Consider the following 56,722-nt stretch of genomic DNA (forward strand, 5'->3'; position numbering starts at 1 on the left):
TCGGCGCAGGATGTGTTGGAAAAAATATTGGGTATCGAATTGCAAATGGGCCGTAAGCGGGAGGTTAAATGGGGGTCGCGCATTATTGATATTGATATTTTGTTTTATGGCGATGAAGTGATCCATGATTTTAACCTGGTAGTGCCCCATCCCGAATTATATAAACGCAGTTTTACGCTGATCCCCCTGGTCGAGATAGCGCCTGACCTTATTCATCCTGTGTTCAAAAAAAATATTTTGCAGCTAAAGGATGAACTAAAGGATAACTTAATCGTAAAAAAGCATATTTTTGAATAAACACAAAGCTTTTATAATGGCAGATATTTCACCAGAACAAGATCTTGATCTTTCTTTTTTATACGAGATTGCCGACGGTAGCGACGATTTTATTGTTGACTCGATAGGTATGTTCCTTGAGCAATCGCCCGATTTACTTAACACGATTGGCAACGCGTTAAATAACCAGGATTGGGCGTTAGCAGCCCAGGCAGCTCATAAATTAAAGCCTAACCTTGGTTTTTTTGGTATGCCCATAAGCCAGGCTACCATACAGGAAGTTGAGCTGGCCTGTAAAGCCGGAGGTCAAAACCCAGCCGAAATATTTGAAAAGTTTAACCAGGTAAACAGCATGGTATCAGCAAACCTGATCACTTTAAAGCAAATTAAGGCGGAGAAGGAAGCTAATTTGTAAGCTAAAAGCCTAAGGCTGGAAGCAGAAAGCTTTTTTACAAGTTAGATATAAACAAGAAAGGCAACCCAAAAAGTTGCCTTCTTTTTATTTTAAGTTTTTTGATTTATAAGCTTTTGGCTTTAAGCCTTGAGCTTTCAGCTCTAAGCTACTTCTGATACTTTAAAGGTATAGCTTTCCATAATCAGGTTGGCCAGTAGGTTTTTGCAGGCCTGGTCAACTTTGGCGCTGGCAGCTTCGGCATTTTCAGCTTCTACTTCAAGCGTAATGTGTTTGCCAATGCGCACGTTATGAATTTCGGCTAAGCCAAGGTTTTTCATGCTACCGGTTACTGCTTTTCCTTGTGGGTCAAGTATTTCTTTTTTGGGCATTACGTCGATTTCAGCCTGGAACTTTGTCATTTGTGAGTTTTGTTTGAATTAGAGATAAGGTGATATAAATAAATATAACCACCGGAACGGCCACAAATTTAAAAAATAGTATGAGTATTGCCGAAAACAAGAGCAGTAAATAACGGAAAATGTTTTTGTTAAAGTCGCGGTTCTTGAATTTAAGCGACATGAGCGGTATTTCGGATACCAGTAGCGTACACATTATTAAAACAAGAACTGTTAGAAAGTAAGGATTTAAAATGTAATGCGCCAAAGCATCGTACTGTTGTACTATTAAAGGCAGCGATGCTATAAGGATGGCGTTTGCTGGTGTTGGTAACCCGATAAAGCTATCTGATTGCCGCGTGTCGTTATTGAATTTTGCAAGCCTCAATGCCGAAAATACCGGTAAAAGGAATGCAACGAAGTTTAACAGGTGACTTATGCCGTCTAATTGCGGAGCCTGTAAAAATAGTTCGTACATGATCACTGACGGCAATACGCCAAAGCTTACCATATCGGCCAGCGAATCGAGGTCTTTGCCTATAAATGAATAAGAGTTTAAAACCCTTGATGCAAGGCCATCAAAAAAATCAAATATTGAGGAAAGAAAAATGGCATAAGCAGCCACTATAAGGTTGCCCTGGAAAGCGAAAACTATACCTATACAACCGCTAAAAAGGTTGGCGCAGGTAATAGCATTTGGAAGGTGTTTTTTGACGCGTCTCTTCATTTCGCCATCGAAGTTATCAGGAATTTATTAAGTAATAATGAAGTTACAAATAATATTCTACTTACTTATAACTTCATTATCGCTAAAATATTACGAATTCATCGAAATCAGAAATTCTTCGTTAGTTTTTGTGCCCCTAATTTGAGCTTGTAAAAACTCCATTGATTCCTGCGAATTCATATCAGCAAGGTGGTTGCGGAGAATCCAAATGCGCTGAAGCGTGTCACGGTCAAGCAGTAAGTCGTCGCGGCGGGTACTTGAAGCAGTAATGTCGATAGCCGGGAAAATACGTTTATTCGATAATTTACGATCCAGTTGTAACTCCATGTTACCGGTACCTTTAAATTCTTCAAAAATAACCTCGTCCATTTTTGAGCCGGTTTCGGTAAGCGCTGTAGCGATGATAGTTAATGAACCGCCATCCTCAATGTTGCGGGCGGCACCAAAAAATCGTTTAGGTTTGTGCAAAGCGTTAGCATCAACACCGCCTGATAATATCTTACCTGATGCGGGGGCAACAGTATTATAAGCGCGTGCCAAACGGGTGATAGAGTCAAGAAGGATCACTACATCATGACCACACTCTACCATACGTTTTGATTTTTCAAGCACAATGTTAGCAATTTTTACGTGGCGCTCAGCAGGCTCATCAAAAGTGGATGAAACAACTTCGGCGCGTACGCTGCGGGCCATGTCGGTAACCTCTTCCGGGCGTTCGTCTATCAGCAATATAATAAGGTATACTTCGGGATGGTTTTTGGCAATAGCATTGGCCACATCCTTTAATAACATGGTTTTACCTGTTTTTGGCTGTGCCACGATTAAACCACGCTGACCTTTACCAATAGGCGAAAACAGGTCCATGATGCGGGTTGAATAGTTGTTCGGATCGGTGAAGAGGCTCAGTTTTTCGGAAGGGAACAAAGGTGTTAAGTGATCAAAAGGAACACGGTCACGTACCTCGGCAGGGATGCGGCCGTTGATGGCCTCAACACGTACCAGCGGGAAGTATTTTTCACCTTCTTTCGGCGGGCGGATGCTGCCCCTAACCGTGTCACCTGTTTTAAGGCCGAATAGTTTTATCTGTGATTGTGATACGTAAATATCATCGGGAGAAGTAAGGTAGTTGTAATCAGATGAACGAAGGAAGCCATAACCATCAGGCATAATTTCCAAAACACCTTCATTTACAATTACATTATCAAAGTCGAGATTGATTGGCGGTTCTTGTGCTTTTTGCTGATTTTGGTTGTTGCTGTTAACCCTGCGCTCAAACTTTTGCGGGCGGGCTTCCGGAACAACTTCTTCCGTACGGGCAACTGTTTCACCGGCTTGCGGCGCTTCTGTTTCTGCAGTTACAGCAGGAATTTCCGTTTCCGGATCATCTTGTGATGGCTCATCATCCTGCGCATCAAAAAGATTGGTATCATCTAAAGGAACCTCTATACGTGGTTTTGATGAATCTTTGGTTTTTATAACACGGGTCCTTTTTCGGGGCTTTTCAGTTATTTCAGCAGGCGCTTCGCCTGGCGCGGGTGTAGGGGTATAATTTGATTCAATCAGATTTTGTTGAGCCCTGGCGGCTTCAATAAGCTGTTGTTGTTCAATAATACGGGCAACAAGCTGAGCTTTACGCAGTTCGTCGGCCTCAGCAATACCTAAATTTCTGGCAATTTCGCGCAACTCAGAAACGAGTTTGTCGTTCAATTCAATTTTATCAGACATGATATGAATTATAGTTCAATGGGATTTTTTAATTGTAATTTGTTTTCAAACGGCAAAAATTTCTATGCAAGTGTTAAAGCTTGACCATATGTGTAAAAACATATGAGGCTATAATTGAAAGAAATTGATCTTGAAACCTTGTTTTTAGTAAACATCCAAACCCATGCAAGTATTATATAAAGTGATAATAAAAAGCGTGGTGATTTAAATTGTTTCTTTAGTGCAAGAAAAATTCAATGGAAAACGATGCAAGTGTAAACAATTATTCTTTAATTTCAAATTAATTAAATAAATATCACTTATATCAGAACACATAAGCCAAATTTTTAGTTTTTTTGACAATTAAAATATTATTAAGCCGCTGATGATGTCCCGCCAGGAGTTAATTGAACAGATCAAAAAAAAGAAATCGTTTTTATGTGTTGGGCTTGATCCCGATATCAATAAGATCCCCGAATTTTTAAGATCACATCCCGATCCTATACTTGAATTTAACAAACGCATCATCGATGCTACACAAGATCTCTGCATAGCTTATAAACCCAATGCCGCTTTTTATGAGGCTTATGGCATAAAGGGATTGCAAAGCTTAATTGATACTTATAAATACCTGCCCAAAGATTGTTTAAGTATCATTGACGCTAAACGAGGCGATATCGGCAATACGTCTGACAAATATGCCAAAGCATTTTTTGACGGGCAATCGGGCGGGATGAGCTTTGATGCTATTACTATTACGCCTTATATGGGTAATGACAGTGTTACGCCATATCTCGCTTATGACGGTAAATGGGTTATTATTTTAGCTCTAACATCATCTGTTGGCAGTAAAGATTTTCAATACCTGCAAACGGGAGATGGCTATTTATATGAAAATGTGATAAAAAAGGCCAACACCTGGGCCGGCGCCGATAGGATCATGTATGTAGTAGGCGCAACCAAAAGCACCGAGTTTACTAACATCCGCGCATATGCGCCCGATAATTTTTTATTAGTACCCGGAGTAGGGGCACAGGGCGGAAGCCTGGAAGAAGTTTGCAAATATGGTATCACTAAAGATTGTGGACTTATCGTAAACTCGTCGCGTTCTATATTATATGCAAGCAATGGCGAAGATTTTGCCGATGCCGCCCGTGCGGAAGCGTTGAGTTTACAACAGCAGATGCAGGTGGAGCTGGAGAAGGCAGGAGTGATATAAAACAAGTTCAAGCGTGAACTTCTGCGATTGAAATAGCATTTAATAAAAAGGTATTTATGTATCTTTAGATGATGAACCTGAAGCTCGAAATAGAATTTAGTAAAGCCCCCATACTGCTGGAAATAGACAGCCTGAAAAAGCAAATAGACGACATGCGCCCTCTGCCGCCTGATGTTGAAGGGCGGGTGATGCAGAAACTACGATTGGATTGGAATTATAACTCCAATGCTATTGAGGGGAATAAACTAAGCTATGGCGAAACTACGGCTTTGTTGATGCATGGTATTACCGCTAAAGGTAAACCGTTAAAAGACCATTTGGATATTCAGGGGCATAATCAAGCAGTTGAATATCTTGAAAGATTGGTAAAAGATGGAAGGGATTTTACTGAAAGTGATATTCGTGCACTTCACGAGGTGTTATTAGTGAAGCCGGATTTTACCGATGCACAAACCGCTGAAGGATTACCGACTCGTAAAAGAATAGAAATAGGAAAATATAAATCGTTACCTAATCATGTTAAAACGAGGACTGGCGAAATTCATTATTATGCGACGCCGGAAGAGACACCAGCCTTAATGAATGATTTGATGGCCTGGTATGTAGCGGTGAGTGAAAACACTGAAATACACCCGGTAATTATTGCTGCTCTTTTTCATCATACATTTGTTGCTATTCACCCTTTCGATGATGGAAATGGTCGAATGGCTCGAATTTTAATGAATCTAATCTTGATGAAAAGCGGATATCCCGTTGTTGTAATTAAAGATGATACAAAAGATAATTATTATTCATTATTAAGCCAGGCAGATGTAGGCGATAGTTGGCCATTCGTTGAATTTGCGATTGAACGATTGCAAAATTCTATGCAATTATATTTAAAGGCTATTAAGGGAGGTGACATTGACGAAGACGAAGATATAGATAAAGAAATTGCGCTTTTAAAATTGCAATTGAATGGAAGAGTTGTTGCTAAGGAAAAAAAATCAACAGCTGCTATAGAAAGGGTATTTAATGAATGCATTTATCCTTTGGCGAGAAAAATATCAGATAAGTTTAATGCGTTTAATGAATATTTTTTTTCGCATGGCGGTTGGTTTACATTTGAATATATTGAAAATAATAGACGTACAAAATATGATCATTCTATTTACGCTAAGATCGAAACTTTAAGTCCCTTTTTTCTAAAGAAAGACATGTTTATTAAGATAAACGTAGTTTTTCAGGAATATAGAGATCCTGATAATACTTTTAACATGCATGTTATTCTCAATGTGCTGTTTGAAGAGTTTTATTACAAAATAAGTGTAGCGCAGAATGAACTGGTGTCTAAACTTTACCATGAGAAAATCATCGTAGGTGAAGAATCCAAGATAATTAGAATGTTAATAGATGAATTTAAAAAAGAATTGCAAGAGAAATTAAAAAGCCCGAAGTCATAACAACTCCGGGCTTTGCATATACCTTTTAGCTTTCGCCTTTATCCTTTCACCTCAAAAAGACTATTCAAAATATTCCTTCATCCGTTCAAAGAAACTTTTTTCGTTTTTGCCCGGATTGGGTTTAAAGTTAGGAGAGCCCTGCAGTTTTTCCAGGATCTCACGTTCCTCGCGGCTTAACGCTTTTGGTGTCCAAATGTTGATATGCACCAGTTGATCGCCACGGTGATATGAATTTACTTCCGGTAAACCCTTACCTTTCAGGCGTAGTATTTTGCCCCCTTGTGTTCCGGGATCAATTTTTATTTTAGCTTTACCGTCAATGGTTGGCACTTCAATAGAGGTGCCTAAAGTTGCATCAACAAAATTTACATGCAGATCATAAATCACGTTATTGCCATCACGTTTTAATGTTTCGTGAGGTACCTCTTCAATCAGGATGATCAGGTCGCCGGGAACACCGCCGCGTGGGGCTGCATTACCTTTACCGCTCATGCTCAACTGCATGCCTTCGCTAACGCCTGCAGGCACCTGGATGGTGATCAGTTCTTCACCGCGAACCACGCCGTCACCATGACAAACATTACATTTTGATAGTATGGTTGACCCTTCACCGTTACAGGTAGGGCAGGTGCTGGTAGTTTGCATCTGGCCCAAAATAGTATTGGTTACCCTGCGCACAGCACCAGAGCCACCGCAGGTTTTACAGGTTTGGAACGATGATTTATCTTTAGCGCCACTGCCATCGCAGGTTTTACAGATGATCTGTTTATTTACTTTGATCTTCTTTTCGGCGCCGTTGGCAATCTCTTCGAGGGTTAAACGTACTTTGATGCGCAGGTTGCTGCCGCGGGCTACGCGCCTTCCACCGCCGCCACTTTGACGGCCGCCGCCAAAGAAGCCCTCAAACGGACTGCCTCCGCCAAAAATATCACCAAACTGGCTAAATATGTCGTCCATATTCATGCCGCCACCATAACCACCGCCATTTGGCGATGAAGCGTTAGCTGCGTGACCAAACTGATCGTAACGCTGACGTTTTTCGGGAGTGCTTAATACTTCGTAAGCTTCTGCAGCTTCCTTAAACTTTTCTTCCGCTTCCTTATCGCCCTGATTTTTATCAGGGTGATATTTAATAGCCATTTTACGATATGCTTTTTTTATGTCATCAGCACTTGCGCCTTTCGCAATCCCGAGCACATCGTAATAATCTCTTTTAGCCATAATTTTAAAAATTTCGGATTCCGAAATTTAGATTTCGGATTTATTATTATTTAATATTGTGTAAGATCAGGATAGACTATCACATCCGGATAAATCCGAAATTGAAAGTCTCAAATCCGAAATCAGTTACGCTCCTACAACCACTTTAGCAAAGCGGATCACTTTGTCGTTCAGGGTATAGCCTTTTTCCATTTCGTCCATTACCTTGCCTTTAAGGTCATCAGCAGGTGCCGGAATATTGGTGATAGCTTCATGCAGGTCGGCATCAAAGGCATTGCCTATTGATGTCATTTCTTTCAGGCCTTTTTGGCCAAGTATATTTTTCAGCTTGTTTTGGATCAAAGTAACGCCCTCTTTAACCGGGGCAACTTCGGTAGCCTTATCCATGGCACGCTGCGCGCGTTCAAAGTCGTCAAGTACAGGTAGTAAAGCCACAATAACATCTTTACCTTCAGTTTTGCGGGCTTCCTCGCGTTCTTTAATGGTACGCCTTCTAAAGTTATCAAATTCGGCATATAAACGCAAGTACTTGTCATTGGCCTGTGCCAGCTCATCTTTCAGCTTTTCTTCGGCAGTTGGGGCAGCAGTTTCCTGTTGGGTTTCCGGGGCCGTAGCTTCCGCTACCGGGGCTTGTTCCTGCCCTTCATCATGTAATTGCTCGTTATTCACTTCGTTTATATTTTCTGTATTATCCGTATTTTCTTTCTTCTTTTTCTTCAACATATCGTTAAATTTCATAGCGAGTAGTGCCAATCAAGTATCTTGCCACAACTCTAAAGCGGTCAAGCTGTCAGTGGCACGAAGTAATTTTAAGAAAGGGTGACAGGGGAAGCGCCAAATGGGCAAACCAGAACCATGATTCGCCTGATTTAAGGATGCCTTGAGTTTTATACATCGGGAACATCCTTAAATCCTAAAAATCATGGTTTAGTTTATATCTCCACATCTTCCAAAACCTTGCCGTTCTCGCATTTGATAATACGCGACGGAAAAGCGCGAATAATGTGATAATCGTGAGTGGCTACCAGTACAGCAGTACCCGATTGACTGATCTGTTTGAGCAGGAGTACAATTTCTTCAGATGTTTCAGGGTCGAGGTTGCCTGTAGGTTCATCGGCCAGGATTATTTCCGGATCATTAAGTAAGGCGCGTGCTATAACCACACGTTGCTGCTCACCGCCTGAAAGTTCGTGAGGCATTTTCTTTAATTTTGACCGCAGGCCAACTTTTTCAAGTACATCAAGAGCTTTATCTGCAATCAGCTTTTTATCGTTCCAACCGGTGGCACGCATTACAAAGTTGAGATTTTGCTCGATGGTACGATCGGTTAATAACTGGAAATCCTGGAAAACTATACCCAGTTTACGGCGCAGATAGGGAATGTCGCGGCTGGGCAGCTTGCTTAATTCATAGCCACAGGCATGACCAGTACCGGCTTTAATCCCCAAATCGCCGTAAATTACTTTCAGCAGGCTGCTTTTCCCTGATCCTGTCTGACCTATCAGCCACACAAAATCACCTTTATCAACATGTAAATTTACGTTTGAAAGTACCAGGTGCGCCTGTTGAAAAATATCAACGTTGTTTAGTTTTATTATAGAATTTCCAATCATCGTTTTTATAACTCTAATTTTAAGATCTGCCCAAACGGCAGGTCTTTGATAATATTCATGATCTCGTCGGCTTTATCGCCCAATCCAACTTTATCAAGCGATTTATCCGGCCTGTCAACCCTGAAATAAGCCAGCAGCGTAAACTTATCATCGCGCAGCTGTACATAATCGGGTATTTTAGCAACACCTTTAACTTTTATGATATACATTTTTTGAGCTTAAAGCTTAAGGCAAAAAGCCCAAAGCTGTATCTGTTTCACTGTTAAATTAAAAACAGTTGCAAAATGTTTGCTTTTAGCTTTCAGCCTTCGGCTTTCAGCTTATCCCCAAAGGTATTTATTTTATTTAAAGACTTGACAAAAATTCCATCGTATCCACGCCATCGGCATAATCCCATAGCTTGGGTTGCTGGCTCTGGCCAAAACCTACTACCTGGTTACTTACCTGTAAGGGTAGGGTACTTACAATGCATTGAATGTTTTGGGCGTTTTCGTTTATGATATTTTCAGCTTCTGTTATGTCGTTGTAATAGTTAAAAAATAATACTGACAGCGGCGATGTCAGCCTGTCATCTTCTTTAACCATTAAAAACCCATTGTCAAAATGTTTATCACCGTTAACAAGATAGATTGATTTATTATAATCGTAATTGTTGTTGTATTTATGGTGATTAATAATGGCCTTATGATCTTCTATCGATTCAAAAAAGAAGGTAAAGTCATACCCTTCCGGTACCAGGATTTTGGATACGTTACGACAGCCAAGTCCGTAATAATCTAAAATGTCATGGCCGAGATTGAAAAGTTCGGGGGCGGTTTCCTCACCGCTCAATACAGCGATGCTATTGCGGTTTTTGCGGATGATGTTAGGAACTTTACCAAAATAATAATCAAAATAGCGCGAGCTGTTGTTGCTGCCGGTGGCTATAATGGCGTCAAAACCTTCCAGCTTGTCAACAAAGCTAAAACTGCCGGCAAAATCAGCGTCAATAGCTACGAGTTTTTCCAGTACTGCTTTGATAAGGCGGGCATCCTGCGATGATGCTTTTATAAGCGCCTTGGTACCGGAAGCAATAACGCAAAGTACGTCATGAAAACCTACCAGCGGGATGTTGCCGGCCAGGATCAGTCCAATACTTTTTACAGGTTTGCGCGTTTCGCGGTCGTATTTTGAAAGCCAGGCGATTAGGTCGGCCTCGTTAAGCATGTTGCCGATGGCGGCTACTGCTTCTGAAACGCTTGCCGGTGTAAACCATGCATTATGATATTGTTCATTTTCAATAAGGGTGCTTAATGCTACATCGGGCGATAGAAGTTGCCTGCCCAGTTCCGAAAATGAGTTTATTGAGTTTTTTGGATTAATTTTTGACATATATATGTTAGGGGATTAAACCCTTAAAGCCTTTTTTTGTTATATTTGTGCGCTTGCAATTTGCAGGCAAAGTTAATTGAGATTATTAGATATTTAGAAATATGGCGATTAAAATCACCGACGAATGCATAAACTGCGGGGCCTGCGAACCGGAATGCCCTAATAATGCTATTTATGATGCAGGAGCGGCCTGGCGTTTCAGCGATGGGACTGGCCTTAGAGGGATAATTGATTTTGGCGATGGTAATACCCTGAATGCCGAAGAAACACAGGCTGCATTATCTGACGATATTTATTATATAGTACCCGATAAGTGTACCGAATGTGTAGGTTTTCATGACGAGCCTCAATGTGCTGCCGTTTGCCCGGTTGATTGCTGCGTTGACGACGAGGATATCCGCGAAAGCGAAGAAGAGCTGCTTGCCAAAAAGGACTGGCTGCACATGAACGAATAAATATACTTTTAAATGATATTGAAAAGGGATATGCAATGCATGTCCCTTTTTGTTTGGCAATAAATTAAATTTCAGGAATTTTGTTAAGGCATTCTTGTTTTGATTAAAAAAGTATAAAAATATTTGTATTATCGTATAGCTTTATCCCAAAAATTACAGATACCAATTATATAAATAATATCATATTAAGATGTAACCGCGTATTAGTTTTAAATACGCGTGAGATTTTTGTTTATTTGATATTTACAGAAACTATGGAATACGGGATATGTAACCTGGCCGTAATCCCGCTTAGGGCCGAGCCTAACGAGCGGAGCGAGCAGGTATCGCAATTATTATTTGGCGAAGCGTTTGAAATTACCGAGTGGCAAAATAACTGGGTTAAGATCATTGCCGAGACCGATGGATATGTAGGGTGGATAGGTCGCCTGCAATTTGTTATGCTGGGTCATATAGCGTATAAAAATGTTAAGAACCATCCTCCAAAGCTTACTTATCATGCCGTTACACAAGCCTGGAAAATAAGCGATAACAGCGTTGTTTATTTACCGGCAGGCAGCTCACTTGCTTTTTTGGAGGGAACCTCATGCCGCGTTGGCAATGAGCGCTTTGAAATAATTGGTAAAGTTGGCGAGCCTGAAGATATTGCAACTACTGCTAAATCATTCCTTAATTCGCCATATTTATGGGGCGGAAGAACACATTTTGGTATTGATTGCTCTGGCTTTACCCAGGTAGTTTATAAACTAAAAGGCCTCAGGATTAAACGTGATGCCAGCATGCAGGCAAAACAAGGCAGTAAAATTGATTCAATAAAGGATGCAAGGCTGGGTGACCTGGCTTTTTTTGATAATGCCGAAGGTCGGGTAACGCATGTGGGTATCATGCTTAATAATGAACAGATTATCCATGCATCGGGCAAGGTTAAAATTGATACCATTAATGAGGATGGAATATACTCGCTCGAACAAAAAAAGCATACACATAACCTATGCGCTATCAGGCGTTTTTTTAATTAGGCCCTGCGCTTATTTATCTAAAAATGGTAAAGGGTATATTGAAGAGAAAGTAGTTTATATATAGGCTAAAAGCAGAATGCGCAAAGCCTAAAGCTTAACTTTTGATTATTATTACTTAATTCCTTTATGTGAAATTAATTATTGGATTCTATATAACTTAGAACGATAAGTTTCTGAAGAAGGTTATCAGCCAAATTTAATCTCCCATGAAATGATCTTTTTATCATCACTTACCGAAAGGAGCTGGTCGGACGTTCCCCAGGCTAATTTGTTGATAGATAGCACATGGCCTGGATAGCCTTTTTCCCTGCTGATATTTTTGTAGAGTTTAAAATCGTCCGATCCCCAAATCTTGATACTTTTATCCATACTGGCGGTAGCAAAATAGGGTAGGGTGGGATGGAATGCGATATGGTTCACCGCAAATAAATGGGCAGGAACATTTTTTATTTCATGATAACTGCTGCTATCCCAAATCTTTACCTGGGCATCTCTTGAGCCGGAAGCGATGTAACTTCCGTCGGGACTGTAGGCAAGCGCAAAAACAGCCATAGTATGGCCATGAAGCGCTTTAATAATAGTATAATCTTCCAGATCGTAAATGGCGATGTGATTATCCCGGCAACCGAATGCCACCTGTTTTTGATCCGGCGAAACGGCAATACAACGAACGGTGTCCTTCGATATTGTTATGCTGTGCACCATTTCAAGCGTTTTAAGGCTCCATACAGACACGGTGCCATCTTCCGATGCTATTAATAACTCATCTTTTTTAACTGATGATTTGATATCAAAGATAGCCTTGCGGTGATGTCTTAAAGGTTTGAGCAATTTTTGCTGAATAAAATCAAACACCAGAACTTCGCCGCTGCGTAAACCCGCAAACATCAGGGGATAACCTGATGGGCAGTGGATGGCATAAATAGATGCGTTTACAGGGAACATCACCTTAATGAACGAGAAATCTTTCAGGTTCCATTCAACCAATCCCTTATCATTTCCGCCCGTAAACAATATCCCCGGCTTTTGCGACAACTCAAGCGTGAATATCGGGTTGGCATGGCCTGTGAGTTCGGCTGTTTTTTGGATGGTGATCATTCTTAGTTCATAGTTAATGGTTCATAGATCATAGCAAAATTAACAGGTTAAAGGCAAATTAGCCATGAACCATGATCTATGAACCATGAACAAATATTACTTATGCCTTGATTCTAAATTTTTAGCAATAGTTTCCAGTGTTAAACCCTTTTCGCGAAGCAGTACCAACAAGTGAAAAACAAGATCTGATGACTCATTGATCAGGTCGGTTTCTGTTTCGGCAAGGGCGGCTATAACGGTTTCAACACCTTCTTCTCCAACTTTCTGGGCTATTTTGTTAAGGCCTTTGTTGCGAAGCTTATTTACATATGATCCTTCAACCGGGTTAGTATACCTGTCGGCAATGATATTTTCCAGCTCCAGGATAAAATTTTGATTAAATTCGGTATTGAAGCAACTGCGTGAGCCTGTATGACAGGTAGGGCCGTCGGCTTTCACTTTGATCAGCAATGTATCATTATCGCAATCAATGCTGATGCTTTTTACATGCAGGAAGTTGCTGCTGGTCTCACCCTTAGTCCATAAACGGTTTTTTGTACGAGAATAAAAAGTAACGATATTTTCCTGAACGGTTTTATCATAAGCTTCCTGGTTCATGTAACCCAGCATTAGTACCTCTAAAGTTTGCTCGTCCTGTATGATTACGGGGACAAGTCCGCCGGTTTTTTCAAAATCTATGTTCATAATAACTGCTTTTAAATTCCCCTCTTGAGAGGGGAGCGTAGCTGTGTGAGCTGGCAGGGGTGTGTTCTAAGCTTGATGAGAAACACACCCCCACACCCCTCTCAAGTGGGGAATCGCGCAGAGCCGCCGCTTTTTATGGGATCATCAAATCCTAACTTCTATTTTATTACCCTGTAATGTCCGCTTTAAATCGGGTATCAATATCTCACCATAATGAAACACTGAAGCCGCCAATGCTGCATCTACATTGGTTTTTTTAAATACATCAACAAAGTGTTCCACCTTGCCGGCACCGCCTGAAGCAATTACCGGAATGTGCACGGCATCATTAACAGTTTTCAGTAAACCATTATCAAAGCCACCTTTGGTGCCGTCATGATCCATAGAAGTGAGCAGGATTTCGCCTGCACCACGGCTTTCAGCCTCCAGGATCCACTCCAGTGTTTGGCGTTCTGTCGGTAGTCTTCCGCCATTTAAGTGCACAATATTTTTATCATCTATTCTGCGGGTATCAACAGCTATTACTACAAACTGAACACCAAAAGTGGCGGCCAGTTCATCTATCAGCTTAGGGTTACGTACCGCGGCCGAATTGATGGAGATTTTATCTGCTCCGGCATTGAGTAGTGCATCAGCATCGGCAATTTCATTAATGCCGCCGCCAATGGTGAATGGGATATTGATCTGCCTGGCAACAGCTTTTACCAGCTCCACCATAGTTTTACGGCGTTCAACGGTTGCTGTAATATCCAGAAACACCAACTCGTCGGCCCCCTGGTTGGAGTAATTCCAGGCCAGTTCAACGGGATCGCCGGCATCGCGGAGGTCAACAAAGTTTACGCCTTTGACAGTACGGCCGTCTTTAACATCGAGGCAGGGGATGATTCGCTTGGCTAACCCCCCCCGCCCCCTAAAGGGGGTGCCTTTGATTTGCATATTTATTTGCTCCAAAACCTTATTTAAGTTATTGAAAACTTCATTGTTCGAAAATCTTAATACCCTCAAACCTTGACCTTCAAGAAAAGTCTGCTTGTCGATATCGTTTTTAATTACGTCAGGAAGGCTATGAATCCTTCCGTCTAATTCAATCACAAGTTTATGTTTGTGACAATAAAAATCAGCAACGTAACTCCCCAGCGGATGTTGTTTCCTGAATTTTATATCTGAAAAGGTAACATTCAACTGACTCCATAAAAATGTTTCGGCCGGTGTCATGTTATACCTGAGTGCCTTGGCGTTAGCAAATATTTCGGGGTTAGCGCCCAGAAATAATTTCTTTTTCATACCCGGCTTTTCAAAAACATTTAAATTATACTTGATAAATAATCCACCTGCTAAGCAGCACCCCCTTCAGGGGGCGGGGGGGGTTATATCGATATCAGCGCGTCCAAATTCCAGTGTTTCACGTTTTCAATGGTGATATGGCCCTCATATATGGCTTTGCCAACTACTACCGACTCAACTTTTAAGCGGTTAAGTTTTTCGATATCGCTCATGGAGCTAACGCCACCTGAGGCGATCAGCTTAATGAACGGAGAATGGTCAAGCAGTTTTTCGTACAGTTCAATGCCGGCACCGCCCAATTTACCGTCTTTATTAATGTCAGTACAAAGGAAACGAAAGAAACCTAAAGCCAGGCATTTATCAACGTAATCCATCAGTTTGATGGGGGAGCTTTCCATCCAGCCCGAGTATTTGATTACCTCGTCAAGTACGTCGATGGCTACTACCACCTGGTCGGAGCACTTATCTTTGCCGCAGATCTCTTTGCTCAGATCTGGTAAAAAATCAGGGTTGGTAAGTGCCTGCGTACCAACAATAACGCGGTGAACGCCTGCATCTATCAGCTCTTTTACTTTTTCGATGCTACGGATGCCACCGCCATACTGTACCTTCATATCAGTTTTACGGATCACGTCAAACAGGTACTGCTGATTGCTGAAATCATTTTTTGCGCCGTTAAGGTCGATAATGTGGATGAAGTTGGTGCCGTTGCTCTGGTAGCGTTCAATCATTTCTTCAAGGGTAACATCGTATTCGGTTACCTGTTTGTAGTCGCCTTCACGAAGACGAACAACCTTCTTGTTCAAAATGTCAATGGCAGGAATAATGTACATATCCTTTATATTTTTGAGAAATTAGTTAACAATGTTTCGCCAAACACGCCCGACTTTTCGGGGTGAAATTGTACGCCGTAAAAATTATCAAGCCAAATTGATGCCGAAAATTGATTTCCGTAATCGGAGGCTAATAAAGTGTATGCTTTATCATACTCAATAAAGTATGAATGTACAAAGTAAAAATGTGAACCTGACGGTATATTTTCAAATAGCGGGTTGTCCTTTTCAGGGTAAACCCTGTTCCAGCCCGTGTGCGGCACTTTATGATCGGCGCTATCTTTAAACCTTAAAGTTTTAACCGGGATGATATCCAACAGGTTAGAATCACCTTCTTCCGAGTAAGAGGTAAGTAATTGCATACCTACACAGATACCCAGCGTAGGTTTTTTTAACGCCTTAATGGAAGGTACAAGCCCGGTAGCTTTCAGCTTACTCATGGCAGCACCCGCATGCCCGACGCCAGGGATGATATAACGGTCGTACTTATCAAAATCCTCTTCGTTGTTTATAAAGCCATAAGGGATACCTAAGCGCTCTAAAGCGGCAGTAAGGGAAAATATGTTTCCGGCTCCGTATAGGATGATGCCGATACCCCCCCCGCCCCCTGAAGGGGGTGCCTCTGCGAGGCTTTCTTTGTCTACTTTTTGTATATCTTGATCTGGTGTATCCATTTTGTGCTTTTTACTCCCCCTTTAGGGGGCCGGGGGGCGTTTACAAAAGCCCTTTAGTGCTTGGTAAAACCATCTTATCTACATCACGTTTTACGGCCACTTTTATTGCTTTGGCAAAGGCTTTAAATATAGCTTCAATTTTGTGATGTTCGTTCTGGCCTTCGGCTTTTATGTTCAGATTGCTTTTTGAGGCGTCACTGAACGATTTGAAAAAGTGGTAGAACATTTCTGTTGGTACATCGCCTACTTTTTCGCGTTTAAAATCGGCATCCCAAACTATCCAGTTACGACCTCCGAAATCGATAGCAGCCTGGGCCAGGCAATCGTCCATCGGCAGGCAAAAGCCATAACGCTCAATGCCCATTTTGTTGCCTAATGCAGCTGCAAATACTTCGCCTAAGGCAATACCGGTATCTTCAATGGTGTGATGCTCATCAATATGCAAATCGCCTTTAGCTGTAATTTCCAGGTCAATACTACCATGACGGGCAATCTGATCCAGCATGTGGTCAAAAAAATGCAACCCGGTTGATACTTTGGCGTCGCCCTTACCATCAAGGTTTATTTTGATATAGATATCAGTTTCCTTAGTGGCGCGGCGGTGTTCAAATACCCGCTGACCAAGTTTCAGAAACTCATAAATCTTTTGCCAGTCGGTAGTTTCAAGGGCGATAACGTCATCAATATGATCTGCTTCGCTAAATTCGCTTCCACCCAGGTTGCTGTTGTTGTTAAGCCAGATAGCTTTTGCACCCAGGTTTTTTGCCAATAATACATCGTTTTTACGATCTCCGATGGTAAACGAATTTTTCAGGTCGTATTTATCCGCATCTAAGTATTGCGTTAACAGTGCAGTGCCCGGCTTACGGGTGGGAGCATTGTCGCGGGCGAAAGTGCGGTCGATGATCTGATTGGCAAATTTTACGCCTTCGCCTTCAAATGTTTGCAGGATGAAATTGTGGACAGGCCAAAATGTATCTTCAGGGTAAACAGAAGTTCCTAAACCGTCCTGGTTGGTAACCATTACCAGTTCAAAATCAAGCTCTTTGGCTATTTTGGGCAGATAGGTTAACGCGCCGGGATAAAACTCCAACTTGGCAAATGAATCAATTTGCTCATCAGCAGGCTCCTTGATCAGGGTACCATCGCGGTCGACAAATAATATTTTCTGTAAACTCATTCTTTATAATTAGTGAATTAGCGAATTATTGAGTTAGTGATTTTTTTATTTAAAGTTTTGAAGCGCTTCGAGTAAAATAGTGTTCTCATCTGGTGTGCCTACAGTGATGCGCAGACAGCCCTCGCAAAGCTCAACTTTTGAACGGTTGCGCACTATAATGCCCTGTTTTACCAGGTAATCGTAAATGCCGTTAGCATTAGTGGTTTTTACAAGGATGAAGTTGGCATCTGAAGGATAAATATCTACGACAAAATCAAAGTCTTTCAGCTTTAACACCAGCCTGTCGCGTTGGGCAAGTATTTCTTTAATCCATTCATTAACCTGACCAACATTGGCTAAAGCGGCTAATGCCAATTGCTGTGAGGACTCGTTAACATTATAAGGCGGTTTTACCTTGTTCATCACCTCAATGATCTCCTCGCTGGCAAAAGCCATACCTACACGTAAGCCAGCTAAGCCCCATGCTTTAGACAGTGTTTGCATTACTACAAGGTTAGCGCACTCGGTCAATTCCTGTATAAAAGATTTTTGCCTGCTGAAGTTAATATAGGCCTCATCAACCACTACAATGCCTTTAAAGTTGGCCAGCAAGGTTTGAATATCATCCCGGTTGATGGAATTACCGGTAGGGTTGTTTGGCGAGCAGATAAAGATCAATTTGGTGTTTTTATCGATAGCTTCGGCAATGCCTTCTAAATTAAGCTGGTAATCTTCGGTGAGGTTTACTTTACGGGCTTCGATATCGTTGATGTTCGCTGATACCTCGTACATGCCATAAGTAGGCGGCACCAGGATCACATTGTCAATCCCGGGGTTACAAAAACTACGAAAAAGGATATCGATAGCTTCATCACTGCCGTTGCCTACAAAAATATTGCGCGGCGGTACACCTTTAATTTCGGTGATGCGTTTTTTAAGATCGTATTGTAAAGGATCAGGGTAGCGGTTAAACTGCTGATCTAAAGGAGAGCCAAAGGCGTTTTCATTGGCATCAAGGAAAACGCTTGCCTCGCCCTGGTATTCGTCACGTGCCGATGAATAGGGTACAAGACGTTTAATATTTTCTCTGAGGAGCCCCCCTAACCCCCTAAAGGGGGAGTTACCGTCGGGGCCGCTATAATATTGTTGTTTTATTTCTTCACTCATTGTTATAATCTTTAAAATATGAACTATTCATCCCCCTTAAGCAAAATTTAGAGATGGTTACCTCACAATGCCTACCCGATCGGCTTGTTATCATTCTTTACAGTCGGACGTAACTCCCCTTTAAGGTTTGGGGGATCCTCACACTCACCGCATTCCTGTGTGCATGCAAACCTTCCAGCTCAGCCAAAACTTCAACTGTTGGGCCGATGTTTTGGATGCCTTCGCGGGTGATATGCTGAAACGTGATCTTTTTCACAAAAGAATCAACTGATACACCCGAATAAGCTCTCGCATAACTGCTGGTTGGCAGGGTGTGGTTGGTGCCCGATGCGTAATCACCTGCGCTTTCGGGCGTCAGGTTTCCTAAAAATACCGAACCCGCGTTGATGATACTGCCGGTGATTTGTTCCCAGCTGTTGGTAGCAAGTATAAGGTGTTCGGGCGCATACTGGTTGCTGAAGCCCATGGCTTCGCTCAGGCTGCCGGCGATTACCACGTATGAGTTATCGATAGCCAGTTTGGCTATCTCGGCACGCGGCAAAACGGGTAGTTGCTTTTCAACTTCGGCAATGGCTTTTTGAGCAATATCGGCAGAGGTACAAACCAATACCGCCTGGCTATCGATACCATGCTCGGCCTGGGCCAGCAGATCGGCTGCAATGTAAGCCGGAACGGCGGTTTCATCAGCAATAACCAATACTTCTGATGGCCCTGCAGGCATATCAATTGCCGTTGTGGTGGTTGACTGGATAATGGTTTTAGCCTTGGTTACAAACTGGTTACCCGGCCCAAAGATCTTATCAACTTTTGCAACGGTTTTTGTTCCATATGCCATGGCCGCCACGGCCTGCGAACCGCCTGCAAGATAGATCTTATCAATCCCCAGCATCAGCGCCACATAAGCTATAAAGGCATTCACCTTACCGTTTTTTTGCGGGGGCGAACAAACCACAATTTCATGGCAACCTGCAATACGCGCCGGAATCCCCAACATCAAAAACGTACTTGGCAATACAGCAGAGCCACCGGGGATATACAAACCAACTTTTTCAATAGGCCGTAATTCGCGCCAGCAAGTTACGCCGGGCATGGTTTCAACCTTGTCCTCGGTCTTTAGCTGCGTTTGGTGAAATTTATAGATATTACTGTAAGCCGTTTCCAATGCCGCCTTTTGGTCGGCAGATATTGCTTTGGCAATTTCTTCCAGTTCGCCTTTATCAAGATAAAGTTTGTTCAGTTCTACCTTGTCGAACTTCAATGCATAATCAAGCAGGGCGCTGTCACCATGCTGTTGCACGTTGGCAATCACATCTTCAACAATAGTCCTGATCTCGTTGGCCGGGTCAACATTACGCTGAACCAGCTTCTGGATATCGTTGGATGAAAGTTCTGAATAATTGTATGTCTTCATACCCCCAAACCCCCTAAAGGGGCGTTATGTCCTAAAGTAAACTATTCAATTTATTATATAACCACACTCGCTCCCCCTTCAGGGGGCCGGGGGGCTTACAAAATGATCTTCTCAATAGGCATTACCACAATGCCTTGTGCACCGGCTTGTTTAAGCTGGCTTATGCGGTCCCAAAAATCTCGCTCGGGGATCACGGTGTGTACTGCCACCCAGCCTTCTTCGGCCAATGGTACTACTGATGGACTTTTTACGCCCGGCAGTAAAGCAATAACAGCATCAAGATTCTGTTTTTCAACGTTAAGTACCACGTATTTAGTCTCTTTAGCGCGTAAAACAGATTGAACGCGTTGTATCAGTTCCTGTACCAGGTCGCTTTCGGCAATATCTTTGCTACCTATCAGTACCGCTTCTGACGACATTACATCGGCAAATGGTTTTAGTCCGTTGCTTTTTAGTGTGCCGCCGGTTGATACCAAATCGCAAATGGCATCGCTAAGGCCTAAGCCCGGTGAAATTTCAACCGAACCCGAAATGGTGCGGATGTCCGAAGTAATGTTTTGGCTTTTTAAAAATTTGCCTAAAATGGCAGGGTAGGTGGTAGCAATGGCCTTTCCGTGTAAGTCGGCCAGCGAATTGATATCGCTGTTGTTTGGTACTGCTATTTTGAGCGAGCATTTACCAAAGCCAAGGCGCTGCAGGTAGCTTACTTCAACTTCGGTTTCCTGGATCACGTTTTCACCAACGATACCTAAATCGGCAATGCCATCCTGAACATATTCAGGAATATCGTCATCGCGAAGGAAAAGGATTTCTAAAGGGAAATTGGATACCGGAGAGATAAGCGAACTTTTGTAATTCTCAAAGTTTAAGCCGCAATTTTTTAGTAATTCAACAGATTTTTCGTTGAGTCTACCCGATTTTTGGATAGCTATTTTAAGTGTTTTCAAAAGATTGAATTTAAGAGACTATGATAAAAAAGAATATAAACGGAGGTTGTTATTTCGCGTAGAAACATACATATTAGCTGATCACCACATGGTGGTGATGCAGATGAAGATGATGTAGTGCGATACCGTTCATTTTTTATATAGTAAAACTATAGATTAGCGGTGCAAATATAGACAGATGTTTTTTAAATCAAAATTTAATGTGAAATTGTCTGAATCAGAATTTGCAGAATTTTAGAATTTACAGAATGGATGGCTTGAGAACTTTGACTACTGTTATTCTATTCATTTTAAATTTCTATAAATTTTGATTCAGACCTTCCGTTGTAAGCGACAACACCGACCGCAGACTGCGATGACAGGGGGTTAACAGGGTTAACAGAAATTTAGATATTTTAATATATATAATTGATATTCAGTGTGTTGATTTGTGGTAGGGGTTACACACTCTCCCTCAAATATTTCCTGCCGTTGGCGACAAAATCAACAATGGCGAGGGAAGTTGTCTGAATCAGAATTTACAGGATTTTAGAATTTACAGAATTTGGATTTGAATAGTGTTTGAAATTATGGAATTGGAATATGGCTTATTTTTGCTCATTCTCTAATTCTGAAAATTCTGATTCTGACTATTCTTCATACTCATAAATCGCCCCTTCTTCGCCAAAATCCTTGATCTTTTTGAGGTCCTTAACCTTTTGGATATCCTTTAGATTGATTAATTCCGGGTTCTCCAATACATTAAACCAGATAAGATAATAATGTTTCACCTTATAAAACTTATCGATATCCTTAGTGAAGAAACGGTGCGGTACCAGGTATGATGACATGCCCGAGAAAAAGTAAACGGCTTCATGCGCGTCGGTATAGATTTTGACGCCGGGTTTAAACAAACTGTGGTCTGTACCCCTTAAGTAGGCTGCAAATTCCGAATCTATCCAGCTTTCGTCGGTATAGCCTGGGTTACCGTATTCGTCGGCTACCTGGTCGTTGTAACGGGCTTTATCTATCAAAAATTCGCTGGTTATGAAACCCAGCATCAGCACCAACGTTACTGTGCCGACAATGCGCCGGGTTGTAGTATTGTTTAATTTTTTAAGCAGCAGCAGGGCCCAACTGGTATATCCCCATAAAGCTGAAATGTACAATGGCGATAACAGGCGGTGATTGATCCGTTCATACCTTGAAAAAGTAGATGAAAGCACAATAAATGCCCCGTAAACCAATGCGAAAGTAATGGCCAGGTTTTCAAAGCTATCCAGCTTGCGGCGATAATAGTTGAATGCCAGGGCAGCAATAAAGCCCAGGAAAATGATGATGGCTAAAGGTGTGGCAGCCCAGTATTGATTTGGTGTAAGGCCCATCCAGTCGCACATTACGGTGCCGAAGTAATACAGGTTTTTGCTAAACGGAGTGATAGATGGCTCCCGCGGACCGGTTGTTGTACCTGTCACAAATGCATTGAACACGAGGTTGCTTACCAGTAGCGAGATGCAGATCAACCCGTAAACAATGATATGAACTACCTTCTTTTTAAGCGGCAACACCCTGTCCAATAATAAAAGTAAGCCGCCTGTACCCACAATGGTAACAGCCGCGTAGCGTGTAATACAGCTTATGGCAGCAATAACGGCTGCTACTATAAGCGCTTTAAGGGTATGTTTTAGGAGGTATTCGCGGAAAGCAATCAAAAAAAACAGGATCTCAAGAATAAACAAGGTTTCAGACCATAAATAGGAGTACACCTGGAGTAATGGCGGGCTCAGGATAATAGCCGCCAGCATAAGCCATTTATAAATCTTTGATGGCGGTACAAAATGCTCCATGATCCAGCCACTGGTAAAGATGAGGGTAGCGAACATGATCCCGTTCATTACCGCGCCAAACTTAACCGGATCTACCTGGGTGATAACTGAAATTATACCAAGATAGATGGGGTAAAAAACCGGAAAATCAACAATAGGTACATGGTTGAATGTTAGCAGGGTGCCGTGATCTTTAAAGCTCCTGGCCGCGCTGGTATACATGATACTATCCGGCGAAACTCCTACACCGCTATACCTGAAAAACAAGCTTAATATAAACCAGCCGATAAGGGCGGCTATTACAGCATCAAGATTTTTTAAGTAGCGGCTTTTTTGCATGGAATAATATGAATATTGGTAAAAAGCAGTAAAGAAGAAAATGTTTTAGGGAAAGTAAAATAGCCCCACCCAAACCCTCCCCGGAAGGGAGGGCTTAAAACTCAAGTCTCCCCTTCCGGGGGAGATTATTCGCAATTAATTTGTTTTTAGTGCTCATGAGGGCTACGCTGTTTAGGGGGGCTTTTTAAGCTATCAGATCCAGTACCGTACTGATCGGCTGGTCGCTGTCTATCAAAATACCTTTTACACCTGCCGCAGTTCCTGCTTCAACGTCGCGTTCACGATCGCCGATGAAATATGATTTGGATGGGTCGATATTGTATTTGGCTATGCCCTGAAGCAACAAACCCGGTTTTGGCTTGCGGCAATCACAGTCGCCGGTAAAGTTGGGGTGATGTGGGCAGTAAAAAAAGTCGGTAAGTTCAACGCCGTGTTCGTGATAAACCTGTTTCAGGTGATTGTGCATTTTTGCCAGTTCCTCTTCGGTGTACCAGCCTTTGGCCAGGCCGCCCTGGTTCGTAGCGATCAACAGCATATAGCCACGGTCTTGCAGAGTTTTAAGGGCATCGAAGTTATCGAGTACATGGAAGTCCTCAAAACGGCGAACGTAATCGCCCATTTCCTGGTTTAACACACCATCACGATCTAAAAAAACAGCTTTAACTTTATCAGACATCGATTTTAAATTTTCGGCAAAGGTACGTTTTTTTAGTTCATGGTTGATGGTTTATAGATCATGGTTGGTAGCGCGATAATCCTTGAAAGAATTGGGGTGATAAGGAAAGAAATCCGGGTAATCCATTAATCTGATAAATCCTGGTTCAGAAAAAGCGTTAGGGATAGTAGCGGATACCGGCCCAGAGCGTAATGCCTGCAGGCGTATGAGCGAATAGCCCGGCCGCAGGCAACGCCCATTATAGAGATTAGTGGTTGGAGATAAGAGGTTGGTTGTTTTTAAATTTAACAATAGTATTAAAGGTTATGCTGTTAAATGCTATAAAGAATTATGGCATTGCCTTCGGCCCGGGCTCTACGCTCATACTGCACCGGCCTTAGCCACATAGCCGGTATCCGCTGCGATCCCTAATGCAAAATACAGGTTAACCATGAACCAGACACGGCTATCGACTAATCTCAAAAAATAAAAACACTCAATTACGTAATATCGTTAAGTATACTGCATCTAAATAAAAACATGGCCGGTTAAATTGCTGGCTAACAAACTTAAACTAAAAATGGATACATCACTTATTACTACCAGCACAGCCTTAGATGGCTACAGGGTTACCAGGCATTTAGGCGTTGTACGTGGCATTACGGTGCGAAGCCGGAGCGCCTTGGGCAATATTGCCGGCGGTTTTCAATCGCTGTTTGGCGGCAGGCTTTCAATTTATGTTGAGCTGTGCGAAAACGCGCGCGAAGAGGCTTACCAGCTTTTAATTCAGCACGCGCAGGCTATTGGTGCCAATGCCATCATTAACATGCGTTATGATGCCAATGAAGTAATGCAGGGCGTTACAGAAGTGCTTGCTTACGGTACCGCTGTTGTAGTTGAAAAGGTTTAATAAAAACAGAAACCACCCTGGTATGATTTCAGGGTGGTTTCTGTTTTTATACTTAATATAAAAGCTGAAAGCAGAATGCCTAAAGCTTAAAGCTAAAAGTCTGATGATTAGTATAATTAACAGACTTTATATAAATAGGTACAGCTTTACTTTATTTAAAGTATGAAAGCGGGATGGTTTTCCACATGCCGTGGGCAAGGTGGCCTATCAACAGCTCATATATCAGGTAAACAGGCCAAAATATGTAATGGATGATAAGTAAAATAACACTGTGATTGTAATACCAGCTTATCATTAAACTATATAAACCTAAAACAAGATATAGTATACTGGTTTCGCGCTTTTCCATTTTTTGACCTTTTATTTTTAGCTAATTTATAAATTGCGTTTTAATTAACGGCAATTTTTCATGCTGTAAATTACTGTATAATCGGCTGTGCTGTTGGTTTGTTGCTTGCCGGTTTTTGCATCATACCTGTAAGGCTTTTGGGCAAGCTGATTGCCCCTTAGCTGAAATTCGACGCTCAGCGTATCCGCGCGACCTTCCTGCCCGTAAGTCCATAATGCTTTAATAACATTGCCGTTCAAATTGCCTGTCAGGCTGCCTTTGCGGGCATCTTTTTCTTTGGGCAGCCAGTCCATATCGCCCGTAACTTTATTGCCGTTAATATGCAGGTTAACTTTGGTAGTATCCTGGCTGGCGGTGCCTTCGGTAGTATAAAAGCAATACTCCATATTTACAGCCGGCGCGTCGGGTGCATTAGCCATGGCGGTGTCTTCCTTTTTAATTACCGTATCAGTATCATTTGTTGAATGATTGCCCGAGCAAGAGGCAACCGTCATTGCGATAAGGGAAACAAAGCCTAATTGAAATTTCATAACTGTGGTTGATTTTTTGTTATGACAATTAAAATAGTAAAAGGTTCAATCACTAATTGCTACAGCCACGAAATAATTACAATGTACTGATTAACGTCATTCGTACCCGGTTATACCTGTTTTTTTTCGGGCGGGGTTGATACAATTTCGCCAAATTCATTTACATAGGCCAGCATGCTTTCCAGATCGCTGCCGCCTGCGTTTTGTTTGCGTTCCTGTTTGCGTTGTTCTTTATCTTCCTTTTTTTTCTGGCGATTTTTTTTCAGTTGTTTTTTCATAAATGTTGCCTGCGATTTAGCCATAATTAAGAATCAATTAAGTTAAACAATTGCTATTCCGTGTAGCAATAAAAAGGCCGGGCCAGGTAATAATTCCCTGTTTTGGTGAGCGTAAAAATGATCTTTAAGTTAAGTCCCGGGCAGCAACGGTATCAGCGGGGAATAAAACAGATCAGCATCAAAATAGCTGGGCGCTGTGAGCTGGAATAGCTTTAATATTTTGCCGTTTATACACAAAGATAACAAAAATAGCCGAATTTTCAACCGCACTCTGCTGCCGGGCCAACGTGAATCATTAAAAAATCCCGATAAAACAGTGTTGTCCATGTTTTAAAATGGGGCGTAGGTGTTATATTTAGCCCGCAAAACCAATTACAACCTCATGAAACGCAGAAACTTTGTTCAAAGCTCAGTACTGGCCGGGGCTTCACTATTTACCACAGGTGTTTTAAAAGCGTCTACACTTACCGGCTGCGCTAAACCTGCAGGAGAAGCAGCCGCTGTGGCTGGCGATAAGCCTTTTAACCTTAACTATGGCATTCACGACGGCATGTTTAAAAACCATGCAGGGGATGATTTTATCGACCAGATAAAATTTGCTTATGATAAAGGTTTCCGTGCCATTGAAGATAACGGCATGAGCGGCCGGCCGGTTGAGCAGCAAAAAAAGATAGGTGATACGCTGGCGAAGCTGGGTATGGCGATGGGCGTTTTTGTGCAGCCCGGCTTGGGTAATGACAGCAATATGTTGGCAACCGGTAATGCCGACCAGGTTGAAAAGTTTATTGCCTCCTGTAAGGAGGCGGTTGAGGTGGCTAAACGGATTGGCAGTAAGCTGGTTACCGTAGTCCCCGGCGATTTTGCACGGAAACTCCCTATAGGTGTGCAAACAGGTAACGTTATTGATGCTATTAAAAAGGGGACTTCCATACTGGAGCCGCACGGCATTATTATGGTTTTAGAGCCGCTAAGCGATAATCCGGATCTGTTCCTGCGTACGCCCGACCAGGCGTATGCCATTTGTAAGGCTGTGGGAAGTCCCTCATGCAAGATCCTGTATGATATGTATCACGTTCAGCGCAACCAGGGCAATATTATCCCGACACTTGATTTGGTTTACGATGAAATAGGCTATTACCAGATAGGGGATAACCCCGGCCGTAAAGAACCCGGAACCGGCGAGGTTAATTATAAAAACATATTCAAACACATTTATAACAAAGGCTATAAAGGCGTAATGGGCATGGAGCATGGTACTGCCGGAACAGGAAAAGAAGGTGAGCTTGCGTTAATTAAAGCGTATCGCGAGGCGGACAGTTTTATTTAGAAAGACGCTGTTGTAGCCGGTTATCAACATTATTTATTCATGCTTAACCCTAACTTTAATCCGTTCCCTGTTTTGATAACTGAACGCCTCATATTAAGGCGTTTTACCTATAATGACGCCGCCGATTTGTTTGAAATGCGATCGAACGAAACCGTGATGCAGTACATTCACCGACCAATAAATAAAACCATTGATGACGCCGTTGCACTGATAGATGTGATAGAAGAACTGCTTGGCAAAAACGATGGGATTACCTGGTGTATCTGCCTGAAAAACAATAATAAATATATTGGGAGCATAGGTTTTTGGCGGATAGAGAAAGACAGTCACCGTGCCGAGATCGGGTATCTTTTAAACCCGGTATTTCAAGGGCGGGGACTTATGCAGGAGGCAATAACAGCCGCTATTGACTATGGTTTTAATGTGATGAAACTGCATTCTATAGGAGCTTACGTAAGTCCGGGGAATTTCGCTTCAATTAAATTATTGCTCAAAAACAATTTTGTGCAGGAGGCTTATTTTAAGGAAGATCATTTGTATAATGGTCGTTTTGAGGATACGATGGTTTATTCGTTATTAACACAAACTTAAATCTGTTAACAAATTATTTATCCCAGCTATTTTTAATTAAAAAAAAATGATGCATGTTTACGCATAGAAACCAATTATACCTGTGCTGAAAACAATTCAGTTTAAATGGGGTTAACATTAAAAAACAAAAGAAACTTATCATGGCAACAGAAAAAGGAAGTGGCATCACCGCTTATTCAGTGAAAACAAAAACTAAAAATGTACCAATGATCAATCCCGTTATCGACGTAAAATCGGGCAGATACATTGCAACAGGAACTGACAGTGAAGGTAACAAAATGGCTGCCATCATGGGCAAAGCAACTGCCGAAGAGCATATCAAGAATGGTAATGCTAAAAAAGGCTCCGGCTGGTAAATAAAACTAAACATAAAAAATGCCCTGTATTTGTTGAAAATGCAGGGCGCTTTTGTTTTTATGCTTTTGAAATTTAGCCTTAAGGAAAAATGGTTAATGGTTTGCCCAATTAACAAAATCCAATCTGTCTGTAAATTCGCGGTAAGTAATTAGTCTTAAATATCCTTCCAATTCTTCACGCGTATTTTTGATCGGTCTTATTATGGCTTCTGAGCCCGGTTTTTCAAGCGATGCTGTAATAATTATTTCCTGATTTTTAAGATGTATTCCAAAATCGACATTGCTAAACCACTTATTATTCGTCAAAGCTTTTTTATAATACATAGCGTGATGAAAAGATTTAAGTAATTGGATTGATTTCAGGAGTTCGCCCTGGGAATCGTAAAAGTTTACTGAAATCGTAGCGGAGGCACCATTTTTTTCCAGTAGTAATGAGGCTTGGTGTTTTCTATCTTTAGAAGGTTTTCTCTTGAATTCCTTTTTATAGACAAACCCGCATTCAATGACTTTGTTATAAGCGTTGTCGAAGACAGCATTATCCCATCCGTATTCTTCTGCACAGAAAATAGCTATCCTGTGTATGGTGTCCAGGATGATTTTATTCCGATTTTCGGGTGAGCTTAGCCAGTATTCCTTTTCGTTAAAAACAGTTTCAACGTTTAGTATACTTCCAAAATATCCTCTTATATAATCTTCATTTCCAATGTCAACAGAAATTCTTGTAGTGCCTGCCGGTTTGTAACCGTTAAGGAAATCAATGTATAAGTCGGAGATCAAATTGTTTCGAATAGCTAAATCTTTGTTATCACTGTTTTCAGAGTGATGGTAAAGCGTAATATCATAGAATCCGTAACCCATAATTCTCTGTACTTTTATTTATCCGAAGGATTTTTCTTTTTATTCTGCAGCATTTCCACCATTTTAGTTAAGCGGTCCCGGCGGGTTTTTTCCTGTTTGGCTGTGAGGATCCAAAGTACATACTCCTTTTTATGGCTGTAAGCCAGCGACTGGAAGTAATCAATCACACCCGGATATTGCTCCAGTGTTTCCTTTACATAATCGGGCAGGGTAATTATCCTATTATCTACATCAATATAATCGCTGTATTCATTATTTCGTACAGCCTCATTTCGTCCTTCAGAAACTTTTACAGCTTCAACCGGCCGAAAGCGTAATGCAGTCCATACCTCATTAACAGCAGCTGATGCTACCGGGCGCAGGCCATATTGGGCCGGGGCATCCCAACTGCTCATCATTTCCAGATCGGTTTGGATACCTGAACTTTTCTTAGGGTAGATGATCCAGAAAACAGTATCGGCCTTGAGGAGGGGAGTAATCACCTTAAGCTCTGATTTCAGCTCGTCGCTATTGGTTACAAATAGCTGAATGCCATTAAACTGGCCTTCGGTGCTAAAAGTAAGCATGGCATTATCCGGCAAGGGTAACAGGTTATCCTGGTAACCGGCAGGGGCATTTTGCAATAGCCAGCGTGAATTTGGTTTGATCAGCAGTTTTTTAGCAAGGGCATTCATTGTAAACAGTTTGATAATGGATAAAGCTAATGTAAGCAATAAATTAAAATTGAATGACAAGCCCAAACCCTGCTGCATGGTATTTTTAATAGCTTTGCCTTGATGGAACATGTACTTGATAACCCGGCCTGGAACGCCCTTAGCACCGGTAATAAAGCTTTTGCGGGCGGTAATGATATAGCTAAATATTTCCCGAAGGAGGTTTCGCCTTTTGTTGCTATTCCTGAAATATCTGCTGAAAATTTTAACCTGCTTTACGATATAATTCCTTTTGAGAGCCATTTTATCTTTATTGCCCCGCACGATATTGTGATCCCGGAGCAATGGAACATAGTACACTATCTGAAATGCCTGCAGATGGTTTTTGAGGGAGAGGTACCTGCTGGTTTTGCTGATGACGATCTGTCGCCGCTTGCAGAGCAACATGTACCGCAAATGCTTGAGCTTACTCAACTAACCAATCCAGGCCCTTTTATAGAGCGAACCATTGAATTTGGTCATTATCAGGGCATTTTTGATGGCGATAAACTGGTTGCTATGGCAGGCCAGCGTTTAAACCCTGCACCTTATGCAGAGATTAGCGCTGTTTGTACACACCCCGATTATTTGGGGCGTGGTTTTGCAGGAAAACTGTTATTAAATCAGGCTAAACGCATTAAAGCTGCTTCTGAAATTCCATTTCTACATGTGAAAAGTGAAAATGAAAGGGCTATCAAGGTATATGAAAAAATTGGTTTTGTAACGAGGAAGGAAATGTCGTTTTATGTGTTGAGAAAATAGTACATTAGGTCGTCATTGCTTCATGCCCACCCGTGACAAGTTAAAAACGGGTGTCATGCTGAGTATAAAAATTCGGGCCTTTGAAGGTGAAATGACGTCTCCATCATCCGTCATGCTGAACTTGTTTCAGCACCTCACTTGCTAAGTATACTTCATGCGACCTGTCCTGTGGGCTCCCGAAACAAGTTCGGGATGACACCATTTTTTAAAGTTGTCATGGGTAGGCCCTTGAAGCATGGTAGGCAAGGCATTTACGCGATACCCTTCGACAGGCTCAAAATGACAGGCCTCCGCTGATATAGAATGAATCGTTATTTTATATCGCCATCTTAGCAAAAAAATCCCAAAGCACTATCCCTGCCGATACTACGACATTGAACGAATGCTTAGTGCCAAACTGGGGGATTTCGATACAGGCATCAATAACCTGCATCACCTCATCGCTTACGCCGTTTACTTCGTTCCCGAAAATCAAGGCGTATTTGCCATCTTCGGTAGGTTTAAACTCGTGCAGCATGGTGCTGTTTTCGGCTTGCTCAATGGCTATGATCTCGTAACCATCTTTTCTCAATTGCTCAACTGCTTGTAAGGGGGTTTCGTAATAGGTCCAGTGAACAGACTGGGTTGCGCCAAGGGCAGTTTTTTCAATTTCGCGATGAGGTGGCTGGGCGGTGATGCCGCAAAGGCAGATCTGTTCAACTGCAAAACCATCGGAGGTGCGGAAAATAGAGCCGATATTGTGCATACTGCGCACGTTATCCAGCACTACAGCTACCGGTAATTTATCCTGTGCTTTAAATTCATCAACCGTAGCCCGGTTCAGCTCATCCAATTTTAATTTGCGCATACTCTTTAGTTCATGGTTCATAGACCGTAGTTCATAGCCAATATTTGTTTAATAACAGGCTATGAACCATGAACTATCAACTATGAACCAAGTGCAAAAATACAAAAAACCGGTTAGTTAGTTACTGAAGCGAGTTCGCCTACACCATCGCCAATAAGCGAGCTATAAACTGAAGGTGCATAGCCAATTTTTTGCGTGTAATATTCGGTTACTTCCTTGCTGAATTTGTCGAAAGCATCACCTTTTACCAATGCTATAGCACAACCGCCAAAACCTGCACCCGTCATACGGGCACCGGCAACATCAGGGTTGGTTTTGCTGTATTCGGCAACAGCGTCCAGTTCAACACCGCTTACTTCATATAAATCGCGCAGGGAATCATGTGAGGCGTACATCAGCCTGCCAAACTCGGTCAGGTTGTTATCTGCAAGGGCCGTTGCGGCCAGTTTTACACGGTCATTTTCTTCAATTACGTGTTTTGCGCGTTTCAGCACAATCGGATCGGTTATCAGGTGTTTGTATTGTTCAAAAGTAGTGCTATTGATCTCGCAAAGATATTTAATGTCCAGTTGCTGTTGCAAGGCCATTAGAGCTGCCTGGCACTCCTCTACGCGTTCGTTATATTTTGATTCGGCCAGTTTGCGGGGTTTATTTGTGTTGATAATGGCAAGTACATAATCGCCAAGATTGCTGTCAACCGCCTGGTAATCCAGGGTATCGCAGTTAAGCATCAGGGCTTTGTTCTTTTCGCCAAAGGCAACCGCAAACTGATCCATGATACCGCAGTTAACACCTATAAAGTTGTTTTCTACATCTTTTGACAGTTTAACCAGGTCGAGCTTGCTATAGCCGCTGTTAAACAGGTCGTTAAGTGTATAGGAGGTAACCACCTCGATAGAAGCTGATGATGACAAACCCGAGCCAATTGGGATATCGCCATAAAATAGCATATCCAGGCCTTTTAACGGGTGACCATCCTTTACAAAGCGGTCAATAACACCGATAGGAAAGTTAAACCAGTTTTCGCCGTTTTTTTCATAACTGATTTGCAGCGGGATATCTTTTTGCTCACTAAAATTTAAACTCCTGAAGCGGAAAATGCCATCCTCATTAGGGGAGGTTAGTAAATAAGTACCAAAAGTAATGGCGCATGGCATAACCAAACCACCGTTATAATCAATATGTTCGCCAATAAGGTTTACACGACCGGGCGAAAAGTACGCGTTGTCTGCTTCTTTGTTAAAGATCTTAATAAATTCCTGGTGCAAATTATTCTTCATTACTTAGGTTGGTTTTTCGGAAAACAAATATTGTAAAAATTGTCAACTTTACAGTTATAAATTTAATTTAATTTTTAATTTATTTTAATGCGATAGTTTTGCAGATATTCGAACCTGATAAAACATGCAGACGCAAAAGCTGCAGACCTGTTATTTAAATACCAATTAAAATAGATACCCATGAAACAATACCTCGTTACTGCCTATGATTATACCGATGCCGAGGCATTTGAACGTCGTTTAGGCGCCCGCCCTCACCATCTTGATGGTGCCAGGGCTTTAAAAGCCAATGGTAATTTTGTGTTAGGAGGAGCTATGCTGAACGAAGAAGGCAAGATGATTGGCTCAACCATGATAGTACAGTTTGAAACCGACGAAGAGATGGAAGCCTGGAAACAAAATGATCCGTATGTTACTCAAAAGGTATGGGAAATCGTTGATGTAAAGCCCTTTAAAGTGGCCGACGTTTAATGCGGTTTGCAGTCATTAGTGTGCAGTTTGCAGTGACAAAAAACTCCGCTGTTCGAAGCCAGGGACTTCGGACAGCGATTCACAGAATGTCAAACAGATTTTCACTGCAAACTGCTAACTCAACACTGCCCCTGCCTACTGTTCCGACCATCTGCTCATTTGCCAGTATCCCTGAGCATCTTTGGCATAAAAAGCAGTATAACCCTTGCCCTGCATCGTAAAATTAAAATCAAACTGGTTTACCGAACTGTCTTCCGGCAAAAAATTGGCGACTACATTATCAGCTACCGCGGCTATCATAGCACCGAAGTCATCCTGTGCCTGTTCTTTAGCTTGGGTACTCGCCATAAAATCATTAAAAGTTTCAAACTCGTAAGCTTTGTTACGTTGTTTCCTTGCTGCGTTAAAAGCTGCCTCGGCCCATTGTTGTTTGTAGGCTTCCATGGCGTTGAGCAGGTCTTCGGCTGATATTTCCGGCAGACCATCCTTGCCTGTAGTGTTATAGTTGTTTAGTATTTCTTCTTTACTTTTCATTTAGGAACAATGTTTCATAATAGCAGCCGGTGTTCATCCTTTTCAATTTGATTCAAAATTAAAAGGATGCCAAATTAATGACATCCTTTTAATTTTAGCTCTTCAAATGTTCTATTTATGCTTCAGACAGGCTGTTCAATACATCTATATCATCATCTGACAGCTGAATATCGGCGGTTCTCATATTTTCCTCCAAATGTTTAACACTTGATGTGCCGGGGATAAGCAGAATGTTTGGCGAATGATGCAATAACCAGCTTAACGCCACCTGGTGAATGGTAGCATCGTGTTTCGCAGCAATACGGCCCAACATGTCTTCGCCCTGTACATTACCGCCGCCAAGCGGAAACCATGGAATGAAGGCGATGTTATGATCGCGGGTGTATTCCAGTTCGGCCTCCCATTTGCGGTTGTCAACACTGTACATGTTTTGCACTGATACTACTTCAAAGTATTGCTGGGCAAGTTTGATATCCTCAACGCTCACTTCAGATAAGCCTATATGCCTGATCTTGCCCTCCTGCTGTGCTTTTTGCAAAAACTCAAATGATTTTTCGGCAGGAACTTTAGGATCGATGCGATGTAGCTGATATAGATCTATACGATCAACCTGGAGGCGTTTCAAACTGCCCTCAAGAGCCTCGTTCAAATGCTCCGGCGAGGCGTCCACAGGCCATTCGTTGGGGCCGGTACGTAACAAGCCACCTTTGGTACCGATCAGAAGGTCGGTAGGGTATGGATGCAGGGCTTTGGCAATTAATTCTTCCGATACATTTGGCCCATAACTATCAGCCGTATCAATAAAGTTAACGCCCAGCTCAACAGCGCGTTTTAATACACGGATGCTTTCTTCTTTGTCTTTTGGCGGGCCCCAGATACCGCTGCCGGTAATACGCATTGCGCCGTAACCTAAACGATTAATGGTAATGTCGCCACCTATGGTGAATGTCTTTTCAAATGAACTTGTTGTGCTTGCCATGGTAATGTATTTTGGATTGACTACTGTAAAGTGCAACTAAAAAGCACCAGTATTGTTCATGGAATATATAACACCAATGTCATTTTGAATCTACACTAATGGATGGACACGAATCACACTAATTAAAGCTCGATGGCTATTTGTGCAATTCGCATAAATTCGTTTTCTATTAATGAATAATCATCCTATCTCCAGGCACCTAATATCACGCCCATCAGGGTTAAAGATACCACGCTGTAACCCCCGTTTATGAATATCAGCCGCCAGCTTTTAAGCTCAAACAGGCTGTGGATTGCAATAGCGCAGAATGTCCAGATACCGGCAAGGAAACCTGCTGTAGCTCCCCAGGCAAGATCGGTTTTTGCATCGGCTAAAAACATAGCAAGGTTTACAGCCATAATGATAGAAAAGAACGCTGTAAAGCCGAAGGCCCTGCCTTTGTTGGAAGCCTGTAATTCGGAACTGGTTAGTTTATTATCTGCCATCCATGCATTGGCAAACAGGGCAGGAGAGTACCAGATACCGCCAACTAAAAACGCGGATAATGCTGCAACCATAACGGCCAGCCAGTTGATAAGTTGAAAATTCATGATGATAATGTTTAAATTAATTGGTTGTACTAATATAACAAACATTATATAAAGCTAAAAGCAGAATGCCTAAAGCTAAAAGCTGATAAATGATTTTTTATTGCTTATATAAAAGCTAAAAGCAGCATAGCTAAGCTAAAATTGATATGGATAGGGATAAATAAAAAGCCCTGGCTGCTTTTTGGCAACCAGGGCTTTTTTAATTCATTAGCAAAATTTGTACAAATTTTTATTTTACGTTGTAGTGGATCACACTTCGGCCTATATTACCTTCGGCGTCAATTCCCTCAATTATAGCACGGTATGAGCCGCGCTGGTCGCTGTTAAAGAAGCTGATAGTTGCAGTGCCGGTTGCTTTATCGGTAATTACGTTAGGTTTCCAGTAAATAGTATTACGTAAATCGCCGCCAAGCGTGCCTGCTTTGGTTACATCATATTTAGGCGAGTAAAACTCTTTGGCCTTGGTATAGCCCTGCACTGCAAAAGTGATCACATTTTGTTTGGGGATAAGTTCCTGCAATTGTGCAAGTGTTATCTTTTGTTTTTTAACAACCTTTTTGTTAATCACCAGTACACCCTTGGTTTGGGTATTACGGTTAATGCCGCTTACCCCATCATTTAAAAAGATCTCCACAGATTCAACCTCGCTCGATGGGATGCTCGATAAAAAGTTGGCATCAACAGGCAGGCTGCCTACATATACCTGCACCGGGGTGCGGCCACCGGCATTGTAATCGCGGGTAACGTAAAAATTGTTGTCGATATAGGTAAGGCCCATTGCCATGGTTGATAAACAGTTTAACAACAAAGGGCAGCCCTGTAATTGCTGTGCAGATACTTCATGATCGGCCTGCATAGGTAAACCTGAAAAGGTGCCGTAATCAGCATGACTGGCTTTTTTTACGATCTTGGTTGATTTTACAACAACTTCCTTTATGGTGCGTGAGCTTTGATATTGCTTATAGCTGTTTTGTAAATAAGGACGGAAAGTACTGTCAATATTCAGGATCTCATCGGGGATATTGTTGTTTTTGCTCAGTTTTTGATAAGCTTCGCCATTAACCGATATGACCATGTTGCGTCCGTTAGGATTGTTACGGGCACTCAGTGTAATTTTTGACGTATCCGGCACATTCACGTTTGAGAATTTAAAATTGCCCGACATATCGGTAATTGTTTCTGCCGAAAAGTTTTTATCAGGAATAAGCAACCTTAAACTGCCTTTGGCTACCGGGAGGCCCGCATTGGTCCTCAATGTTCCTGTTACGTCAATGCCTTGCTCCGGCATTAGGTATATAGGCGGATTTTTGTCGGCCAGTATATCCTCATAATCAAAACGACGGTAACCCTGGGTAAGCATCAAAATATCCAGGTTGGTCAGTTTTTCATCATCGGGTTTATTGAAATAATAGTTCGGTTTTTCGATGTAACCTTTCAGATCCGAGGTAAGCAGCATATTACTCAATATGGTTGATTCTGTATCTTCATTTGACGGTACTGTACCATCATCAACAACAGCTACCGAAAAGCTGCCTTCGGCCGGGGTTGTATTGTTTTTTGCCGATACAGTGATCTTAACGTTGCCCCTTGTAGTGTATGATGGTTTATCAGTTTTAAGGGCCAGGTTCATCTGGTCGTTATGCTGAATAAACACAATCCGCTCGCACAGAGCATATCCGCCAGATGAAAACAGCGTTACCTGCACAATACCTGTGGGGAATTTACTTTTAGGGATATTGGCCGAATAAACCGTGCTTTGTAGTACAGTTTGCGCCGCATAGTAAATAACACCGCCGCTTTGCGCCACCAGGTAAAAACTTTTGTTTTGTTTGCGCTGAAAAAACAAATCGTTAGCCGATATTTTTACGGTGAGGTTAGTAGGATCATTGTTGTAAACGGCAATGTTGATCCCCATAGACTGCACGCGCGGCAGGTTATAGGTAGCCTGTGATCCATCGGGGAAAGTAATGTTTGCTTTGTACGATCTTTCGATATCGGGAGTAATAGCGAAGATGCCCATCCCTAAATGGGCACTACTGATCTGGGCAACTTCGACGCCTTTATCATCAACAATAGTTCCTTTGATATCTACGCCCAGCCCGCTTGAGGCTATAGCCTTAAAAGCAACTTTTGTGCGGATTCCGTTGGTTAACTGCCCTCCTTCCGGAAAAAACTGCACATCATAGCCTTTAACGGCTGTACGCATAGAAAAGCTGCTGCTGATAGTTTTACGGTCGCCAACGTCAATGGAAGTAACCAGGATACCGCCGGTAATTACATCGGCCTGGCTTTCGGGCAGGTCAACCTGCAATACGCCTTTATCATCAGTAATACCGTGGCCTTTGCTTACAGGGTCGCCGTTTTTCATCAGCTGCCAGTTTACTTTTTTGTTGGCATACGGACTGTTATCAGGCCCTTTGTAAAGGATGGTGGCATCAACTTTAACACCTGTTCTTTTGCTTGAGCTTTTATAAGTGATGTTGGTGCGTACCTGGTTATCTATGGCATTGCCAACATTAAAAGTATGGTCATAAAAATAATCCGGGTCGAAATTACGCATCCAGTTGGTGTAGCTGCGCAGGCGGTAAGCCCCCTGTTTGTAGGTATCGCCATTAAGCACAATGTTGCCGCTTGCAAACCCGTTGGTTACTGCAATGCGCTGACTCTCAACTACGGAATCGCGGTTGTTGATCAGGTCGACATATACTATGCGGCTCAGTGCCGATGGCTGGTGCTTTTCAATGGTTACATAGGCTTTAAACCAAATGGTATCGCCAACAGCGTAATAAGGTTTATCTGTATGCAGGTAAACTTTCTCGATAGGGTAGCTGCTGTTAAACTTGCTGGTTTTTTCAATTATGGTTGTTAGGGGGATGCTATCCTGCTGGGCAAAAACAGATGCGCCAAAAGCGGTTAGCAGGCATAATAGGAGTAAAAATCGACGTATGATCATCAATATAAGTTAAAGAAGTAACAGGGGCTAATATAAACATTTAGCCGTATTGCATTTTTTGCGGCCGTTTATTTAACACTTTTTTACAAATGCTTTTTAGCCGCTTGCGAAAGTTAAACGCTAAAAGCTATACGCTTATACAAAATAGCACAATTGTTACTTGGCTGCAGTTTTGGCCTTGCCCTCAACATGCACGGAGACCATGCTTGCGTGAATGATGCCCAGGGTAGTACCAGGCTTTACATTAAGGTAAAATTTAAAGTAGCTGTCCACAACGGCTTTTGATGTATGAATATAATCGGCTTCTCTTTCCTGGTCGCCGTTAAATCCGACAAGCGGCGCACCGTAGTACAAACTGCCTTTATCATCAACATACATAGTGAAGGAAAAATAGAAATCCTTATAGGCATTTTTGATCACAATGTCGTAAGTAGGGTCGAGGTAGTCATCAGAGTTATCGAAATTATTAAGTATGTCCGGTTTGGTAGTGCGGCCAGACACGGTTACCAGCGGGCTTTTGCTGGTTATAATAGCCGGCTGTCTGGCTGCAAAAGCCTTGGTATAATCTGCAGTTGCTTTAGCGGCAAGCGAACGGATGAATACAGTATCGGCACGGCTTGGCCTTCTTAATGTAGCGGTATCGGTGTGCAAAACGTTTTTTACATAATTATCAGCAAAAAATCGCATGAACACCTTGGTGCCTTTAACATCAAGTGAATCCCCTTTCTGGATCAGGATTTCCATGGTTATGCTGTCCTTATTGATTTGCCTTATCTTTAGCCATGAACGCGCTGCATTGAAGATGGAATCATAACCCCGGGTAAGCGGGAAATTAATAAATGCATTTTTTGTTGGACTGAAAATGCTTATCGAATCGTCTGAAACAAATTTTAGCTTCCATTGCGGCTCCAGTTGATAACCGTATTCGTTAAACGAGAGGCCATTTTTTTGACGCCTGGATACTTCGGAGTAGTTGATACCATTGTAAGGTTTAAAGGAGATCAGCTCTCTTTTCTTTTTACCTGAAGGGCTGCTGCCGCAACCCGAAATAAAGGCAGATATGATGATGAGCAGCCCAAATGCTGCAGTTTTTAACGTTTTACGATTGATAAGTAGCATTGCTGCTAAAGATATAGATAATTTGATAAATGGCTAAAAAATGGACCGATATCATTATAAGCCACTTTTGCCGGTAACGTTTACCGCAATCTCGCTGGTATGTACAACGCCAAGCGTACTGCCTGGCTTTACATCAAGATAAAACCTGAGGTAAGTTTCCATTACGGCTTTTGAAAGATGGGTGTTGCTTACCCTTTGAGTTTCTTCGAAAAATACCCGCAGGGGTTTACCATAATACATCCGCCCCATGGGGTCAACAAAAATTGAAAACGAATAGTAAAAGTTTGCATAGGCTTTATCAATGGTGATGTCAAACTCGGGTCGCATATAGTCGGATGGGTTAAAATTGTTGAGCATGGTTGGCTCGGTATGGAGTTTTTTTATTTTTATCCGGTTGCTGCTGCTGCTAAGTTCAACCGGTTGGCGGGCTGCAAAGGCTTTTTTAATGTTTTTATTGGCCGCTTCGGCTAACTGCTTTATATATATCGAGTCTTTGCGGTTGGGGCTTTTACATTTGCTCAAATCGCCGTGAAGTGTGTTTTTAATATAATTATCGGCATAAAAAACCATATAAACCTTTGCGCCGCGGGTGTCAACCGAATCGCCATGGGCTTTAAGCATTTCGATGATCATGCTATCCTTAGTCATGGTTTTAACTTTTAACCAGGCGCGGGCGGTATTAAAAACAGAATCATATCCGCGGGTAAGCGGAAAATTGATGAATTGTTTTTTAGCCGGGCTGTAGATACTGGCTGAATCATCGGAAACGAATTGCATTTTCCATTGCGGTTCTAATTGATAACCGGAGTTATTAAATGACAGCCCATTATCTGATCTGCGCGCTATTTCTGTATAGCTGATACCTAATACAGTTTTAAACGAAATCAGGTCTTTTTCGCCATTGTGTTTAACAATATTACGTTGTTTGCAGCCCATGCAAAGCAAAGTCAAAACAAAGCAGGTTAATTTTGCTATAGGTTTGTTAGGTATCATATAGGTATTTGTTAAACATATGACTTATTATGAACGCTAAAATGAGGAGTTTACATACCCCCGTGACTTAAATCTACACGCCCCGGTTTCCCGTAACATGAACGGCTATCTCGCTGGTATGCACTATACCAAGTGTTTTACCGGGAATAAAGTTTAGGTAGTATTTAAGGTAACTGTTCATTACCGCTGTAGAGAGGTGAATATAATTTTCCTCGTAGCTTTTTTCCGAAAATGCCGTAAGGGGTTTTCCATAATGTATTTGCCCGGCCGGATCAATAAACATGGAGAATGAATAGTAAAAATTGCTGTAGGCTTTATCGATGGTAATATCAAACTCGGGGTTCATATAATCATAAGAAGTATCGAAGTTGTTAAGCATGGTTGGCTCTGTATGGCGTTTACTAAAAGTAACATGCGGGCTTTTGCTTTTAAGTTCGACGGGCTGCCGGGCGGCAAAGGCCTTGTTAACATTTTTGTTTGCGGCATCGGTTAACCATTGTATGTAAACAGAGTCTTTTTTGCTCGGGCTTTTGCATTTGCTTAAATCGCCGTGAAGTACATTGTTTATATACTTATCCGCATAAAAAACCATGTAAACTTTAGCGCCGCGCGTATCAACGGAATCAGCATAGGCCTTAAGCAATTCAATGATTATGCTGTCTTTTGTCATGGTTTTAACTTTGAGCCAGGTGCGGGCTGTATTAAAAATAGAGTCATAACCACGGGTAAGGGGGAAATTGATGAACTGCTTTTTGGTTGGGCTATAGATACAGGTAGAATCATTTGAAACAAATCGCATTTTCCATTCCGGTTCTAACTGGTAACCAAAATGGTTAAATGATAGCCCGTTTTCTGAACGCCGCGCAATTTCGGTATAGCTGATGCCAAAGACAGGTTTAAATGAGATCAGATCTTTTTCGCCGTCATGTTTAACAATGTTGCGGTGTTTACAACCAAGGCAAAACAAAGTCAATACAATGCAGGTTAAATTTGTAAAAGGTTTAGCAATTAGCATATAGGTTCGATATATTATAAATATATGATATTTACCAACGCCCAAATGTTAAATAATGCTAAAATTGCAAGTTGAGAATAAATCTGATGGCAATTGAAATAGAACGTAAATTTTTGGTAGATCAGGAGAAATGGCAGCTGGTAACAAAGCCTGAGGCAATGCATTTCAGGCAGGGGTATATTTTTAGTGATGAAAAGAAAACAATAAGGGTACGGGTTACTGATACAGAAGCATATATCACTATAAAAGGAAGTACAGCAGGTTTTAGCCGGAGCGAGTTTGAATACACCATTCCCGCAGCCGATGGCATTCAATTGCTTGATAACTTTGCAGTCTCTGAACTGGAAAAATACCGCTACCGCATTACTTATACCGGTAAACTTTGGGAAGTTGACGAGTTTTTAGGCGATAACCAGGGTTTACTGATGGCCGAAATTGAGCTTGGCAGCGAGGATGAAAAGTTTGAACTGCCGCCATGGGTAACAACTGAGGTAACCGGCGATGATCGGTATTATAATGCCAGATTAAGCGTTCATCCTTTTAAAAACTGGTAGCAACCTTTCAGGCACATTCCGGTAAGCCGAGCAGATAGTCGGGTTTGGATTCGTCGTAAACCGTTTTAACATACTTGTTTCCCTCGGGACAAATAGCAGGGATCAAACTGGTTTTATTGCCTTTGTCATCAATAATGTAAGCCTCACCATCCTCATGTTTTATCCAGTCATAAAGTTTCGACCTTTCGGTAAGGCCTTTTACATTGATCCGCTCGTTGATCCATTCAAGTGAGTCGATGGCCACATAAGGGTTATCGTGCGGTGTGGTGTCGGTTTTTATAGATACTATACGTACTGCCATTGTATTAAATTGCATTAAACATTCAGGTGTGATAAAAATATGGCAAAAAACAATACCCCGAAATAGGTATAATCACCCAATTTTCACTACGTAAAATTACCTATGGTATAAGTGCTGCCGCTTACTGCCTATATCCTTATTTGGCGAATAATGAAATGATTTGAGGATAGGGGTGTATTGCATATGCTTGTAAATAAGTATGTTGAAAGTAAAGTAGCACCCTGTAGGTGCGTGTTGCGTCTTTTTAAGAAAATTAAAATAGATGTTGCGTAACCAAATGGTTTCATTTATATTTGTAACCGAACGGTTTTATGTTTCCGTTCTGTTACTATGCGAAGAGATGTTTTCCAGGCCATTGCCGACCCAACCCGCCGTGAGATCATTAACCTGCTGGCCAGCCGGCAAATGAACCTTAATGCCGTGGCCGATAATTTTGATATCAGCAGGCCGGCTGTATCCAAGCACATAAAAATATTAACCGAATGCGGGTTGCTCGTTATTAAGCAACAGGGGAGGGAACGCTATTGCCATGCCGATTTGAAACAGTTAAAGCAAGTTACAGACTGGGCAGAGCAATACCGCCGGTTTTGGACGCAGAAGCTGGATGCCCTCGACGCTTTTTTAACCAACGAACAAAATACAGATAACCAAAAAAACAACAAACTATGAGCACACAACCATTTGTAATTGAACGCGTTTATTCAGCGCCCATTCAAAAGGTATGGGAAGCCATTACCGTTAAAGAAAAAATGAAAGAATGGTATTTCGACCTTGCCGAATTTAAACCCGAGGTAGGATTTGAATTTGAATTTACGGCGGGAGATAACGATAATTTTCAATACCGTCACCTGTGCCGGGTAACTAAAGTTGTTGAGGGTAAAACCATTGCTTATACCTGGCGATATGATGGCTACGAAGGCGATTCGGAAGTTACGTGGGAACTGTTCCCTGAAGGGAATGGTACCAAATTAATCCTCACCCATAGCGGTCTGGAAACTTTCCCGCCGTTGGATTCCTTCAAAAAAGAAAATTTTGTTGCCGGTTGGACACATATTACGGGTATTTCGCTTAAAGAGTACCTGGAAAAGTAAAAAACAACAAAGCCGGGCAAACGCCCGGCTTCATAATTAAAACAATATGATAAGGAGATTTCTACTTTGTGAGTTAAAAATAACTAACCTCTAATCTCAAACCTCCAATCTCTAACATTAAAACACCTGGTCGAACTGGTTAACGGCATCTTTGCTTTCCAGTAAGGAGTGTCCCATTAAAAACTCGTCAACCTTACGGGCAGCTTCACGGCCTTCTGATATAGCCCAAACCACTAATGATTGTCCGCGGCGCATATCGCCTGCTGTAAATACTTTGCTTACATTGGTACGGTAAACACCTTCTTTAGCTTTAACGTTTTTACGGTCGTCAAGTTCTACACCAAGCTGGTTGATGAAAGTATCATGTTGTGGATGTAAAAAACCCATAGCCAGGAATACTCGCTGACAAGGTATCTCACGCTCCGAACCTTCAACCACATGGAATTTTACCGGGCGACCCATAAAGTCCTGCTCCCATTCAACATCAACTACTTTTAACGCGCGAAGGTTACCTTCTTCATCACCTAAAAACTCTAAGGTGTTAACACCCCAGAAACGGTCGGCACCTTCCTCGTGTGAGCTGGTAGTTTTCAGTACCATTGGGTAAGTAGGCCATGGCATATGCTGTGTACGCTGAGCCGGCGGCTGGAACATCACCTCAAATTGTTTGATTGATGCAGCACCCTGACGGTTTGAAGTACCCACACAGTCCGACCCGGTATCACCGCCGCCAATTACCACTACGTCTTTACCGGTAGCTATAATATCTTCGGCAGTAACTTCAATATTGCTAACACGTTTGTTTTGCTGTTTCAGGAAATCCATTGCAAAATGGATGCCTTTTAACTCACGGCCCGGAATGTTAAGGTTACGCGGAATAGTTGAACCGCCTGCTAAAATCACGGCATCGTTGTTACGTACCAGTTCATCAGCAGCTACGTTTACACCAACCTCGCTGTTGTATTTAAATACAACGCCATCTTTTTCCATTACTTCAACGCGGCGCTCAACAACCCATTTTTCCAGTTTAAAATCAGGGATGCCATAGCGTAATAAACCACCTGCACGGTCATCACGTTCGTAAACGGTAACGGTGTGGCCAACTTTCACCAATTGTGCAGCAGCGGCAAGACCCGCAGGGCCCGAACCTACAACGGCTACCTTTTTGCCCGTTTTAACAAGCGGTGCAGTTGGTTTTACAAGGTTTTTCTCATAAGCGATCTCGATGATGTGGCGCTCAATTTCCTCAATAGCAACAGGCGGCTTGTTGATGCCTAACACACATGCAGATTCGCATGGGGCAGGGCAGATGCGGCCCGTAAACTCAGGGAAGTTATTAGTTGATGATAATATATGGTAAGCTTCTTCCCAGTTTTTACGATACACAGCGTCGTTAAACTCAGGAATGATATTACCAAGGGGGCATCCCGAATGGCAGAAAGGGATACCGCAATTCATACACCTGGCCGATTGCTGGTTAAGCTTCTCTTCAGTATATAAATTCACAAATTCGTTATAGTTCTTAACGCGTTCAGCAGCCGGAACTTTTGATGGAAGTTCGCGATTAAACTCCTGAAATCCTGTAGGTTTTCCCATTTCTTAGCCTATGGTTTGATATTGTAATTTCTCTAATACTTTTTTATACTCTCTCGGGAATACTTTCACAAACTGGGTTGATGCTTCATTCCAGTTGTTTAGTATCTTTTGCGCCAGCTTGCTGCCGGTTAAAGTGATGTGTTTACGCAGCAGGGTGAGGATCTGCTCTTCGTCTTGTACGCTTAGCGGGTCAAGGTCAACCATTTCGGTATTGCAGTTTTCTGCAAACGTACCTTCAGGATTGTAAACCCATGCTATACCTCCGCTCATACCGGCTGCAAAGTTGCGGCCTGTATTACCAAGAATAAGCGCACGACCACCGGTCATGTACTCGCAACCATGGTCGCCGATACCTTCAACAACAGTGGTAGCGCCAGAGTTACGTACCGCGAAACGTTCGCCGGCCATACCACCTACAAACAATTCACCTGATGTAGCGCCATAAAGGGCTACGTTACCGATGATGATGTTATCTTCAGGTACAAAGGTTGCATTGGCAGCAGGATAAACAGCTATCTGGGCACCCGAGAGACCTTTACCTACATAGTCGTTAGCTTCGCCTTCCAATTCGAAAGAAACACCTTTAGTGGTGAATGCTGCAAAGCTTTGACCGGCCGAACCTTTAAATTTGAAGTTAACAGTATTGTCAGGTAAACCAGCCGAACCATAAACTTTAGAGATCTCGTTAGATAACAAGGTACCGATGGTTCGGTCAACGTTAATCACATCAAACGAAGCAAATACCGGGGTTTTATCTTCAATAGCAGGCTTCGCAGCTTCCCATAGTTTCCAGTCAAGGATATTGGCCATGCCATGATCCTGTGATTCACTGTTGTACAGGGTCATGCCTTTGGTGTTGGTAACCGGGTGCAGGATGCCGCTAAGATCAATCTTTTTGGCTTTCCAGCTTTGCAGGTTATCTTTTACTTTCAGGAATTGTACGCGGCCAACCATTTCATGAATGGTGCGGAAACCAAGCTCGGCCATGATCTCACGTAATTCCTCAGCCATAAAGCGGAACAGGTTTACGATATGCTCAGGTTTGCCCGAGAATAATTTGCGCAATTCAGGGTCCTGGGTAGCAACACCTACAGGACAGGTATTTAAGTGGCATTTACGCATCATGATACAGCCGCCTGCAACAAGGGCAGCAGTAGCTACACCCCATTCTTCGGCACCCATCAGGGCAGCGATAGCCAAATCCCTGCCGGTTTTCAGCTGACCATCTGTTTGTAATACCACACGGCTACGCAGTTTGTTGCGTACCAGTGTTTGGTGAGCTTCGGTTAAACCAAGTTCCCATGGTAAACCGGCGTGTTTGATAGAGCTTATTGGCGATGCGCCTGTACCACCGTCATAACCGGCAATCAGGATCACATCGGCGTGAGCTTTAGCAACACCTGCTGCAATAGTACCCACACCTGCTTTTGATACCAGCTTAACGTTGATACGTGCTGCACGGTTAGCATTTTTAAGGTCGAAGATTAGTTGTGCCAAATCTTCGATAGAGTAAATATCGTGGTGCGGCGGAGGTGAGATCAAACCTACACCCGGGGTAGAATGGCGGGTTTTAGCGATCCAGTCGTCAACCTTATGGCCCGGCAGCTGACCGCCTTCACCTGGTTTTGCGCCCTGCGCCATTTTTATCTGTAACTCATCGGCATTTGTAAGGTAGTTTGAAGTTACCCCAAAACGGCCTGATGCTACCTGCTTAATTGCTGAACGTAATGAATCGCCGTTTGGCAATTTGTCGTAACGCATTTCATCCTCGCCACCTTCACCGGTATTGCTTTTGCCGCCAATGCGGTTCATGGCAATAGCCATGGTGCTGTGCGCCTCGTGCGAGATAGAGCCGAATGACATGGCACCTGTAGCAAAACGCTTCATGATGCTTTCTGCAGGTTCAACCTCATCAATGCTGATTGATTCGCGGTGGTGGGCAAAATCAAGTAAACCACGGATGGTGAAGTGCTTTTCAGTTTGCTCGTTAACTACCTTAGCGTAGTTCTTATATACCTCGTAGCTATTAGTACGTGTGGCGTGCTGTAACAGGTGAACGGTAGTAGGATTAAACAAGTGGGCTTCGCCGCGGCGTTTCCACTGGTAGATACCACCTTCAGGTAACAGGTTGTCAGCTCCTTTAGCTTCAAAGCCCATTTTGTGTTTGCAAAGGGCTTCGCGGGCAATTTCGTCAAGGCCTAAACCGCCTATACGGGTAACTGCACCGTGGAAGTATTTGTCAACAACTGACTTGTTCAAACCAAGGATCTCGAATACCTGTGCGCCATGGTATGACTGTAAGGTTGAGATCCCCATTTTCGAGAAGATCTTCAGCAAGCCATCGTTAATAGATTTAACGTAGTTGTTACGCAGCTTTTTGATATCGTAACTGGTTTCAAGGCTGCCGTTATCTTTAAGCGTTTCAATAGTTGAAAGCGCCAGGTATGGGTTGATAGCTGTAGCACCAAAGGCCAGTAAGCAGGCAAAGTGATGCACTTCCCAGGCATCGCCGGTTTCAACAACCAGACCAACAGCGCCACGGCGACCTTTGCGGATCAGGTGGTGGTGTACTGCCGATACAGCAAGCAGGGTAGGGATAGGAGCATGCTCAGAGTCAACCGCACGATCCGAAAGGATCAATACTTCGAAGCCGTCATCAACGGCATCTTCGGCATAGCGGCAAAGGCGGGCAATGCCTTTTTCCAATGAACCCGGCAGGCCATCAGCCTTAAAGTATGTTTGCAGGGTTTTAGCGTGGAACAGGCCGGTATCGATACTGCGCAGTTTTTCTAACTGGTGGTTTTTCAATATCGGGTGTTTCAATACCACGCAATGGCAGTGCATTTTATCTTCGTCTAACAGGTTGCCATTGTTACCGATAAAGGTAGCAAGGCTCATCACCAAACGCTCACGGATCGGGTCGATTGGCGGGTTGGTTACCTGGGCAAAGAATTGTTTGAAATAGCTTGACAGGTGCTGAGGTTTATCCGAAAGGATAGCCAAAGGCACATCGGTACCCATTGAGCCTACAGGCTCTTTGCCGTCTAATGCCATCGGTTTAATGATGGTGTCGATATCCTCACGGCTGTAGCCAAATACCTGCTGGTAACGGTATACAGAGGCTTCAGACAAGCTGGCGAAAGCCAAACGTGGTTCTGAAAGCTCGCTCAGGTTAATTTTATAATTCTCTAACCAGCGGCCGTATGGCTGCTGTGATGCAATTTGTTGCTTGATCTCTTCATCAGTGATGATGCGGCCTTTTTCAGTATCGATCAATAACATTTTACCAGGCTGTAAGCGGCCTTTGCGTAAAACAGTGCTTTCGTCGATAGCTAAAGTGCCGGCTTCTGATGCTGCTATTACACGACCATCATTGGTGATTACGAAACGTAGCGGGCGCAAGCCGTTACGGTCAAGCAGGGCACCTACCAGTTTACCATCGGTAAAGGTAATAGCGGCAGGTCCATCCCATGGCTCCATCAAAGTAGCGTGAAATTCGTAGAACGCTTTTTTAAGCGGATCCATGGCTTCGTTGCCATCCCATGCTTCAGGCACCAGCATCATCATTACATGCGGCAATGAACGGCCGGAGTGCAACAATATTTCAATGATATTATCCAGGCAGGCAGAATCCGACTGGTTGTTATCAATCACCGGCAACAACATGTCCATTTCTTCGGCAGTAAAGTAAGACGAAGCGTATGATTTCAGGCCGGCATAAAACCAGTTTAAGTTACCTGTAAGAGTATTGATCTCGCCGTTATGCGCAATTAAGCGGAATGGCTGGGCCAGTTTCCATGAAGGGAAAGTATTGGTAGAGAAACGCGAGTGGATCATGGCAAAGCCCGATGCGATACGCGGATCAGAAAGATCAGTATAGTATTTACGCAGCTGGTAGGTAGTAAGCTGCCCTTTGTAAATAATGGTTTTACAGCTTAATGATGTAAAATAAAAATTATCAGAAGCGCCGGCTACCGTTTCAGTAATGGTTTTGTTGATATACCTTCTGAGCACGAATAATTTGCGTTCAAAATCATCGGCGTTGGTAATATGATGCGGTCTTGCAATATAAATTTGCTCAATATCAGGCTCGGCCTGGCGGGCTGTTTCACCAATAACTGATGAATCAACGGTAAGCTTACGCTCGCCCAGCTTATGTAAACCTAATTTTTCAATAGCATTGTTAATAATGGTACGGCAGGCCTTTTTCTGGGCCGAATCTTTAGGTAAAAATATCATACCTACACCATACTCGCCGGGTTCCGGCAGGCTGATCTCAAGGTTTGAGCATTCTTCCATTAAAAACTCATGGGGCAATTGTATTAAAATTCCCGCACCGTCCCCGCTCTCGGGGTCGCATCCGCACGCACCACGATGTTCCATGTTTTCAAGCATGGTTAACGCGTTATCAATAATTTGGTTGGTTTTATGACCGTTGATATTGGTTATAAATCCCGTTCCGCACGAATCGTGTTCAAATTCCGGTCTGTAAAGACCCTGGTGGCTATCAGTTTGATCCATTGTTTAAATTAAACCGTTTACAATTTTATAAGGGGTGTAACCACGAAGTTACCAAAACTCAAATAAATTATAAAATTTACGGTAATTTTTAAAGATTTCTAAAAAATCAATTATTTAAATCATAATTATTTAACATTATCTCAACAAAAAGAGATAAATATTATGATGTACAAAATGAAAGTACGAAAAAAATTATTTAGAATCAATATAAAGTTATACCAAACTTGTGCAATACATTTATTAAAGCTGACTTTTTAGCTATAACCAAATTAAATTTTGTGGTGTTTCTCTATGTGATTAGTAGGATTTGGAGTGTATGTTCATAGTTGATGGCTCATGGATCATCGTTGAGAATTGGATTAATTGAGGAAGCGAAGCCATTGGAGCATAACGGCAGGAGGTGCCAGAGGTGCAAGAGTTTGGTGGCGATAAGATAGGAGAATTTTCAGCGTACCGCACGTGCACAATACAATGCCTTTTGCAAAGTACCAAAAGAATAGTTTAATTGTCTGAACCGGAATTTATAGAATTAAGGAATTAACAGAATGCTGAGTACTGAAAGACTTACGAAGTTTTCGAAACTTCGTAAGTCTGAATATCAATTGACTAAGTCTTTAAATTGTATTTGGGAGAGTGATTACCTTTAGTTAACCATGAGCTATCAACCATGAACCATGATCTATAGGCCATGAACTGCCAACTACTTATAAGTACACAAATAAGAACTCTGTATTTCTGTTTTTACTTTAAATGAAGTATTGGCTTCAATTTCAAAAGTTTGGCCGTTGGTAAATGTTTGCCATTTGTCGTGGCCGGGCAGGAGGGCTTCAAGACTGCCTTCAATTACGGTCATGGTTTCGTGGCTTGATGTGCCAAATTCATATTCGCCGGGCTCAATAACGCCAATGGTTGAGCGGCCCTGCGGGGTAGTGTATGCCAGTGATTTTACGGCACCTTCAAAATATTCGTTTACGTTGATCATGTTTAAAAATTTCGGCCTAATATGGTTAAATAAAATGAATTGTATTATAATTGGGGCTTAACTATTAAAAGCCGCCATGCCGGCGAATGTTAAAATATGTGAAAAAAGTAATTTCGGTTGTGATTATTACTTCTTAAACATCGTTATTTGCATAAAATTTATATATGAGGAAAATCCAACTATTAATGCTGTTCGTTTTATCAGCTATAATATTCCAGGGCTGTAAAAAGGACGTTGTTACTTCTGCTTCCACTACTTCCGACCAAATACTTGCCGCAACTATAAATGGTACATCATGGATCCCTGATGATGTTACCGCTACTATAAATTATGATGCCACTGCTAAAACAAAATCATTTAGTGTAGTTGGTACTGCTGACCTGAAAAGAGTAAAATGGACGATTACTTTAAGTGATGCTAATGCTACCAATGTCAATACTTTTCCGGTGGCTACTTATAAGGTTGACGCTACCAACAGGGTAAATATGGCTTATTTCACATCAACTGGCGGTACATCTTATAATCAGGTAGGTGTGGTTGAGCCAGGTTCGGGTTCTATCATAATTACCTCTATAGATCCATCAAAAAATGTGATAACCGGTACCTATAGTATGACCACCAAAAAGGTAAACTATAATGATGATGGTACCATAGCATCTATTGAAACGTCGCAGATATTAGGTGGTACATTCACTAATCTGCCTTATACGTTTACCCAGGTGAGTAACTAAATACAATTAGAAATATATAACATGAACGCCCCGGGTTGCAATATCCCCCGGGGCGTTCATATTTTAAAACCGACCTATGATTATTGACCAGGACTTGCTGGCCTGGTCGGGCTCGACGGATTAGGTGTCGGGCTTGGTGTTGTCGGGCTTGGCGTATTTGGTATAGGGCTTGGGTTAGGCGTATTTGGCTGCGGCTCCGGATTAGGGGTATTAGGTGTTGGTGAAGGGTTTGGTGTTGGCGTTGGCGTTGGCGCAGGAGTTGGTACCCGATTTGGATCAGTAGGCGTTGGTGCTGGTGTCGGCGTTGGACTTGGCACCGGATCTGTTGGTTTTGGTGTGGGTACCGGCGTTTTTGGTTTCTTTTTATTTTTATCTGGCACAGTATCAGTGGTCAATGTGTACTTTTTTACTGATACACCGGTATTTTGAGCCTGGTGTCCGTTAGCTAATGCCAAAGAGCCGGCTAATGACAGTGCGATAGCTGCGGCTGTTATTCTTAAATTTTTCATATTTTTTTCTTTTTATTTATGAAAAGTTAACTATTAGTATAACTTGACGAGAGGTGAATAGTTTTTGGAATTTGAAATGAATCGAAAGTCAGGCTCATCAACCACACTATTGAAGCAAATGACCTGGTAATGCAATGAATTATAACAGAGTTTGCATTGTTGATGAGTGGCCGGTTAAATATTGAACACTTATATTTGCCTGTAACCTGCATATGCAAACATTACCCTATGACTGAACTTGAAAAAATGACATCCGGCGAACTGTACAATGCAGGGGATGCCGAACTTGTTGCCGCCCGTTCAAAAGCCCGGCAATTGTTTACACAATATAATGCAACAAGCTATGATGACAAGGAAACCAAAACAGCCCTGTTAAAACAACTGCTGGGAAGCTTTAAAGGCAATATTGATATTCAATCGCCTTTTTACTGTGATTATGGCTTTAATATAATAGCCGGGGATAACCTGTTTCTGAATTTTAACTGCATTATATTGGATTGTGCCCGTGTTACCTTCGGTGATAACGTGTTCCTGGCGCCCAATGTGCAGCTTTATACAGCCTATCACCCGGTCATAGCTGCCGAACGGATCAAAGGCCCCGAATATGCGGCACCTATTACTATTGGCAATAACGTGTGGCTGGGTGGTGGTGTAATTGTTTGTCCCGGAGTCATCATAGGTGATAATACGACAATAGGTGCAGGAAGTGTGGTGACCAAAAGTATTCCGGCAAATGTAGTTGCTGCAGGAAATCCATGCCGGGTGATCAGAGAATTATGATTTCATTATAATTTCGGATTTCGGAATTTCGATTTCGGATTTGGGGACTTTGGCAGCAAGCTATTTCAGACATACGTGAAGGAACCGAAGAAACTTCTTTTATGCTTAGCCCCTTTACTTGAATTACTGAGCTTGACATTGTGAAAGTATTCAAGCTGATAACACCGGTAACGGTTTTGTGCTATCTTTTAGTAATTTTAATTCGGCAACAATGATAAAGCTTACAATTACCAGGAAGGCCCAGGAGCTTATTTTCTGATAATTTACTACTGTCCAGGCATGGTGCTGGTAGGCATAGCGCCAGGCTCCAAGCCGGGTAGCTATATTTTCGGCAAGCCAGATGAAAAAGCCAATAAGCATAAATGACAATATAGTTGGCATGCGATACGCCCGTCTCCGTAAATGAAAAACTACAACCGACTGCCTGAAAAAATAAAGGATCAGCACGCCTATGCCATAGCGGATATCGGGCATAAAATGATTGCTGAAAAAATTAAAGTATATCAAAATACCTATAGTGCGGGCAATGTAGCGGTTAGGCCAGTTTTGTATTTGCAGGTTTAGCCTTCGCCAGGCTTGGCACATATAGCTGGCAACGCTGGCATACATAAAGCCGCTATATAGCGGAACTCCGCCTATTTTCAGATAAGCAAATTCAGGATAGGCCCATGAGCCGTAGTGAACTTTAAAAAGCTCCATCACCAGGCCCAGCAGATGAAATATGCAAATTACCAGTACTTCATCCTTAGTTTCGATCCCGGTGTAATATAAAGCAGCCTGGATAAGCAGGCAGGCTATCAGCATAAAGTCATACCGGGGCAAAATGCCTGTAAACAAATGCGAAAGTGCCAGCATGGCAAATACCAAAACCGGGAACAGGCAGGAGAGCGCCTGCTGCTGTACAAAGATCCCGAAATGTTTAATAGCTGTTTTCATGGATTAATTTAAAGCGTATGCCTGGTCCATTCCCTGGATCTGGATTTTGTATTGTACCGGCAGGAGGGCATCCCTTAAAAACTTTCCGGGTTTAAGATTCTTTATTGCCTTGTATACCTTTAATACAGGCCAAAGCCAGGCTATTTTACCCAGCAGCAGTTCCTGGCTAACCTGCGTGGGCACGGTTAGCAACTGTGCCTGCTTCAGAATCTGGTACCGGGCAAAACCAAGATGTTTTTTATACTGACGGTATAAGTCGGCAGTAAAATCGCTGTTAATTAAGTTGTTTTGAAGATGTTCTTGTCGCATTTGCTGGTAGTGTTGATAATCTATTGGCAGACCTGTTAGCTGCATTCGTTTGCCAACCCGGTTAAATACATTAAACACTTCGGCTTTTTCGGCTGCGCTAAGAGGCTTTTCCAGTAATTCATATGAACGGATGGACAGATCGATCAACAGGAACAGCACATCACGATAAGCCCAGTCGGGTATTTGGGAACCACGGGCCGTTTCAACTCCTTTATGTATGGCGTTTATTTTATCGATGGCCTTTAACGCCTCTTCACGCCCCGAAAAAATGATCTGCCGGGAATAAGCTACAGTGCTAAACAATCGCGCTAAAGGATCGGCAGGGAGTTTTCCGGTGAAATAAAGCCAGTCGACAGCCTTATTTAAAGCAAACTCGGCTGCTGCACCTGCAAAAATGAACAGGATGGTATCTGCCTTGCCCCAGATCCTGCGCACTATCGAATGTTCATCTACAAAAAGGTCCATACTCTATAATTTTAGTTTTTGATATGTTGTTATATGGTCTCCCATAGAATAATTGTATATTTAAAAGTACTTTGTGTTGCAAAGTTAATAAGTAATTTTAAGATATCCAACAGGGGATATGGATATAATAATCCTGGCATTATTTCAGTTCACCTGTCTATGCCCGCAATATCAATTACCCTTATTTGCTAACTGAATGTCATTAAATCACTGTTGATTTAGCATTAAATAATTGTTATCCAATTTTCTTTACTTTCGCTTCCTATTAGCTTCCCGGGGAAAATTGGGTTTGATCAATCCCTGCCGGTCAAATCTTTGGGGAAACTAAAGCAACGCGTTTTTCATGGAAAGTAAATTGAGGTTGGCCGAATATAAAGTACTTTTATACAGGCTGTTTTTGGGGTATTTGTTTTATTTTATTGCAAGGGTATTATTCTTTGCTTTTAATACGCACCTGTTTGCAGTTGACAGCTTTTGGGCGCTGCTTAAATTGTGCTATTACGGTATGGCCTTTGATACCACGGCACTGCTTTATATTAACAGTTTATTCATCCTGTTTAGCGTTTTACCCCTCACGGTAAACACCAGGCCCCGGTTTCAGAAAGGTATGGCTATACTGTACTTTATTACCAACTTACTTGCTTACGCTACCAACTTTGTTGATATCATTTACTATCGCTTTAGCCAGGTACGTTCAACCAAGGCAACACTTGATGTGTTGGCTGACGAGAACAACAAAAAACTATTGTTTACGCATTTTTCGGAAGCTTACTGGTATGTGATCATCATATTTATATTGTGTTCACTTTGCTGGATCTGGCTCTATAACCGGGTGAAGTTAAAATCTGCCGCGGTAAGGGAAAAAAAAGTATATTTCTTATCATCGATAGTGTCGTTCCTGCTCATTCTGACGCTGGTTATCGGAGGCATCAGGGGTGATTTTGCACACAGTACACGGCCTATTAATATGGTTGATGCTTATAAACACATCGCCGTACCCAACCAGGGCGATATTGTGCTGAACACGCCGTTCGCTATTTTCAGGACACTGGGCACCAACAACTACAAACTCCAGCACTGGACGGATGAGGCTTATATTAAAACCAACATCAAACCCATAAAACAATACAACACCAAACCGGCTAATAAACCCAATGTGGTGATCATTATACTCGAAAGTATGGCCCGCGAGTATTGGGGCAGTATGAACCGTAATATTAATATACCGGGATTTAAATCCTATACACCGTTTTTGGATTCACTCTCCAACAGCAGTCTCATATTTACCAATGCCTATGCAACGGGCAGGCAATCAATCCATGCCATGTCGTCGGTATTGGCGGGGATTCCTTCGTTTCAAAATGCTTTTACTTCATCGCCATATGCCAAACAACAGATCCAGTCGGTAGTATCGGTTTGCGATAGCATGGGGTATCAAACTTCGTTCTTTCACGGGGCAGCCAACGGGTCGATGGGATTTCAGGGTTTTGGCAGCATTTTGGGATATAAAAATTATTATGGCCGTACAGAATACAACGACGATAAAGATTTTGACGGTATCTGGGGCATTTGGGATGAACATTTTTTCCAGTTCGTGGGGCGTACGCTGAGCAATCAGAAACAACCCTTTATGGCTACGCTGTTCACCCTGTCATCGCATGATCCATATCAGCTGCCCGAAAAATATAAATCGAGGTTTAAGGGTGGTCCGCTGGCTATTGATAAATGTGTTCAGTATACGGATAATTCACTGCGGATTTTTTTCAATTATGCTAAAACGCAGCCATGGTTTAATAATACCATTTTTGTGATCACGGCCGATCACACCAGTCAAACTTATTATCCTGAGTACAGCAAGCAGGTGAACCGTTTCGCGGTGCCTATCCTGTTTTACAGTGCCAACAATACCTACAATCTTAAAGGCGTGCGTACCGATCTGGCATCGCAAATGGATATTTACCCAACTGTGGTGGATCTGATTGGTTATAACAAACCTTTCAGATCATGGGGGAGGAGCTTGGTGAGTAACCAACCCGATGAGCAGCCAAGGGTGATTAACTCAACAGGGAATATCTACCAGTTTATGCAGGGAAATTATACTTACCTGTTTGATGGTAAAAACTTCACCGGCATTTTTGCCGTGAGTGATAAAGGATTGGAGAAAAATCTGATGACCGCGCAACCCAACGCCGAAATGCAAAAAGGCATGCAGGATTGTAAAGCCCTGATCCAGGATTATACGGATAGGATTGTGAACGGGAAGTTGGTGGCGAGGTAGGGCTTCGACAGAAACGGATACGATTAATCAGTGCGGCAGGTACACTTATTTGCTACATATCCACACTCCCCCAACTTTTCAACAATGCCCTAAAACACCTGCCAATGCATTAACTTTACCCGATTAACAGAAGGAGTAACCGCTTGGCTAAAGATACTACCAAAGAAACCCCCTTAATGCAGCAATATAATGCTATCAAAGTAAAGTACCCCGGTGCTTTGCTGCTGTTTAGGGTGGGCGATTTTTATGAAACATTTGGCGAAGACGCCGTAAAGGCTGCCGGTATTTTGGGCATCGTGCTTACCCGCCGGGCAAACGGCGCCGCTACACATATTGAGCTTGC

Annotated in this window: 59 protein-coding genes and 1 pseudogene (2 of these 60 running past the window's edge); 19 read left to right on the top strand and 41 right to left on the bottom strand. The window is 42.4% G+C overall.

The window, feature by feature from the left end:
- Together folK and MusilaSJ_RS26690 are read left to right on the top strand one after the other, a co-directional pair.
- Nucleotides 1–297, top strand: partial view of a 2-amino-4-hydroxy-6-hydroxymethyldihydropteridine diphosphokinase gene (gene folK / locus MusilaSJ_RS26685; RefSeq protein ID WP_274987795.1) — the 3' portion only. The gene continues 192 nt to the left of window position 1, outside the view; only the last 297 of its 489 coding nucleotides appear in the window; the start codon falls outside the window, past its left edge; the stop codon is at nt 295–297.
- A complete protein-coding gene (locus MusilaSJ_RS26690) occupies nt 290–691 on the top strand; it encodes an Hpt domain-containing protein (protein WP_274987796.1) in 402 nt (133 codons plus the stop codon). Before folK ends, MusilaSJ_RS26690 begins: the two co-directional genes overlap by 8 nt.
- A 140-nt stretch (nt 692–831) precedes the next feature.
- On the opposite strand, the gene purS is transcribed toward MusilaSJ_RS26690, so the two are convergent.
- From purS to rho, 3 genes are all read right to left on the bottom strand, one after another.
- Nucleotides 832–1,089: a phosphoribosylformylglycinamidine synthase subunit PurS gene (gene purS / locus MusilaSJ_RS26695; protein WP_274987797.1), complete on the bottom strand. Its 258-nt coding sequence runs from the start codon at nt 1,087–1,089 to the stop codon at nt 832–834.
- The gene (gene pssA, locus MusilaSJ_RS26700) at nt 1,070–1,792 is read right to left on the bottom strand and encodes a CDP-diacylglycerol--serine O-phosphatidyltransferase (protein WP_091162304.1); all 723 of its coding nucleotides are present in this window, start codon (nt 1,790–1,792) and stop codon (nt 1,070–1,072) included. Before pssA ends, purS begins: the two co-directional genes overlap by 20 nt.
- Nucleotides 1,793–1,882: 90 nt before the next feature.
- Entirely contained in the window at nt 1,883–3,517 is a 1,635-nt protein-coding gene (gene rho, locus MusilaSJ_RS26705) for a transcription termination factor Rho (protein WP_274987798.1), read from the bottom strand.
- Nucleotides 3,518–3,884: 367 nt separating this feature from the next.
- Between rho and pyrF the strand changes: the two genes are divergently transcribed.
- Together pyrF and MusilaSJ_RS26715 are read left to right on the top strand one after the other, a co-directional pair.
- Nucleotides 3,885–4,715 (top strand): orotidine-5'-phosphate decarboxylase, encoded by an 831-nt coding sequence (gene pyrF, locus MusilaSJ_RS26710; protein WP_274990486.1) that lies wholly within the window; start codon nt 3,885–3,887, stop codon nt 4,713–4,715.
- 68 nt (nt 4,716–4,783) lie between these two features.
- On the top strand, nt 4,784–6,157 hold the full coding sequence (locus MusilaSJ_RS26715) for a Fic family protein (protein ID WP_274987799.1): 1,374 nt from the start codon (nt 4,784–4,786) through the stop codon (nt 6,155–6,157).
- Between the two features lie 60 nt (nt 6,158–6,217).
- On the opposite strand, the gene dnaJ is transcribed toward MusilaSJ_RS26715, so the two are convergent.
- The 5 genes from dnaJ to MusilaSJ_RS26740 form a co-directional block, all read right to left on the bottom strand.
- Nucleotides 6,218–7,378, bottom strand: a complete 1,161-nt coding sequence (dnaJ, locus tag MusilaSJ_RS26720) for a molecular chaperone DnaJ (RefSeq protein ID WP_274987800.1) — start codon at nt 7,376–7,378, stop codon at nt 6,218–6,220.
- Between the two features lie 126 nt (nt 7,379–7,504).
- On the bottom strand, nt 7,505–8,116 hold the full coding sequence (locus tag MusilaSJ_RS26725) for a nucleotide exchange factor GrpE (protein WP_274987801.1): 612 nt from the start codon (nt 8,114–8,116) through the stop codon (nt 7,505–7,507).
- 194 nt (nt 8,117–8,310) lie between these two features.
- On the bottom strand, nt 8,311–8,991 hold the full coding sequence (locus MusilaSJ_RS26730) for a cell division ATP-binding protein FtsE (RefSeq protein WP_090526556.1): 681 nt from the start codon (nt 8,989–8,991) through the stop codon (nt 8,311–8,313).
- Between the two features lie 5 nt (nt 8,992–8,996).
- Nucleotides 8,997–9,200: a fructose-6-phosphate aldolase gene (locus tag MusilaSJ_RS26735; protein ID WP_090526558.1), complete on the bottom strand. Its 204-nt coding sequence runs from the start codon at nt 9,198–9,200 to the stop codon at nt 8,997–8,999.
- A 136-nt stretch (nt 9,201–9,336) separates the two neighbouring features.
- A complete protein-coding gene (locus MusilaSJ_RS26740; RefSeq protein WP_274987802.1) occupies nt 9,337–10,362 on the bottom strand; it encodes an aldehyde dehydrogenase family protein in 1,026 nt (341 codons plus the stop codon).
- A 101-nt stretch (nt 10,363–10,463) separates the two neighbouring features.
- Between MusilaSJ_RS26740 and MusilaSJ_RS26745 the strand changes: the two genes are divergently transcribed.
- Complete coding sequence (locus MusilaSJ_RS26745) at nt 10,464–10,817, top strand: 4Fe-4S dicluster domain-containing protein (RefSeq protein WP_274987803.1); 354 nt, start codon at nt 10,464–10,466, stop codon at nt 10,815–10,817.
- A 254-nt stretch (nt 10,818–11,071) separates the two neighbouring features.
- The gene (locus MusilaSJ_RS26750; protein ID WP_274987804.1) at nt 11,072–11,836 is read left to right on the top strand and encodes a C40 family peptidase; all 765 of its coding nucleotides are present in this window, start codon (nt 11,072–11,074) and stop codon (nt 11,834–11,836) included.
- A 186-nt stretch (nt 11,837–12,022) separates the two neighbouring features.
- On the opposite strand, the gene MusilaSJ_RS26755 is transcribed toward MusilaSJ_RS26750, so the two are convergent.
- From MusilaSJ_RS26755 to MusilaSJ_RS26810, 12 genes and pseudogenes are all read right to left on the bottom strand, one after another.
- Nucleotides 12,023–12,934, bottom strand: a complete 912-nt coding sequence (locus tag MusilaSJ_RS26755; RefSeq protein ID WP_274987805.1) for a WD40 repeat domain-containing protein — start codon at nt 12,932–12,934, stop codon at nt 12,023–12,025.
- 96 nt (nt 12,935–13,030) lie between these two features.
- A complete protein-coding gene (gene hisIE / locus MusilaSJ_RS26760; protein ID WP_091162321.1) occupies nt 13,031–13,618 on the bottom strand; it encodes a bifunctional phosphoribosyl-AMP cyclohydrolase/phosphoribosyl-ATP diphosphatase HisIE in 588 nt (195 codons plus the stop codon).
- A gap of 144 nt (nt 13,619–13,762) precedes the next feature.
- Nucleotides 13,763–14,554, bottom strand: a complete 792-nt coding sequence (hisF, locus tag MusilaSJ_RS26765) for an imidazole glycerol phosphate synthase subunit HisF (protein WP_274990487.1) — start codon at nt 14,552–14,554, stop codon at nt 13,763–13,765.
- Between the two features lie 3 nt (nt 14,555–14,557).
- Nucleotides 14,558–14,902, bottom strand: a pseudogene (locus MusilaSJ_RS26770) (endonuclease domain-containing protein); the annotation flags it as partial.
- Between the two features lie 83 nt (nt 14,903–14,985).
- A complete protein-coding gene (locus MusilaSJ_RS26775; RefSeq protein WP_090526572.1) occupies nt 14,986–15,735 on the bottom strand; it encodes a 1-(5-phosphoribosyl)-5-[(5-phosphoribosylamino)methylideneamino]imidazole-4-carboxamide isomerase in 750 nt (249 codons plus the stop codon).
- Nucleotides 15,736–15,740: 5 nt separating this feature from the next.
- Nucleotides 15,741–16,409, bottom strand: coding sequence for an imidazole glycerol phosphate synthase subunit HisH (gene hisH / locus MusilaSJ_RS26780; RefSeq protein ID WP_274987806.1), 669 nt, complete (start codon nt 16,407–16,409; stop codon nt 15,741–15,743).
- 40 nt (nt 16,410–16,449) lie between these two features.
- On the bottom strand, nt 16,450–17,589 hold the full coding sequence (hisB, locus tag MusilaSJ_RS26785) for a bifunctional histidinol-phosphatase/imidazoleglycerol-phosphate dehydratase HisB (protein WP_274987807.1): 1,140 nt from the start codon (nt 17,587–17,589) through the stop codon (nt 16,450–16,452).
- Between the two features lie 45 nt (nt 17,590–17,634).
- Nucleotides 17,635–18,735 (bottom strand): histidinol-phosphate transaminase, encoded by a 1,101-nt coding sequence (gene hisC, locus MusilaSJ_RS26790; protein WP_274987808.1) that lies wholly within the window; start codon nt 18,733–18,735, stop codon nt 17,635–17,637.
- Nucleotides 18,736–18,832: 97 nt separating this feature from the next.
- Complete coding sequence (gene hisD / locus MusilaSJ_RS26795) at nt 18,833–20,146, bottom strand: histidinol dehydrogenase (protein WP_274987809.1); 1,314 nt, start codon at nt 20,144–20,146, stop codon at nt 18,833–18,835.
- A gap of 95 nt (nt 20,147–20,241) precedes the next feature.
- The gene (hisG, locus tag MusilaSJ_RS26800; RefSeq protein WP_274987810.1) at nt 20,242–21,093 is read right to left on the bottom strand and encodes an ATP phosphoribosyltransferase; all 852 of its coding nucleotides are present in this window, start codon (nt 21,091–21,093) and stop codon (nt 20,242–20,244) included.
- Between the two features lie 629 nt (nt 21,094–21,722).
- A complete protein-coding gene (locus MusilaSJ_RS26805) occupies nt 21,723–23,237 on the bottom strand; it encodes a hypothetical protein (RefSeq protein WP_274987811.1) in 1,515 nt (504 codons plus the stop codon).
- A gap of 184 nt (nt 23,238–23,421) precedes the next feature.
- A complete protein-coding gene (locus tag MusilaSJ_RS26810; RefSeq protein ID WP_274987812.1) occupies nt 23,422–23,913 on the bottom strand; it encodes a D-glycero-alpha-D-manno-heptose-1,7-bisphosphate 7-phosphatase in 492 nt (163 codons plus the stop codon).
- Between the two features lie 559 nt (nt 23,914–24,472).
- Here MusilaSJ_RS26810 and MusilaSJ_RS26815 point away from each other — a divergent pair.
- Nucleotides 24,473–24,802, top strand: coding sequence for a YbjQ family protein (locus MusilaSJ_RS26815; RefSeq protein WP_090526590.1), 330 nt, complete (start codon nt 24,473–24,475; stop codon nt 24,800–24,802).
- A 151-nt stretch (nt 24,803–24,953) separates the two neighbouring features.
- Here the strand turns inward: MusilaSJ_RS26815 and MusilaSJ_RS26820 are convergent, their stop codons facing one another.
- The 3 genes from MusilaSJ_RS26820 to MusilaSJ_RS26830 form a co-directional block, all read right to left on the bottom strand.
- On the bottom strand, nt 24,954–25,151 hold the full coding sequence (locus tag MusilaSJ_RS26820; protein ID WP_090526592.1) for a hypothetical protein: 198 nt from the start codon (nt 25,149–25,151) through the stop codon (nt 24,954–24,956).
- A 44-nt stretch (nt 25,152–25,195) separates the two neighbouring features.
- Entirely contained in the window at nt 25,196–25,681 is a 486-nt protein-coding gene (locus tag MusilaSJ_RS26825; protein WP_274987813.1) for a hypothetical protein, read from the bottom strand.
- A 110-nt stretch (nt 25,682–25,791) separates the two neighbouring features.
- Nucleotides 25,792–25,959 (bottom strand): hypothetical protein, encoded by a 168-nt coding sequence (locus tag MusilaSJ_RS26830; RefSeq protein WP_274987814.1) that lies wholly within the window; start codon nt 25,957–25,959, stop codon nt 25,792–25,794.
- 382 nt (nt 25,960–26,341) lie between these two features.
- On the opposite strand from MusilaSJ_RS26830, the gene MusilaSJ_RS26835 reads away from it, so the two are divergent.
- From MusilaSJ_RS26835 to MusilaSJ_RS26845, 3 genes are all read left to right on the top strand, one after another.
- A complete protein-coding gene (locus MusilaSJ_RS26835; RefSeq protein ID WP_274987815.1) occupies nt 26,342–27,286 on the top strand; it encodes a hydroxypyruvate isomerase family protein in 945 nt (314 codons plus the stop codon).
- Between the two features lie 39 nt (nt 27,287–27,325).
- Nucleotides 27,326–27,877, top strand: coding sequence for a GNAT family N-acetyltransferase (locus MusilaSJ_RS26840; protein WP_274987816.1), 552 nt, complete (start codon nt 27,326–27,328; stop codon nt 27,875–27,877).
- A 140-nt stretch (nt 27,878–28,017) separates the two neighbouring features.
- Nucleotides 28,018–28,233, top strand: a complete 216-nt coding sequence (locus tag MusilaSJ_RS26845) for a hypothetical protein (RefSeq protein ID WP_090526601.1) — start codon at nt 28,018–28,020, stop codon at nt 28,231–28,233.
- Between the two features lie 93 nt (nt 28,234–28,326).
- On the opposite strand, the gene MusilaSJ_RS26850 is transcribed toward MusilaSJ_RS26845, so the two are convergent.
- Entirely contained in the window at nt 28,327–29,091 is a 765-nt protein-coding gene (locus tag MusilaSJ_RS26850; RefSeq protein ID WP_274987817.1) for a hypothetical protein, read from the bottom strand.
- Nucleotides 29,092–29,105: 14 nt separating this feature from the next.
- Nucleotides 29,106–29,876, bottom strand: coding sequence for a YdeI/OmpD-associated family protein (locus tag MusilaSJ_RS26855; protein ID WP_274987818.1), 771 nt, complete (start codon nt 29,874–29,876; stop codon nt 29,106–29,108).
- Here MusilaSJ_RS26855 and MusilaSJ_RS26860 point away from each other — a divergent pair.
- Entirely contained in the window at nt 29,868–30,545 is a 678-nt protein-coding gene (locus MusilaSJ_RS26860) for a GNAT family N-acetyltransferase (protein ID WP_274987819.1), read from the top strand. The two genes, MusilaSJ_RS26855 and MusilaSJ_RS26860, sit on opposite strands and share 9 nt — an antisense overlap.
- Before the next feature lie 316 nt (nt 30,546–30,861).
- On the opposite strand, the gene MusilaSJ_RS26865 is transcribed toward MusilaSJ_RS26860, so the two are convergent.
- Both MusilaSJ_RS26865 and MusilaSJ_RS26870 read right to left on the bottom strand, forming a co-directional pair.
- Complete coding sequence (locus tag MusilaSJ_RS26865; protein WP_274987820.1) at nt 30,862–31,392, bottom strand: RNA methyltransferase; 531 nt, start codon at nt 31,390–31,392, stop codon at nt 30,862–30,864.
- 113 nt (nt 31,393–31,505) lie between these two features.
- Complete coding sequence (locus MusilaSJ_RS26870; protein WP_274987821.1) at nt 31,506–32,672, bottom strand: galactokinase; 1,167 nt, start codon at nt 32,670–32,672, stop codon at nt 31,506–31,508.
- Nucleotides 32,673–32,852: 180 nt separating this feature from the next.
- Between MusilaSJ_RS26870 and MusilaSJ_RS26875 the strand changes: the two genes are divergently transcribed.
- Nucleotides 32,853–33,143, top strand: a complete 291-nt coding sequence (locus MusilaSJ_RS26875; RefSeq protein ID WP_274987822.1) for a YciI family protein — start codon at nt 32,853–32,855, stop codon at nt 33,141–33,143.
- A gap of 135 nt (nt 33,144–33,278) precedes the next feature.
- Here MusilaSJ_RS26875 and MusilaSJ_RS26880 read toward each other — a convergent pair whose 3' ends face one another.
- The 7 genes from MusilaSJ_RS26880 to MusilaSJ_RS26910 form a co-directional block, all read right to left on the bottom strand.
- The gene (locus tag MusilaSJ_RS26880; RefSeq protein ID WP_274987823.1) at nt 33,279–33,677 is read right to left on the bottom strand and encodes a hypothetical protein; all 399 of its coding nucleotides are present in this window, start codon (nt 33,675–33,677) and stop codon (nt 33,279–33,281) included.
- Between the two features lie 115 nt (nt 33,678–33,792).
- Nucleotides 33,793–34,656 (bottom strand): aldo/keto reductase, encoded by an 864-nt coding sequence (locus tag MusilaSJ_RS26885; RefSeq protein WP_274987824.1) that lies wholly within the window; start codon nt 34,654–34,656, stop codon nt 33,793–33,795.
- Between the two features lie 185 nt (nt 34,657–34,841).
- Entirely contained in the window at nt 34,842–35,246 is a 405-nt protein-coding gene (locus MusilaSJ_RS26890; protein ID WP_274987825.1) for a DUF1761 domain-containing protein, read from the bottom strand.
- Between the two features lie 229 nt (nt 35,247–35,475).
- Nucleotides 35,476–38,199, bottom strand: coding sequence for a carboxypeptidase regulatory-like domain-containing protein (locus MusilaSJ_RS26895; protein WP_274987826.1), 2,724 nt, complete (start codon nt 38,197–38,199; stop codon nt 35,476–35,478).
- 156 nt (nt 38,200–38,355) lie between these two features.
- On the bottom strand, nt 38,356–39,318 hold the full coding sequence (locus MusilaSJ_RS26900; RefSeq protein ID WP_274987827.1) for a hypothetical protein: 963 nt from the start codon (nt 39,316–39,318) through the stop codon (nt 38,356–38,358).
- A 54-nt stretch (nt 39,319–39,372) separates the two neighbouring features.
- The gene (locus tag MusilaSJ_RS26905; RefSeq protein ID WP_274987828.1) at nt 39,373–40,311 is read right to left on the bottom strand and encodes a hypothetical protein; all 939 of its coding nucleotides are present in this window, start codon (nt 40,309–40,311) and stop codon (nt 39,373–39,375) included.
- 73 nt (nt 40,312–40,384) lie between these two features.
- Nucleotides 40,385–41,326: a hypothetical protein gene (locus MusilaSJ_RS26910; RefSeq protein WP_274987829.1), complete on the bottom strand. Its 942-nt coding sequence runs from the start codon at nt 41,324–41,326 to the stop codon at nt 40,385–40,387.
- An 86-nt stretch (nt 41,327–41,412) separates the two neighbouring features.
- On the opposite strand from MusilaSJ_RS26910, the gene MusilaSJ_RS26915 reads away from it, so the two are divergent.
- Nucleotides 41,413–41,880: a CYTH domain-containing protein gene (locus MusilaSJ_RS26915; protein WP_274987830.1), complete on the top strand. Its 468-nt coding sequence runs from the start codon at nt 41,413–41,415 to the stop codon at nt 41,878–41,880.
- A gap of 7 nt (nt 41,881–41,887) precedes the next feature.
- On the opposite strand, the gene MusilaSJ_RS26920 is transcribed toward MusilaSJ_RS26915, so the two are convergent.
- Nucleotides 41,888–42,181, bottom strand: a complete 294-nt coding sequence (locus MusilaSJ_RS26920) for a hypothetical protein (protein WP_274987831.1) — start codon at nt 42,179–42,181, stop codon at nt 41,888–41,890.
- 330 nt (nt 42,182–42,511) lie between these two features.
- Between MusilaSJ_RS26920 and MusilaSJ_RS26925 the strand changes: the two genes are divergently transcribed.
- Together MusilaSJ_RS26925 and MusilaSJ_RS26930 are read left to right on the top strand one after the other, a co-directional pair.
- Nucleotides 42,512–42,850, top strand: a complete 339-nt coding sequence (locus MusilaSJ_RS26925; protein ID WP_274987832.1) for an ArsR/SmtB family transcription factor — start codon at nt 42,512–42,514, stop codon at nt 42,848–42,850.
- The gene (locus MusilaSJ_RS26930; RefSeq protein WP_274987833.1) at nt 42,847–43,272 is read left to right on the top strand and encodes an SRPBCC family protein; all 426 of its coding nucleotides are present in this window, start codon (nt 42,847–42,849) and stop codon (nt 43,270–43,272) included. Before MusilaSJ_RS26925 ends, MusilaSJ_RS26930 begins: the two co-directional genes overlap by 4 nt.
- A gap of 117 nt (nt 43,273–43,389) precedes the next feature.
- Here the strand turns inward: MusilaSJ_RS26930 and MusilaSJ_RS26935 are convergent, their stop codons facing one another.
- The 3 genes from MusilaSJ_RS26935 to ppnP form a co-directional block, all read right to left on the bottom strand.
- A complete protein-coding gene (locus tag MusilaSJ_RS26935) occupies nt 43,390–44,868 on the bottom strand; it encodes a glutamate synthase subunit beta (RefSeq protein WP_274987834.1) in 1,479 nt (492 codons plus the stop codon).
- A 3-nt stretch (nt 44,869–44,871) separates the two neighbouring features.
- Nucleotides 44,872–49,389: a glutamate synthase large subunit gene (gene gltB / locus MusilaSJ_RS26940; protein ID WP_274987835.1), complete on the bottom strand. Its 4,518-nt coding sequence runs from the start codon at nt 49,387–49,389 to the stop codon at nt 44,872–44,874.
- A gap of 700 nt (nt 49,390–50,089) precedes the next feature.
- Entirely contained in the window at nt 50,090–50,371 is a 282-nt protein-coding gene (gene ppnP, locus MusilaSJ_RS26945) for a pyrimidine/purine nucleoside phosphorylase (RefSeq protein ID WP_274987836.1), read from the bottom strand.
- A 164-nt stretch (nt 50,372–50,535) separates the two neighbouring features.
- Between ppnP and MusilaSJ_RS26950 the strand changes: the two genes are divergently transcribed.
- Nucleotides 50,536–51,102 carry a DUF6252 family protein gene (locus tag MusilaSJ_RS26950; protein ID WP_274987837.1) on the top strand — a complete coding sequence of 189 codons (567 nt, stop codon included), beginning with the start codon at nt 50,536–50,538 and terminating at the stop codon, nt 51,100–51,102.
- 80 nt (nt 51,103–51,182) lie between these two features.
- Here the strand turns inward: MusilaSJ_RS26950 and MusilaSJ_RS26955 are convergent, their stop codons facing one another.
- The gene (locus tag MusilaSJ_RS26955) at nt 51,183–51,611 is read right to left on the bottom strand and encodes a hypothetical protein (protein ID WP_274987838.1); all 429 of its coding nucleotides are present in this window, start codon (nt 51,609–51,611) and stop codon (nt 51,183–51,185) included.
- Nucleotides 51,612–51,839: 228 nt separating this feature from the next.
- Between MusilaSJ_RS26955 and MusilaSJ_RS26960 the strand changes: the two genes are divergently transcribed.
- Nucleotides 51,840–52,391 (top strand): sugar O-acetyltransferase, encoded by a 552-nt coding sequence (locus MusilaSJ_RS26960; RefSeq protein WP_274987839.1) that lies wholly within the window; start codon nt 51,840–51,842, stop codon nt 52,389–52,391.
- 150 nt (nt 52,392–52,541) lie between these two features.
- Here MusilaSJ_RS26960 and MusilaSJ_RS26965 read toward each other — a convergent pair whose 3' ends face one another.
- Both MusilaSJ_RS26965 and MusilaSJ_RS26970 read right to left on the bottom strand, forming a co-directional pair.
- On the bottom strand, nt 52,542–53,327 hold the full coding sequence (locus MusilaSJ_RS26965; RefSeq protein WP_274987840.1) for a DUF817 domain-containing protein: 786 nt from the start codon (nt 53,325–53,327) through the stop codon (nt 52,542–52,544).
- A 3-nt stretch (nt 53,328–53,330) separates the two neighbouring features.
- Entirely contained in the window at nt 53,331–54,101 is a 771-nt protein-coding gene (locus tag MusilaSJ_RS26970) for an oxygenase MpaB family protein (RefSeq protein ID WP_274987841.1), read from the bottom strand.
- Nucleotides 54,102–54,444: 343 nt separating this feature from the next.
- Here MusilaSJ_RS26970 and MusilaSJ_RS26975 point away from each other — a divergent pair, with 343 nt between their 5' ends.
- Together MusilaSJ_RS26975 and mutS are read left to right on the top strand one after the other, a co-directional pair.
- Nucleotides 54,445–56,379, top strand: coding sequence for an LTA synthase family protein (locus MusilaSJ_RS26975; protein ID WP_274987842.1), 1,935 nt, complete (start codon nt 54,445–54,447; stop codon nt 56,377–56,379).
- Nucleotides 56,380–56,522: 143 nt separating this feature from the next.
- A protein-coding gene (gene mutS / locus MusilaSJ_RS26980) for a DNA mismatch repair protein MutS (RefSeq protein WP_274987843.1) crosses the window boundary here: on the top strand, nt 56,523–56,722 show its 5' end (the start). It continues 2,410 nt past the right edge of the window; 200 of the gene's 2,610 nt are visible here — the first part of the coding sequence; it begins with the start codon at nt 56,523–56,525; the stop codon falls past the right edge of the window.

Source organism: Mucilaginibacter sp. SJ (assembly GCF_028993635.1).
Lineage (GTDB): Bacteria > Bacteroidota > Bacteroidia > Sphingobacteriales > Sphingobacteriaceae > Mucilaginibacter.

Coding starts and splice junctions, on each gene's coding strand:
- purS (WP_274987797.1), bottom strand. CDS start 1,089: ATGACAAAGTTCCAGGCTGAAATCGACGTAATGCCCAAAAAAGAAATA.
- pssA (WP_091162304.1), bottom strand. CDS start 1,792: ATGAAGAGACGCGTCAAAAAACACCTTCCAAATGCTATTACCTGCGCC.
- rho (WP_274987798.1), bottom strand. CDS start 3,517: ATGTCTGATAAAATTGAATTGAACGACAAACTCGTTTCTGAGTTGCGC.
- pyrF (WP_274990486.1), top strand. CDS start 3,885: ATGTCCCGCCAGGAGTTAATTGAACAGATCAAAAAAAAGAAATCGTTT.
- MusilaSJ_RS26715 (WP_274987799.1), top strand. CDS start 4,784: ATGATGAACCTGAAGCTCGAAATAGAATTTAGTAAAGCCCCCATACTG.
- dnaJ (WP_274987800.1), bottom strand. CDS start 7,378: ATGGCTAAAAGAGATTATTACGATGTGCTCGGGATTGCGAAAGGCGCA.
- MusilaSJ_RS26725 (WP_274987801.1), bottom strand. CDS start 8,116: ATGAAATTTAACGATATGTTGAAGAAAAAGAAGAAAGAAAATACGGAT.
- MusilaSJ_RS26730 (WP_090526556.1), bottom strand. CDS start 8,991: ATGATTGGAAATTCTATAATAAAACTAAACAACGTTGATATTTTTCAA.
- MusilaSJ_RS26735 (WP_090526558.1), bottom strand. CDS start 9,200: ATGTATATCATAAAAGTTAAAGGTGTTGCTAAAATACCCGATTATGTA.
- MusilaSJ_RS26740 (WP_274987802.1), bottom strand. CDS start 10,362: ATGTCAAAAATTAATCCAAAAAACTCAATAAACTCATTTTCGGAACTG.
- MusilaSJ_RS26745 (WP_274987803.1), top strand. CDS start 10,464: ATGGCGATTAAAATCACCGACGAATGCATAAACTGCGGGGCCTGCGAA.
- MusilaSJ_RS26750 (WP_274987804.1), top strand. CDS start 11,072: ATGGAATACGGGATATGTAACCTGGCCGTAATCCCGCTTAGGGCCGAG.
- MusilaSJ_RS26755 (WP_274987805.1), bottom strand. CDS start 12,934: ATGATCACCATCCAAAAAACAGCCGAACTCACAGGCCATGCCAACCCG.
- hisIE (WP_091162321.1), bottom strand. CDS start 13,618: ATGAACATAGATTTTGAAAAAACCGGCGGACTTGTCCCCGTAATCATA.
- hisF (WP_274990487.1), bottom strand. CDS start 14,554: ATGCAAATCAAAGGCACCCCCTTTAGGGGGCGGGGGGGGTTAGCCAAG.
- MusilaSJ_RS26775 (WP_090526572.1), bottom strand. CDS start 15,735: ATGTACATTATTCCTGCCATTGACATTTTGAACAAGAAGGTTGTTCGT.
- hisH (WP_274987806.1), bottom strand. CDS start 16,409: ATGGATACACCAGATCAAGATATACAAAAAGTAGACAAAGAAAGCCTC.
- hisB (WP_274987807.1), bottom strand. CDS start 17,589: ATGAGTTTACAGAAAATATTATTTGTCGACCGCGATGGTACCCTGATC.
- hisC (WP_274987808.1), bottom strand. CDS start 18,735: ATGAGTGAAGAAATAAAACAACAATATTATAGCGGCCCCGACGGTAAC.
- hisD (WP_274987809.1), bottom strand. CDS start 20,146: ATGAAGACATACAATTATTCAGAACTTTCATCCAACGATATCCAGAAG.
- MusilaSJ_RS26805 (WP_274987811.1), bottom strand. CDS start 23,237: ATGCAAAAAAGCCGCTACTTAAAAAATCTTGATGCTGTAATAGCCGCC.
- MusilaSJ_RS26810 (WP_274987812.1), bottom strand. CDS start 23,913: ATGTCTGATAAAGTTAAAGCTGTTTTTTTAGATCGTGATGGTGTGTTA.
- MusilaSJ_RS26815 (WP_090526590.1), top strand. CDS start 24,473: ATGGATACATCACTTATTACTACCAGCACAGCCTTAGATGGCTACAGG.
- MusilaSJ_RS26820 (WP_090526592.1), bottom strand. CDS start 25,151: ATGGAAAAGCGCGAAACCAGTATACTATATCTTGTTTTAGGTTTATAT.
- MusilaSJ_RS26825 (WP_274987813.1), bottom strand. CDS start 25,681: ATGAAATTTCAATTAGGCTTTGTTTCCCTTATCGCAATGACGGTTGCC.
- MusilaSJ_RS26830 (WP_274987814.1), bottom strand. CDS start 25,959: ATGAAAAAACAACTGAAAAAAAATCGCCAGAAAAAAAAGGAAGATAAA.
- MusilaSJ_RS26835 (WP_274987815.1), top strand. CDS start 26,342: ATGAAACGCAGAAACTTTGTTCAAAGCTCAGTACTGGCCGGGGCTTCA.
- MusilaSJ_RS26840 (WP_274987816.1), top strand. CDS start 27,326: ATGCTTAACCCTAACTTTAATCCGTTCCCTGTTTTGATAACTGAACGC.
- MusilaSJ_RS26845 (WP_090526601.1), top strand. CDS start 28,018: ATGGCAACAGAAAAAGGAAGTGGCATCACCGCTTATTCAGTGAAAACA.
- MusilaSJ_RS26850 (WP_274987817.1), bottom strand. CDS start 29,091: ATGGGTTACGGATTCTATGATATTACGCTTTACCATCACTCTGAAAAC.
- MusilaSJ_RS26860 (WP_274987819.1), top strand. CDS start 29,868: ATGGAACATGTACTTGATAACCCGGCCTGGAACGCCCTTAGCACCGGT.
- MusilaSJ_RS26855 (WP_274987818.1), bottom strand. CDS start 29,876: ATGTTCCATCAAGGCAAAGCTATTAAAAATACCATGCAGCAGGGTTTG.
- MusilaSJ_RS26865 (WP_274987820.1), bottom strand. CDS start 31,392: ATGCGCAAATTAAAATTGGATGAGCTGAACCGGGCTACGGTTGATGAA.
- MusilaSJ_RS26870 (WP_274987821.1), bottom strand. CDS start 32,672: ATGAAGAATAATTTGCACCAGGAATTTATTAAGATCTTTAACAAAGAA.
- MusilaSJ_RS26875 (WP_274987822.1), top strand. CDS start 32,853: ATGAAACAATACCTCGTTACTGCCTATGATTATACCGATGCCGAGGCA.
- MusilaSJ_RS26880 (WP_274987823.1), bottom strand. CDS start 33,677: ATGAAAAGTAAAGAAGAAATACTAAACAACTATAACACTACAGGCAAG.
- MusilaSJ_RS26885 (WP_274987824.1), bottom strand. CDS start 34,656: ATGGCAAGCACAACAAGTTCATTTGAAAAGACATTCACCATAGGTGGC.
- MusilaSJ_RS26890 (WP_274987825.1), bottom strand. CDS start 35,246: ATGAATTTTCAACTTATCAACTGGCTGGCCGTTATGGTTGCAGCATTA.
- MusilaSJ_RS26895 (WP_274987826.1), bottom strand. CDS start 38,199: ATGATCATACGTCGATTTTTACTCCTATTATGCCTGCTAACCGCTTTT.
- MusilaSJ_RS26900 (WP_274987827.1), bottom strand. CDS start 39,318: ATGCTACTTATCAATCGTAAAACGTTAAAAACTGCAGCATTTGGGCTG.
- MusilaSJ_RS26905 (WP_274987828.1), bottom strand. CDS start 40,311: ATGATACCTAACAAACCTATAGCAAAATTAACCTGCTTTGTTTTGACT.
- MusilaSJ_RS26910 (WP_274987829.1), bottom strand. CDS start 41,326: ATGCTAATTGCTAAACCTTTTACAAATTTAACCTGCATTGTATTGACT.
- MusilaSJ_RS26915 (WP_274987830.1), top strand. CDS start 41,413: ATGGCAATTGAAATAGAACGTAAATTTTTGGTAGATCAGGAGAAATGG.
- MusilaSJ_RS26920 (WP_274987831.1), bottom strand. CDS start 42,181: ATGGCAGTACGTATAGTATCTATAAAAACCGACACCACACCGCACGAT.
- MusilaSJ_RS26925 (WP_274987832.1), top strand. CDS start 42,512: ATGCGAAGAGATGTTTTCCAGGCCATTGCCGACCCAACCCGCCGTGAG.
- MusilaSJ_RS26930 (WP_274987833.1), top strand. CDS start 42,847: ATGAGCACACAACCATTTGTAATTGAACGCGTTTATTCAGCGCCCATT.
- MusilaSJ_RS26935 (WP_274987834.1), bottom strand. CDS start 44,868: ATGGGAAAACCTACAGGATTTCAGGAGTTTAATCGCGAACTTCCATCA.
- gltB (WP_274987835.1), bottom strand. CDS start 49,389: ATGGATCAAACTGATAGCCACCAGGGTCTTTACAGACCGGAATTTGAA.
- ppnP (WP_274987836.1), bottom strand. CDS start 50,371: ATGATCAACGTAAACGAATATTTTGAAGGTGCCGTAAAATCACTGGCA.
- MusilaSJ_RS26950 (WP_274987837.1), top strand. CDS start 50,536: ATGAGGAAAATCCAACTATTAATGCTGTTCGTTTTATCAGCTATAATA.
- MusilaSJ_RS26955 (WP_274987838.1), bottom strand. CDS start 51,611: ATGAAAAATTTAAGAATAACAGCCGCAGCTATCGCACTGTCATTAGCC.
- MusilaSJ_RS26960 (WP_274987839.1), top strand. CDS start 51,840: ATGACTGAACTTGAAAAAATGACATCCGGCGAACTGTACAATGCAGGG.
- MusilaSJ_RS26965 (WP_274987840.1), bottom strand. CDS start 53,327: ATGAAAACAGCTATTAAACATTTCGGGATCTTTGTACAGCAGCAGGCG.
- MusilaSJ_RS26970 (WP_274987841.1), bottom strand. CDS start 54,101: ATGGACCTTTTTGTAGATGAACATTCGATAGTGCGCAGGATCTGGGGC.
- MusilaSJ_RS26975 (WP_274987842.1), top strand. CDS start 54,445: ATGGAAAGTAAATTGAGGTTGGCCGAATATAAAGTACTTTTATACAGG.